Below are 57671 nucleotides of genomic sequence, written 5' to 3'. Positions count from 1 at the left end.
TTGTGTCAGGAGTTGTGTTCATGCCTACAGGCTGACAGGGCCCACTTAAGGCAGGCTTAATCCGATCGATTTTTAATGGGGCCAAGCTTCTTTTTAGACCGTTCAATCCGCCATGCATCTCCCCAGTCCATCGCCCCCCAAGGGCCTCGATAGCTTTCCATACCTTCGCAATGCGCAAAGGCATGAAACGCTGACTCCCCACCGCTCCAGGCCGTTTGGCTTGTGGATCTGGGTCGTCTGTTTGGGGCTGACATTGGGCTGGGATGCCTCTGGCGCAGACCTGCGCGTGATGGCTTGGCTGGGTGACGCACAAGGCTTTGCTTTGCGCGACCATTGGTGGCTGAGCAACGTCTTGCATGAAGGTGCCAAACGCTTGGCTGTGGTGCTGTATCTCGCCTTGCTCTGGACGGCGGTCTCACCTTGGGGCCCTTGGCGCCAGGCTCCTCGTCTGCAAAGGTTGGAGATCGTCATGGGCATCACCCTGAGTTTGATGCTGGTGTCGGCACTCAAACGCGTCAGCATGACCAGCTGCCCTTGGGAACTGCAAAGCTTTGGCGGTGCAGCCACCTATGTCTCACACTGGTCATGGGGTACCAGCGATGGAGGCGGTGGCCATTGCTTTCCAGGTGGGCACGCCTCCAGTGCCATGGCCTTTGTGGCCATGAGTTTGCCGTGGCTGGCTTCTCAGCAAGCCCAAGAACAGCGCAAAGGGTGGGTCTGGCTGGTGGCCATTGTGCTGACGGGGCTCTTGTTAGGGGCTGCACAAACCCTGCGGGGTGCCCATTACCCCAGCCACACCGCATGGACAGCCTTGATTTGCGCTGCAACGGCTTGGGCCAATCACCAAGTTTTCCGACGCCTCAAGCAGTCAACCCCGAGACTCCCTGCGTGAGTCTGAGTGGCTAAAGTCTTTGTACAGATTGAACTGGAGACAACATGACCACCATCGGCATGATCGGCATTGGCATGATGGGCCACGGCATTGCCAGCAACTTGCTCAAGCACGGGCAAAGCCTGACGGTGCTGGAGCACCCCGGCAACCAGCCGCTGGACGCCCTGCTGGCTGCAGGGGCGCGCACCTGCACCACCCCCCAGGCCTTGGCGGCGCAATCGGATGTGATCATCTTGTGCGTGACCGGCACGCCCCAGGTCGAGGCGGTGCTGCTGGGCGAAGACGGTGTCTTGAAGGGCATGCGGGCCGGCACCATCGTCATCGACTGCTCCACCGCCGTGCCCGCATCGACTGAAAAAGTCGCGGCCCTGGTGATCGCCCAAGGCGGTCAGTTTCTCGATTCGCCCATGACGCGTACCCCCAAAGAAGCCGCCGAAGGTCGTCTGAACCTGCTGGTGGGTGGCGACGCGGCTTTGTTTGAACGCTGTCGCCCCATCCTGGCCTGCTTCGCCGAAAACATTGTGCACACCGGCCCGATTGGCTCGGGCCACCGCATGAAGCTCTTGCACAACTATGTGTCGCTGGGCACCGTGACCCTGCTGGCAGAGGCCGCTGCATGCGCAGAGCGTGCGGGCGTGGACGCGCACACCTTTGTGGAAGTGCTGTCCAAAGGCGGCGGATGGGGCGCGGCGCTGGATCGCCTGAAACCCATGCTGACGGCGGGCGACACCTCGGGCCTTCGGTTCAGTCTGATCAATGCCCTCAAAGACCTGAGTTACTACCACCAGATGGCCAGCGACACGCAAGCCGAGCGCTCGGTGGCCGAAGCCATCAAAAACACGCTGCAAACGGCTTGCCATGAAGGCGATCCGCAAGCCCTTGTGCCGGAGTTGGTCACGCTGCTGGCCAAGCGGCAAAACCACTGAGGCACGGTCGGGTCAACCATCTCAGGCTGACCGACCACATGGACCGGCCTGTCTTTACGGCACCAACACCAAGTCCTTGACGGTGGTGCTGCCTGCCACCCCTAAGTCCAGCACAGGGTTGGTGCTTTGCGTGGTGTAGCCCGTGGCCGTTCCATTGATGTTGTAGCGTCCAGTCACCATGCTGTCGGTGGTGAACACCAAGGGCGATCCCGACACATAAGGCGCCTTGACGGCAGCAGCCAAGGGCAAGGCCAGCGTGTACTCGGCCGTGACAGAGTCCACGCCCGTGGATGCCACCTGCACAGACTGGCCCGTGCTGAGCGTCTGGCTGGCCGACACCCGCGCATCGGTGAGCAGCGCACTGCTGCCATTGCTGACCACACCCGCGACCGTGGCCATGACCGAGGCGCTGGGCACGATCGGGGTTTGAGCCGTGTTGAGCCTGGTCACGCCCATGGCCAAAGACACCGGCACGTTGGTGATGGCGGCCGTGGTCAGGTTTTGACCTGCCACCACCACGGTGTAGCTGGTGTTCTCGGGCAAATAAGCCAAGGTGAATTTGCCGGTGACGGGGTTGGGCACGGTGGCACGCACGTTGTTGTCCGGATCGCGTGTGGACACCACCACGCCGGACGCCACAGCAGGGTCCACAAAACCCTCGATGGCCGTGGTCAGCCGCGGGATGACCGCTACCACCGGTTTGAGGTTGTAGCGCCCGGAAGCCCCGGCCTTGACGATGGAGCGGCAGGCGTCAAAGTCCAACACCATGTCGGCCACCTGCCCGCTCTGCACATCAAAACGCGCTTGCAGCTTGAAGCCGCTTTGCTGTGCGCTGGGCGTGGTCAAGGGAATTTCGGTGTTGCTGCCCGAGAGCACCAGCGCGTTGGCCAAGGGGTTGGCCGTGGAGGGGTTGGCCGGGTTGTCGGCCAGCACCAGGCGCAGCTGCTGGTAATTGCCCGCAGGCAAGGGCATGCTGCCCAGCTCTTGCAACACGCCGTTGGTGAGCGACAGCAAATCGATGCGCTGGGTGGGGATGCTCAGCTCGCGCCAGCCCAGCAATTCGGTGCCATCGGCCGCCGCGCTTTGGTGCACCCGGATTGTGTTCACCGTGACGTACACATGGTCATAGCCGCAGGCCGGTGCATCGGTCATGGCCAGATTGAGTGTGCCGGTGGGCGTGCCGTCGCTGCTGCCCCCGCAGGCCACCAAACCAGCGATGGCCAGCGCCAGGCCTGACCATGCCCAGGGTTGGAGGGGTCGAAACTTGCGCCGTATGCCCATGGTGCGCTCCTGATTCAAAACAATGTCCTGCATCGTCTTGCGTTTCAGGCCCTTGGGCCATCCCACCAAAGATGTGTTTGGGGTCGATCAGAGGGTGTAGACCCATGGGTTTGGGCGGTGAACCAGTAGAACCCGCAATCAAGCCCTTGAGGAGCAAATGCCCTGGCGGCGCTTTACCCGCCTGCTTTGGAAGCTTGTGATTTTTGGCGCTTGGCGATCTCGGTCTGAATGGCTTGCAAGGTCTTGGCGTCCGGAGTTTTCCAGCTGCCGCCAGACTGGTTGACCATGTGGTTCAAAGCCTCGGCAAAGGCCTCCACCGACAAATCAGGCTTGCCGCCTTTGGCGGGCATGCCTCGGACGCCGACATAGCCATGTGCCGTGAGGGTGACTTGGCCTTCACGGATCAAGGGGGCCCATTGGGCTTTGTTGCCCAATTGCGGGGCCTTGGGGAAAGCCTGCCCGTGGCAACTGGCACAAACGGCTTTGTAAGTGCCCTCGCCCGAGGCCCAAGCGGGCATTGCGCCAGCAGCCGCAAAAACCATCAGCAAGTGGTAAAGCGTTTTCATGCGTTCTTTCATTGGATTCAAAACAAACACGATACCCCATTCAAGCCCAACCTCTGCTGGCTCAACTCACACCAAAGGCACCGTCAGCTTTTGGATGACTGCAGCCGTGTTGGGCCGGACACCGCGCCACCAAGCAAAAGCCTCGGCCGCTTGTTCGGCCAACATGCCTACGCCATCGGCCAGACGCGTCACACCCGCTTGCTGAGCCAACTTCAGGAAAGGCGTCAGACCTTTGCCATAGGTCAGGTCATAGGCCATGCAACCGGCGCCAAACACGCTCGCTGGCAAGGGTGGCAACTCGGCCGATAGACTGGAAGAGCTGGCGTTGAGCACCACGTCAAACACACCCTGCACCGCCTCATAGCCCATACCCTGGACTGGCACCTGGCCGCTTTGGTGCTGGTGTGCCAAGGTCGCCAATTCTTGCGCCTTGGCCACGGTGCGGTTGACGATCACCAACTCCGCAGGCTGCTCTGCCAACAGCGGCAACAAAGCCCCGCGCGTGGCACCACCTGCCCCCAAAATCAACACACGCCGCCCTTGCAGCGGGCACTGCAGGTTGTGCACCAAATCACGCACCAAACCCACGCCGTCAAAGTTTTCAGCAAAGACCTTGTTGCCCTCAAACTTCATCGCGTTCACAGCACCGGCCATCTGCGCGCTGGGTGCGAGATCCGTGGCGTAAGCGAAAGCATCGAGCTTGAAGGGTGCGGTCACGTTCATGCCGCGCCCGCCCGAGGCGCGAAACGCGTCCACCGTGGACGCAAATTCGCCGAGGGGGGCAAGCAACTTGCCGTAGTCAATGTCTTGCCCTGTGACCTGCGCAAAAGCGCTGTGAATCAAGGGCGATTTGCTTTGTGCAATGGGGTTGCCGATCACGGCATAACGGTCAGAGATTGGATGAGTCATAAGGTGTTCCAGCCAGCGGCTCCATGAGATTACCCAGATCTTAGCGGCCACGACAGCCCGCCTGATCAAGCTGAACCGCCTGACACCAATGCGTCAGAGCCTGTAGACAACATGACCTAGATTGATGGTGTATTCCCAGACAGGAGACCACCATGAACATGGCCCAAAAACTTTGGTGTTGCTTTTTCACTTTGCTTGTGGGTGTCGGCTTGAACGCGCATGCGCAAGAAACTCCCAAGAGCGGCAGCTGGATCGTCAAGGATTTCAAATTCCATACGGGTGAGGTGCTGCCTGAATTGCGCCTGAACTACACCACACTGGGTGACCCCAAAAACGAAGCGGTGCTGATCCTGCACGGCACCACAGGTTCTGGCGAAGGGATGCTGGGCGCCAACTTTGGTGGCGCGCTGTTTGGGCCGGGTCAGATCATGGATGCCAAGCGATATTTTGTCATCCTGCCCGATGCCATTGGCACGGGCAAATCCAGCAAACCATCGGACGGTTTGCGTGCGAAATTCCCCGCTTACAACTACGACGACATGGTCAATGCTCAGCACCGCTTGGTGACCGAGCATTTGGGCATTCGCCATTTGCGTTTGGTGCTGGGCAACTCCATGGGCGGCATGCAAACTTGGATGTGGGCCGTGAAATTCCCCGACATGATGGATATCGCTGTGCCCATGGCTTCTTTGCCCTCAGCCATGTCCGGGCGCAATTGGATGCTGCGCCGATTGATGACCGAGTCGATTCGCAAAGACCCGCTTTGGATGGGTGGCAATTACAAAGAGCCACCGCCGAGTTGGCAGTTGGCATCGGTATTTTTCGCCACGGCCACCAACGGCGGCAACCAAGGCCTGCAAAAAATAGCACCGTCCAGCGACAGAGGCGATGCTTTGCTCAAGCAACGCCTGACAGCCCGCATGCCAGGAGATGCAAACGACCACCTGTTTCAATGGGAATCGTCCAAAGACTACGACCCCTCTGCCAACTTGGAGCGCATCAAGGCCACGGTGTTGGTGATCAACTCCGCCGACGACGAGCGTAACCCGCCCGAGTTGGGTATTTTGGAAAAGGCCTTGCCACGGATCGCCAAAGCCAAAGCCCTGATCATCCCGGGCAGTCCGGACACCTTGGGCCACGGCACCACAGGCAACGCACGCTTTTGGCAAAAAGAGGTGGGCGAACTTTTGCAATCCACACCCCAACGTCCGCGCTGAACTTACAGCTTGAAGATGGGGGCTGAATTTTCAGGGCTCAGTGTCGCCCCACCAGGCGAAACACCACCACCCCCAAGACCACCACACCGGCAGCGGCGGCGCTGAAGGCATAGGCCAGCCAGCCCATGTCCACACTTTGCGCCATCAATAAGACGCCGGTGGACTGGCCAAAAAACAGCGAGCTGGCAAACAAAGTGACGGCAGTGCCCCGAGCGTCTGGCGCCATTTGGGTGGCTTGCACTTGCAAGGTGTTGTGCAGCATGTAAAAACCAAGCCCAGCCATGCCGCAGGCCAACATGCCCATCCAGGGCAAAGTACCCCACGCCAGTAAAAGCATGCCCGAGGCCACCAAACCAGCCCCTGTTTTGACCAAGCCGCGCTCACCCAACCAGGCGAGCCAACGACGCGCCATTTGGCTGTAAAGCAAGCCGCCCACCCCATACAGCATCATCACCGAACCTGCGGCCACCACACTCAAGCCATAGTGCTGGTGCAAGTGCGTGGGCATGAAAGCCATGGTGCCAAACACCAAAGCGCCCTCAGTCGCCGTGACACCCAGCACCCAACGCACACGCGGCGTGGCCAACAGCTGCCCGGTGTTGCGAAAAGAGGCCCACAAACCTGGCGCATCTGCTGACGCGGGCATGGCCTGACCCCGCAGCAGCTTGAGCAGCAGCCCAGCCGTCATGGCGAACAAGATCGCCAAGACCACAAATGCGCCACGCCAGCCCAAAGTGTCGGCAGTCAAGCCACCAAACCACAAGCCACTCATCATGCCAATCACCGTGGCGCTCATGAGTTTGGCCAAGGTTTCCTGACGCCGCTCATAAGGCACACGGTCACCGACCCATGCCATGGACAGAGGAATCACACCTGCCGCCGCCGCACCCATGAAGCCGCGCATGATGACCAGCATGGGCAGGCCGACAGACAGTGCGGTGATGGCGCTGAACACTGCACAAGCCAAGACCGCCAAAGACACAACCCGCAATTTGCCAAAGCGATCCCCTAAGGGCCCGAAAAACAGCTGCGAAAGTCCGTACACCACGGCATAAACCGAGACCACCGCCGATGCGTCGCCGGTGCTGACTTGGAACTCCTCGCTGAGCACCACGAGCATCGGGTCGCAAATGCGCATCGACGCCATGCTGGCAAAGCCCGCCAGACCCAACAACTGAAGGTGCTGGCGTTCTTGAGCAGGCGACAACGTGAGCATGCTCAAGCCAATTGCTGTTCGAGATCGTGCAAGACCTGGTAGCAAGGCAAGACCTGCGCGATGCTGGAATTGGGCTCACGGCCTTCCCGGATGGCTGCAAAAAATTCGCGGTCTTGCAGCTCAATACCGTTCATCGACACCGCCACTTTGGACACATCAATTTGCTCTTCCTTGCCGGTGAACAAATCGTCATAACGTGCCAGATAAGTACCGGTATCGCCGATGTAGCGGAAGTAGGTACCCAAGGGGCCATCGTTGTTGAAACTCAAGCTGAGTGTGCAAATCGCACCATTGGCCGCTTGCAGCTGGATGCTCATGTCCATGGCAATGCCTAAAGCAGGATGAATCGGGCCTTGCACCGCATTGGCTTTGACGATGGGGCTACCGCACTGATAGGCAAAAAGATCTACCGTGTGCGCAGCGTGGTGCCACAACAGGTGGTCGGTCCAGCTGCGGGCCTGACCCAAGGCGTTCATGTTGGTTCGGCGGAAAAAATAAGTCTGAACATCCATCTGCTGGATATTGAACTCGCCCGCCTTGATTTTGTGGTTGACCCACTGATGACTGGGGTTGAAACGGCGGGTGTGGCCCACCATGGCCACCAGCCCGGTTTGCTGTTGAACACGCAGAACCTCTTGGCCTTCTTGGTAGACATCGCACAGCGGGATCTCGACCTGCACATGTTTGCCCGCATTCAAGCAAGCCAGGCTCTGGCTGGCGTGCATTTGCGTGGGCGTGCACAAAATCACAGCGTCGACTTCTTTCAGCGCCAAGGACTCGTTCAGGTCGGTGGTGACGTGGGCAATGCCGTATTTGTCGGCCACTTCTTTGGTTTTGGCAAACTCGCGGCCAATCAGCGAGACCACTTCAACGCCGTCAATCTTTTTGATGCCGTCCAGGTGTTTGATGCCAAAGGCACCTGCGCCAGCGAGGGCGACTTTGATGGTTTGAGTCATGGGTGCAATCTCTCAGGTGTTTTCAAGGATGACGTGCCCGACCGCCGTGTTGCTGGCGGGCACATGGTAGAAACGGTGACGAAGTTGAGGCGCTGGGCCAGTGGCTTGGCCAGCTTCGATGTCGCTCATCGCCCCCCGAGCGATCAGCCACATGACCAGCTCAATGCCTTCACTGCCAGCTTCGCGCACGTAGTTGATGTGTGGCCTGGCCGCAGTCGCAGCAGGGTCGTGGATCAACTGGTCAAGCCAAGCGTTGTCCCATTCGCTGTTGATCAGGCCTGCACGCGCACCCTGCAACTGGTGGCTCATGCCGCCTGTCCCCCAAATTTGTACGTTCAGGTCTTCGTCAAAACTTTCTACCGCTTTGCGTATGGCCTGACCCAAATTGAAGCAGCGCTGGCCGCTGGGAACGGGGTACTGCACCACATTCACAGCAAATGGAATCACCGGGCAAGGCCAAGCGCCCAACTTGGGGTCTTGCTCACCGCACATGAGCGACAGTGGAACCGTCAGGCCATGGTCGACGTCCATTTTATTGACGATGGTCAGGTCAAAGTCTTGCTGAATGACCGACTGAGCGATGTGCGAAGCCAACTCGGGATGGCCCATCACCACCGGCACGGGTCGAGGCCCCCAACCTTCGTCGGCAGGCGAGTACTGGGCCGCGGTACCAATGGCAAACGTCGGGATCAAGTCAGAGCTGAAGGCCGTGGCGTGGTCGTTGAACACCAAGATGATCACATCGGGACGGTTGTCCTTCATCCATTGTTTGGAGAAGTCATAACCCGCAAAAACGGGCTTCCAGTAGTCTTCTTGCGTCTTACCCAAGTCCATGGCTGCGCCAATAGCAGGCACATGCGAGGTGTAGACGGATGCGGTGATTTTGGCCATTTTTATGCCTTTTTCCCTGCTGCGCCTTGCGGCTGGTTATGTGCCTGGGCGCTGCCGTTTTCGCCAATGTAGCGGTTGCCCTCTACGCTGCGCCCGCCTGCGATCATCATGTTGCGGTATTCCTCTTCGGTCATGCCGGTCATGGAGCCCGCCATCTGCTGAAAACTCTTGCCGTCGGTGGCACCGATCTTGGCCAAAAAATAAATATTGCCACCCGTGCGCATGCACCAATTCAAGTCTCGCGCCAGCACCGCTTGCTTTTGCTCTTCGCTCATGGGCCACTCGTCGAGATAGGTCCGTTCATCCGCCTTGAAGCGTTCTCGGTTTTCCGCCTTCATCAGTGACATGCAAAACTGGTTGAGCCAGTAGCCTTTGCGCGATTGTTCGGCATCAAAAATGATCGTGCCGGGCACGTCGGTATAGGGTTTGTCCAAAGCCATGCTTCAGCCTTTCGATTCTTCAGGCCAGTACAGCCGCATCGGGTTGTCCACCAACAGCTTTTTTTGAAGCGCTGCCGTGGGGGCAATGTGCGGGATGAAATCAACCAACAGGCCATCGTCGGGCATGTGGTCTTTCAGATTGGGGTGCGGCCAATCGGTGCCCCAAAGCACGCGGTCAGGGAACGCCTCGACGATCCGCTTGGCAAACGGGATCACGTCGGCGTAAGCGTTTTGCTCACCGTTCAAGGCTTTGGGGCCAGCAACCGACAAGCGCTCAGGACATGACACTTTGCTCCACACATTGCTGTGCTCGCGCATGAACTTCTGAAACAACGCAAACTGCGGGCCATCCACCGGCAGCGACACATCGGGCCGGCCCATGTGGTCCACCACCACCGTGGTGGGCAGTGCAGTGAAAAAGTCCCACAACTCAGGCAGGTCCACCGCTTCAAAGTAGATGACCACATGCCAGCCCCATTTCTGGATGCGGCCCGCGATCTCCATCAGCTCGTCCTTTGGCGTGAAGTCCACCAGACGCTTGACGAAGTTGAAGCGCACCCCGCGCACGCCCGCGTCGTGCATGGCCTGGAGTTCTTCGTCGGTCACGCTTCGCTTGACGGTCGCCACGCCGCGCGCCATGCCGCCTGAATGAACCAGTGCATCGACCATGGCCCGGTTGTCCGCACCATGGCAAGTGGCTTGTACCACCACATTGCGCGCAAAACCCAAATGGTCGCGCAGCGCATACAACTGATGCTTGGAGGCGTCGCAAGGCGTGTATTTGCGCTCGGGTGCATAAGGAAATTCAGCACCCGGACCAAACACATGACAGTGCGCATCGACTGCGCCTGCCGGCAGCTTGAATGTGGGCTTGGAAGGACCGGTGTACCAGTCCATCCAGCCTGCGGTTTTGGTGAAGTCACCAGATGTAGGTTTGCTCATGAAATTTCTCAATCAGAACGGATGATCCAGGGCTCAAGGGGCCGATGTGGTGCCACGCAAACCCGCCCGTTTCACAGATTTTTGCAATTGACCGTTTTCACGGACCTGTTCTGCAAAGGCATTGACATAGGCGCGTCCGGCATCTCGGCCTTTGGGTATGGCGATGGCCAGATTTTCCAGGCCCCAGCGTCCGTCAAGAACCCGTGAAGCGGCCAACTCATCGGACATTTCGAACAAAATGCCTTTGTTGGTGGCAAAGGCATCGATGCTCTTTTGCCTGAGCATGTCTTGTGCTTGTTTGAGGCTCGCAGCGGGGACCACCTTGGCGTTTTTGAACTCACGCGTCAACACCCCCTGCGAAGTGCTGCCCTGGCTGACGCCGACCCTGACACCAGCGCGGTCAATCTGCTCAATTTGTTTGACGGACGAGTCGTTCATCACCAAATACCCCAGCTCCAGCTGCACCAGCGGGCGGGTGAAGTCCATGTCGCGCGCACGCGCTTCGGTCGCATTGGTCACGGTGAAATCAACTTGACCTGTTTTGAGCGCATCCAGTACAAGCGCCAACCTGGGGAACTCCACCACCTGGACAGGCACACCGAGTTTTTGAGCCAGAAGAGGCCCCATGTCCAGTGCAACACCTGCGCGTTGGCCTGTTTTTGCGTCGACCACCAAGGAAGTGGGGCTGCCTTGGTAAACGCCTACACGCAGGGTGCCGGTAGGGGCCAGGGCTTCACGGACTTTGGGATCTGCGGGTGGCTGAAAGTGGGCGCAACCGCTGATCAGAACGGCACCAACGATCAGGATCGCGTTTAAAAATCTTCTTTGGATGTCCACAGCAGCTCCTGTTTTTGTAGAAGAAAGGTTGGTCGGTCGATGTGACCCGCCATGTCAGGTCAATCGATGTATTTCAGGCCCGCTGCCGCTAGCGGTTCGCGCATCTTGTACATGTCCAATCCCAGCACGCCCGAGGCGAGCTTGGCGCGTTTTTCGCCTTCATTGGCTTCACGCGCTTGCGCAGCAGCCAGCGTTTTGGCGGCCAGTGCCTGGGGCACACACACCACGCTGTCGTCGTCGGCCACGATCACGTCACCAGGGTGAACAATCATGCCGGCGCACACCACAGGGATGTTGACCGAACCAATGGTGGCCTTGATGCAACCCTTGCTGCTGATGGCTTTGCTCCACACCGGGAAGTTCATCTTTTGCAGCTCTTTCACATCGCGCACGCCAGCATCGATGATCAAAGCGCGTGCGCCTCTGGCCTGGAAAGAGGTTGCCAGAAGGTCGCCAAAGTAGCCGTCGGTGCAATCGGCCGTGATGGCCGCGACAACGATGTCGCCAGGCTGAATTTGCTCGGCCACCACATGCATCATCCAGTTGTCGCCTGGGTGCAGCAGCACCGTCACGGCCGTCCCCGACACCTGCGCACCGGGATAGATGGGACGCATATAAGGCTTCATGAGGCCCACGCGGCCCATGGCCTCGTGCACCGTGGCCGAGCCGAGTGCGCCCAGGCCGTCTGCAGCTGCGCGGTCTGCGCGGGTGATGTTGCGGTAAACAACGCCGAGTTCGTACATGGTTTTCTCCTGAGTTTCGAATCAATGGCTCACAGACCTTTGGCGGTCAACTGATCGTCCAGCCGCTTGAACACGCGCCGCGCATTGCCTTCAAAGACCATGTAACGGTCTTGGTCGTTCAGGTTCGCCGTGGCTTGCACATAGCGCTTGGTGTCATCAAAGTAGTGACCGGTTTCGGGGTCAATACCGCGCACCGCGCCGATCATCTCGGAGGCAAACAAAATGTTTTTGACCGGGATCACTTTGGTGAGCAGATCAATGCCCGGCTGGTGGTAAACGCAGGTATCAAAGAAGATGTTGTTCAGCAGGTGCTCAGACAGCAAAGGCTTTTTGAGTTCTTGAGCCAAGCCCCTGAAACGGCCCCAGTGGTAAGGCACGGCGCCGCCGCCGTGAGGGATCAAGAATTTGAGCGTCGGAAAATCCTTGAACAGGTCTGAGGTCAGGCACTGCATGAAGGCCGTGGTGTCGGCGTTCAGGTAATGCGCGCCCGTGGTGTGAAAGCAGCTGTTGCAGCTGGTGCTCACATGGATCATGGCGGGGATGTCGTACTCCACCATCTTTTCGTAAATCGGGTACCAGGCCTTGTCGGACAGCGGAGGCGACGTCCAGTGGCCGCCCGACGGATCAGGGTTGAGGTTGATGCCGACGTTGCCGTATTGCTCGACGCACTTGACCAGCTCGGGGATGCAGGTAGCGGGGTCCACGCCGGGCGACTGAGGCAGCATGGCCGCAGGCACGAAATGCTTGGGAAACAATTGGCCCACGCGGTAGCACAGCTCATTGCAAATCGTCGCCCATGTCGACGACACGTTGAAGTCACCGATGTGGTGCGCCATGAAGCTGGCGCGAGGACTGAAGATGGTGATGTCCGAGCCGCGCTCTTTCATCTTCGCCAGTTGGTTCAGCTCAATGCTCTCGCGCAATTCGTCGTCGCTGATCTTGAGCTCGGACACTTTGGGCATGGAGGCCGGGTCTTTGATGCCCGCAATTTGCTTGTTGCGCCAGTCTTCCAGCGCCTTGGGCGCGGTGGTGTAGTGACCGTGTACGTCAATGATCAAGGGCTTGGTTTGGCTCATGGGCAATCCTGATGATGGTGCAAAGGGTGTGCGCAGATTGTGCAGGCATCAGCCTGGCCATCAAAGTCCCCGGTGCATCTACCAGATAGATCAAATTGATATATCCAATTGGTAGATATGACAAAATATACGCAACTGAAGGCGACTCCGCCGCCTTCTTATCGCCTGCCTTATGGACCTCAAACAGCTCGAATATTTTGTACGCGTGGCCGAACTGGGCAGCTTCACCCGTGCCGCGCAGGCCTTGAATACAGCCCAACCCGCGCTCAGCCGCCAGGTGCGCTTGCTCGAAGTGGAGCTGCGGCAAAACTTGTTGGTTCGCAACGGGCGCGGCGCCACGCCCACCCAGTCCGGACTGCTGCTGCTGGAACACGGACGGGGCATCCTGCACCAAGTTGAGCGGGCGAGAGAAGAACTGGGCCGGGTTCGCACAGGGCTCTCGGGCCGAGTGGCTTTGGGCCTGCCGCCCAGCGTGGCGCGGGTGCTCACGGTGCCCTTGACCCGCGCCTTTCGCGACAAGATGCCTGAGGCCCAGCTGTCCATCAGCGAAGGCCTGTCAAGCGCCATGCAAGAAAACTTGCAAAACGGGCGCTTGGACATCGCTGTGCTTTACAACCCCAGCCCCATGCCAGGCATCGAACACACGCCTTTGGTCGAAGAAGAACTGCTGTTGGTGCAGCCCCGACCGCCGGGCTTGCAAGAAGACCCACCCCCACCCCCGATCAATCTGAAAGAAGTTGCCGCCCTGCCCCTGGTGATCCCCACCCGACCCAATGCGATCCGCATGCATGTGGAGTCTGAAATGGCGGCCATCGGTTGTCAGCCTTTGATTGCGCTGGAGATCGACGGCGTGAGCGCCATCCTCGACTTGGTGGCCGACGGCGCGGGTTACGCCATCTTGCCGCGCAACGCCGTCATGCGCTCGGTTCGGCCTTCGGCGTTTTCTGTTCGGCGCCTCAAGCAACCAGCCCTGAACATCCAGCTGACCACCGCCATCAGCGCACAACGCCCCAGCACCTTGACGCAGCAAGCCACATTGGCTTTATTGACCCAACTGGCTGTGCAGTGGCTAAACCCCAGCTGATGCCCCCGCCCAATGCAGATGGCCGGTAAATTCAAAGGTTCAAGACAGCTTGCTCGGCCGAGGTGCGATCACAAATCGAGTACCAAGCATGCCGTTTGGCTGCGAGAACAACACACCATGATGACATCGCCCTTGGCTTGCTCTTCGGGGGTCAGGTACATGTCCCAATGGTCGGGTTGACCGGCCAGTACCGGGGTCAGGCAGGTGCCGCACACCCCTTCGGAGCAAGAAAAAGGCACTTCATGTCCGGCGTCTTGCAGGACCTTGAGGATGGATTGGCCAGGCTGGACCTGCAAAGTTTTGGCACTTTTTTGCAAATGCAGCTCAAAGCAGCCATCGGATGGCAACGGCGTTTGGGTCAGATCGGTCAGGCTCATGCGGTTTCTCCTTGGGTCTGCTCGGCTGCCAACCATCGGTCAATGATGCGACGGGACTGCACTCCGCCCGAATCGATGTTGAGCATGAGCAGTTTGCGGTCGGGCCACTGGTTGATGTTGGCTTGTTGCAATTGCAGCATCTCCATGTCTTCGTTGAAGATACCGCCCTGCCCTGCGCGGATTTTGTCCGTCAGCTCAGCATCGTGCGGCTTGAACTGGCGTGCCATGCCCCAGTGGTACCAATGCGAAGTTTCGGTCTCGGGTGTGATGAAGTCCACCACCACGCTGTAGGCCTTGACTTCGGGCGGAGCATCAAAACCGCCATGACCCGCCAGCGCCACGCCCACGTCGATCATGATGTGGGTCGGTGGCGTGAAGCGGCAAATTTGCCAACGGTCCACCTTGGCCTGCGGGTCCAGCCCGTTGGCGCTCATGGCCATTTGCCAAAACGGCGGGGCTTGGATGCCTTGCATGTGCCGCTGCAGGATGACCTGGTCGCCCTCGACCTTGGTTTCGCAAGGCGTTTCGTCGATTTCGGGCTGGCCAATGCTGTTGGCGTGCACATAGGTCTCGTGTGTCAAGTCCATCAGGTTGTCGACCATCAGGCGGTAATCGGCCTTGACGTGGTACAGCCCGCCGCCATAAGCCCATGCCGGGTTGTCAAAAAACTCGAACACCGGCATGTGGGCCACATCGGCCTTGGACTGGTCACCCGGCCAGACCCAGACGAAGCCATAGCGCTGGGTCACGGCAAAAGCCTTGATGGCCGGAAAGCCGCGAACGCGCTGACCCGGCATGTGCACGGTTTTGCCTTCGCAGCCCATCTCCAGGCCGTGGTAGCCGCACACCAGCTTGCCATCGCACACTTTGCCCAGCGACAACGGTGCGCCGCGGTGAGGGCAAAAATCTTCGACCGCGGCAACTCGGCCGTCCGGGCCTTTGAAAAAAACCATCTTCTCGTTGCAGATGGTGCGCCCCAAAGGCCGGACGCCCATGCCCTCGAGTTCGGCCTCGGTGCAGGCCACATACCAAGTGTTTTTGATGAACATGCATTACCCCTTTTTTCGAATGAGTTGAACACCCGGCGTGGCCGCGTGCTGTGGATTTTGGAGGGCCAGACTCAGGTGCTGACGGGCGATGCGCGAATGTTCGCGCACCAAGGCTTCTGCGCGCCCGGCCTCGCGCTGCGCAATCGCTTGAAGCACTTGGCGATGCTGGTGCTGAGCCACCACCAAGGTGTCGCGTGCACTTGGCTTGTGAGCCTGAACACCCACAAAACCAGAAGGCGATGCGAACGGCCAGCTGCAGGCCCGATCAATCTCACGCGCTAACACGCTGCTGTCGGCCATGTCCGACAACAGCTTGTGAAATTGCGCATTCAAGCGCACATAGCCTGAAAAGGCCTCATCGTCCAAACCGCCTTGAAGCAAGAGGTGGTCGATTTGGTCCAAGCAGGCACCCGCTTCGCTGAGCAAGGCTGGGGCCACACCACGCTCTGCAGCCAAACGAGCCGCCAAGCCTTCCAGCGTGCCGCGCAGCTCGATGGCATCGGCCACTTCACGCTCTGAAAAAGTGCGCACAGCGTAGCCCCCGTGGGGCAAAGCCAACAGCAAACCCTCTTGGCCCAAACGCATCAAAGCCGCGCGAATCGGCGTGCGCGACATGCCCAAGCGTTCAACCATGGCCAACTCGGTGATGCGGGTGCCCGCCGACAAGTCCCCCGCCAAAATCAGTTCTCGCAAGCGCTGTTGGGCCTTGACGGCTTGAGAGCCGCCTTCCTCAGTCCAATGACCGGACGCGTCCTGAGTGGCGGTACTTGAGATGGCGTGCATACAGTGTTGAGAAACTACATCGAATCGGCCCGAGCCCTCAATGTATACATAAAAACTTTAATTATTCTTTTTTCAGCCCAAAAACCATAAAAAAACTGTCTCTTTGTATCCCAAAAATCCCAAGCACCGCATGACGCCGTTGATAAAAAAGCTGCATCAAACCCGTATCGATTTCCATAAATGGGGCGCAAGGCGGTGACAATCAGGCCCTCAAGGAGTGAGCCGACATGAATTTGCAATTGCTGGACTTTGACTGCAGTGACGACGCCGATGGCGTGGTCTGTTGGGATGCTTTGGCGCAACCGGACCCTGCTTTCAACCCCGCTTTGCTGCAAGAAGTCATTCAGGTCTTGGTCTGGGCGCACGCCTTTGACACCCAAGGCCCAGGCCCTCTGGAAAATGGCGCCAACTGGGACTTTGACCTTCAGGTCACCTTGCTGCCCTCAGGTCAGCCACCGCTTGTTGCCGCTCCCCGCTTTTTGCAAAGCACCGGGCAACTGATCCTCGTTCCCCCACCCCAAGCTGACCAACACATGGCACTCAGCCTGACCCTGAGCGGCACGCCCGCTTTTGTCCAAGCCTTTTGTGAACAGTTCGATTTGACATGAACACCGACGGGCCTCAACGCGCCCCGGCCGAAGCGCCGACCCCGGTCAGCTTTGGGCAGGCCTTGAAGTTTTGGTTCTGGTTGGGCTGCGTGAGTTTTGGCGGGCCCGCCGCACAAATCGCTCTGATGCACGAAGAATTGGTGGTGCGCCGCCGCTGGATTTCTGAAAAACGCTACCTACACGCTCTGCACTACTGCATGCTGCTGCCTGGCCCTGAAGCGCAACAACTGGCCACCTACACCGGCTGGTTGATGCACGGCACACGCGGCGGTATTGCCGCAGGCGCCTTGTTTGTGCTGCCTTCTTTGGTGCTGCTGATTGTGCTGAGCTGGGCCTATACCGCTTGGGGCAGTCACCCTTGGGGTCAAGCCTTGCTGTGGGGCCTCAAGCCTGCGGTGACTGCGCTGGTTATCCACGCGGCCTACCGCTTGGGGCTGCGCACCTTGAAAGAGCGCTGGTTGTGGGCGGTGGCGACCTTGTCTTTGCTGGGCATGCTGTGGGGCCTGCCCTTTCCCTGGATCATCTTGGGCGCAGCGGCGACTGGGTTTTACATGACCCGCATGGGTGCGCCACTTTCGCCAACGACTGCTCCTTTGAGCACGCAGGTCGCCCAAACCCCTCAAGCCGAGCCAACGCCAGACCCCGACAGCCGCCTGGCTTGGCTGAACGATGACACGCCGCAACCTGCCCACACCCGTTACCGCCACTCGCGTTTGCTGCGGGCCTTGGGCTTGGGCCTCGGTTTGTGGTCATTGAGCCTGGGCCTGCTTGTCCTGCTGCTGGGGCTGGGTCACACCTTGACGCAAATGGGCGGATTTTTCACACAAGCGGCTTTGCTGACCTTTGGCGGCGCTTACGCGGTTTTGCCTTATGTGACGCAAGCGGCTGTCGACCAGTACGGCTGGTTGACAGCGCCACAAATGATGGACGGCTTGGCCTTGGGCGAGAGCACACCCGGGCCTTTGATCATGGTGGTGGCGTTTGTGGGCTTTTTGGGCGGCCACAGCCAGGCCCTGTTGGGCCACCCGATTCTGGGGGGTGTGGTGGCGGCCTGTGTGGTGACCTGGTTCACTTTCTTACCCTCATTTGTCTTTATTTTGGCAGGCGGCCCACTGGTCGAATCGACCCGCCAAATGCCCTCGCTGGCAGGGCCGCTGCAAGGCATCATGGCCGCCGTGATCGGTGTGATCGTGCACTTGGCGGGCGTGTTTGCCCGACAAACCTGGCTGCCCGGGGGCTGGCACATGCTGCCCGATCTGGCGGCAGTGGCGCTCACATTGCTGGCCACCTGGCTATTGATCAAGCGCAAAATGGGCGTGGCCACTGTTTTGGGTGTTTGCACGGCTTTGGGCTTGATGCGCCCGTTTTTCTCTTAACGCACCCGCATGACCGACGAATTCCAGATCGACATCCCCCCCTCATTCATGGCTTTGTATGTGCCACCGGGCAAGATCAAACCCACCTTGGGGCAGCGCGAGCTGGCTGGACGCTACGAGTTGTGCGAAGACTTGGCCAACTTGCTGACTGAAAAAGCCGCCAACCTCCAGTTCACTTTGGGTATCACCGAAGATTTGGTGTTGCTGCAATGCGAAACCGGCTTGTTGACGTCGCCAGCCGTGGTCACCCCACTGGAGGCGCGGTGGGTGGTGTGCCGTTTGGCCGAACTGCTCCATTGGCCCATGGACTTGCTGTTGCTAACTACCCAAGCCTTAACAGCACCCTCACCGGGTCTACCTGAGTGAAACCATGAACGCCGCGCACACTGATTTACAGCGGCTGTTGACCGCACCGATCTTGCCCACTTTGCTGCGCATGGCCGCACCCAATGTGCTGGCCATGACCATGTCGGTGCTGGTGGGCGTGGCCGAGATTTACTACGTGGGCCAACTGGGCACGGCACCTTTGGCGGCCATGGCTTTGGTGTTTCCGTTCGCCATGCTCACGCAAATGATGTCGGCAGGCGCCATGGGTGGCGGCGTGTCGGCGGCCATCAGCAGAGCCTTGGGGGCAGGCAACGTGGTTCGCGCGCACACCCTGTTGCAGCATGCCTTGGTGATTGGTCTTGGTACGGGCGTGTTGTACAGCCTGATTTTTGTGTGGGGTGGCCCTCACTTTTATGCCCTGCTGGGCGGCCAGGAAGCGGTCCTTCAGGAGGCTGTTCAATATGGCCACGTCTTGTTCTCAGGTTCTGCGTTGGTGTGGTTGCTCAACACACTGGCCTCGGTTTTGCGGGGCACGGGCAACATGAAAACCCCCTCGGTGATTTTGGTGGCAACAGGCGGACTTCAAATCGTCTTGAGCGGCGTCTTGGCTTTGGGCGCGGGGCCCATCCCCTCCATGGGCATGGTGGGTTTGGCTTGGGGGCACCTGATGGCGACCGCGGTCGGGGTGGCCTACTTTGTGGTTTATCTGTTGCAAGGGCAGGGACGCTTGCGCTTGCAAATGCAACGGTTTTCGCTGCAAAAAAACATGTTTTCTGACATCCTCAAAGTCGGTGCCGTCGCCTGTCTGTCTCCGGTTCAATCGGTCTTGGCCATTTTGGTTTTCACGGGGCTGTTGGCACAACAAGGCACTGAAGCCTTGGCCGGTTACGGCATTGGACAGCGCTTGGAGTTTTTGTTGATCCCCATCGCATTTGGCATCGGCGTGGCAGCAGTTCCCATGGTGGGCATGGCCATGGGCGCTGGCCAAGTGGACCGCGCACGGCGGGTGGCCTGGACGGCAGGCGGTGTATCGGCCTTCAATTTGGGATTGATCGGCGCCGTGGTCACACTCGCACCCGATCTTTGGGCCCGCATGTTCACCCAAGACGAGGCGGTGCTGAGCTTTGCGCGGCAATACTTGGTGACCGCCGGTCCCGCTTTTGCTTTTTTTGGCTTGGGCTTGACCTTGTACTTTGCATCCCAAGGGGCAGGACAAGTCATTGGCCCCGTGCTGGCGGGCACGGCGCGGCTGGTGTTGGTGGCCGGCGTTGGCTATGTTTTGGCACAAAACCAAGGCACAGCCGCCCACTTTTACCTGCTGGTAGCGGTCACCATGGTGGCCTATGGCGCCCTCACCGCTGCAGCAATTTGGCTCACCCCTTGGGGCCCAAAACCAAGGGAAATCACCTAGATTCAACCGTCGCTCATGTGGGGACAATATGATTATCAAAAATAATCTTATTGGCCTCTACGCCAAGCCCTCCTTGGAGCCATGAATGACCCCTTCTCCCTCTCTCGCACCCAACCCCATCCTTGAACGCGCGGCGGCCAACGGCGTGGCCTTGGACATGCAAGGGGCTGTGGCCGTGGTGCGTTTGTGCCGCCAAGCCAAGCGCAACGCGCTGAACGATGGCCTCATCGAAGCGCTGCGCGACGTGTTTCAAAACTTGCCTGCCCAAGCCCGGGCTGCGGTCATCCACGGTGAAGGGGATCATTTTTGCGCCGGTCTCGACCTGTCGGAGCTCAAAGAGCGCGATGCAGGTGAAGGCATTCACCATTCGCGCGGTTGGCATGTGGCTTTGAATGCCGTCGAACAAGGCCGGGTGCCGGTGGTGGCCGCCCTGCATGGCGCTGTGGTGGGCGGGGGTCTGGAGCTGGCCAGCGCCAGCCACATCCGCGTTGCCGACGAAAGTACTTTCTACGCCTTGCCCGAAGGCACACGCGGCATTTTTGTGGGTGGCGGTGGCTCGGTGCGCGTGCCCAAACTGATTGGCACAGCACGCATGATCGACATGATGCTCACAGGTCGTGTCTACGACGCACACGAAGGCGAACGTGTGGGTTTTGCGCAATACCGGGTCCCTACGGGCACGGCTTTGAGCAAAGCCATTGAGCTGGCCACACGCATCGCCACCAATGCGCCTTTGACCAACTTTGCGCTCACGCATGCCATGCCTCGCATTGCCGAACAACCCGCTGACCACGGGCTGTTCACTGAAGCGCTGATAGCCTCGATCGCCCAAGCGGCACCCGAGGCCAAAGCCCGCGTGCGCGCCTTCCTCGAAGGCAAAGCGGCCAAGGTCCAAAAAAGCTGAACACCCAGCCCCAACCAAGGCACTGACTCTATGAGCGACATCCAATTCCGTCCCCTGAAATTCGGCGTCACGCGCGTGGCCCTCAAAGACGGCGCCCCAGGCACGCGATACGTCCAAGCCGACCAAGCGCTGCAAGATTACCCCGACCGGCTGACCGACCGACTTCAGCATTGGGCGCAAGTCAAACCACAACACACCTTCATGGCGCGGCGCGTCCCGCAAGCCGATGGCACTTGGGGCGACTGGAAACACCTGACCTACGGGCAGGCTTGGCACACCGCACGCAATATTGCGCAAAGTCTGATCAACCGTGGCTTGAACACCGAACGGCCTGTCGTCATCCTGAGCGAGAACAGTCTGGAACACGCTCTTTTGGCTTTGGGTTGCATGCTGGCCGGCGTGCCTTTTGTGCCGACCTCTCCGCCCTACTCCTTGGTCAGTGTTGACTACGACAAACTCAAACATGTGCTGCGCACCGTGACGCCAGGTTTGGTGTTTGCGTCGGATGAACGCTACGCCAAAGCGATTGCCACCACTGCCGGCCCCGACATGGAAGTGGTCATGGTGCAAGGCACTGTGCCTGGCCACCCCACCACCTCATTTGACAGCCTGTGCGACACCCCGGCCACCGCGCAAGTGGACGCCGCAATTGCGGCCACCGGCCCGGACACCATTGTCAAATTCTTGTTCACCAGCGGATCCACCAAACTGCCCAAGGCTGTGATCAACACGCAAAGGCTGTGGTGCTCCAACCAAAGACAAATGGCCCAATCCATGCCGGTTTTAGCCGATACGGATCTGGTGCTGGTGGACTGGCTGCCCTGGAACCACACCTTTGGCGGTAACCACAACTTTGGCATGACGGTGTTCCATGGCGGCACCCTGTACATCGACGATGGCAAGCCCACGCCGACCCTGATCCACGAAACCCTGCGCAACCTGCGCGAAATTGCCCCCACGGTGTATTTCAATGTGCCCACGGGTTTTGATGCCATTGCCAGTGCCATGAAAACCGACGATGCGCTGCGCAAAACCTTGCTCTCGCGGGTACAAATGTTTTTCTATGCGGGTGCTGCGTTGGCGCAACCGATTTGGGACAGTTTGTACGAATCTCAAGAGCGTGAAGTGGGCGAGCGGATTGTGATGACCACGGGTTTGGGCATGACCGAATCTGGGCCATTTGGAATTTTTGTCACCAACCCCAACGTCAAGGCGGGCGACTTGGGCGTACCCACGCCGGGCATGGAACTCAAACTGGTGGACATGCAAGGCAAGACCGAAGTGCGCTACCGCGGACCCAATGTCACACCCGGTTACTGGCGCGCACCGCAAGAGACCGCCGACGCTTTTGACGAAGAAGGGTTCTTCAAAACCGGCGATGCCGTCCAATGGATCGACGAGACCAACCCACACCTGGGTTTGAAGTTTGACGGTCGGATTGCCGAAGACTTCAAGCTGGCCACCGGCACATTTGTCAGCGTAGGCCCTTTGCGGGCCAAGATCATCTCTTTGGGCGCACCCTTCATCCAAGACGCAGTCCTGACTGGCATCAACCTGAAAGAAGTCGGCGCCATGATCTTCCCCACAGCCGCTGTGCGCAGTTTGTGCGACCTGCCCACCGGGGCCCCTTTGGCCGATGTACTGGCCTCACCCGCCGTGCTTGCTAAGTTTCAAGCCATCGTCAATGAACTGGCCCAAACCGCCACCGGCAGCGCCAACCGCATTGCCCGCCTGTGCCTGTTGAGTGAGCCACCCACCATCGACAAAGGCGAGATCACCGACAAAGGCTCGATCAACCAGCGCTCGGTACTCGCGCACCGGGCCGACATGGTGGCCGCTTTGCACGCAGATGGCTTGCCCAACATTCTCAAACCCCAATGAACCCATGTAGGCGTCCACCCCTGTGGGCGATTGGCCGACTTAGGCGCCAAAGGCCATCGCCCAAGTGCTAGACCCCTACAAAACACAGAAAGAAAACCATGAGCTCCAAAGGATTTTTCAACGCGTTTGCCGATGTGTGGATGCACGAGGGCGTGCGCACGCCGATGGTCGATTACTGCGGGGCGCTGGGCCACATTTCGCCCACTGACCTCGGCATCAAGGCCGCTCGCGAAGCTTTGAAGCGGGCAGGCATCGCCCCCACCGAGATCGGCTCGGTCATCACCGGCAACATGGCCCCCGGCGACTTCGACCAATTTGTGCTGCCGCGCCACATAGGTCTTTATGCCGGCGTGCCGCAAGAAGTGCCCGCCATCATGGTGCAACGCATTTGTGGCACCGGCTTTGAGCTGTTTCGCCAGGCGGGTGAGCAAATCCAAGCTGGCGTGTGCGATGCCGCGCTCGTGGTCGGCACCGAGAGCATGACGCGCAACCCGATCGCCGCCTTTGACCACCGCACCGGCTTCAAGCTGGGCGCACCCGTGGGGTTCAAAGACTTCATGTGGGAAGCCCTGAAAGACCCGGCCGCTGGCATCAACATGATCCAGACCGCCGAAAACCTCGCCAAAAAATACAAGATCACCCGCGAAGAGGTGGACCAGTTCGCCTCCGACTCGTTTGCCAAAGCCGTGGCTGCGCAGGCAGCCGGTTTCCACGCAGGTGAGATCGTGCCCGTGGTCACCGAAAAATTCGAGCTGGAAGGCTACATCTCTCGCGGCATCAAGCTGCAAGGCAAAGTGACCGAGGTGAGCGCGGACACACACCCGCGCATCTCGCCCGCCGAGGTACTGGGCAAGCTCCGTTCCGTTTATGAAGGCGGCGTGCAGACCGGTGGCAACAGCTCGGCCCTGGTCGATGCTGCTGCGGCTTGCGTGGTCACATCAGGCGCCTATGCCAAAGCCAATGGCAAAAAGCCTTTGGCCCGCGTGGTCGCCGCTGCGGCCGTGGGCGTACCACCCGAGATCATGGGCATCGGCCCCGCTCCTGCCATCCGTTTGCTGCTCGAGCGCACGGGACTCAAGCTGTCCGACATTGGCCGCTTTGAAATCAACGAAGCGCAAGGGGCGCAAACCCTGGCTGTGGGCCGCGAGCTGGGACTGGACATGGCCAAACTCAACGTCAACGGCGGCGCGATTGCACTGGGCCACCCCTTGGCCGCGACCGGCGTGCGACTGACCATCACACTGGCGCGTGAATTGCAACGCAGTGGCTTGCGCTACGGCATCTCCAGCGCCTGTGTGGGTGGCGGGCAAGGCATTGCGCTGCTGATCGAAAACCCCGAAGCGGCCTGAACATTTCCACCATCATCTGAAGGAACCACCATGAACATCCAAGGACAAGCTGCATTGGTCACCGGCGGTGGCTCCGGTTTAGGCGAAGCCACGGCGCGCGAACTCGCCCGCATGGGCGCCAAGGTCGCTGTACTCGACCTGAACCTGGCCAATGCCGAACGCGTGGCTGCCGACATCGGCGCAGAATTTGGAGACGGCTGTGCCGTGGCGGTGCAGTGCAACGTGTCCGACCCCGAAAGCATGGCCCAAGCCATCGCGACTGCAGCAGCAGCGCACGGCCCCGCCCGCATCCTGATGCAGATCGCAGGCATTGGCACCGCCAAACGCGTGGTGGGCAAGGACGGCAAGGCCGCACCTCTGGAAGAATTCGCCAAGGTGATCAACGTCAACCTGATTGGTACCTACAACGCAGCGCGCCTGTTTGCCGAAGCCTGCGCCAAACTGGACGCCCTGGAAGACGGCGCCAAAGGCGTGATGGTCTTCACCGCCTCGGTCGCAGCCTTTGACGGGCAAGTGGGCCAGCAGGCTTACAGCGCTTCCAAAGCTGGCGTGGCGGGCATGACGCTGCCCATGGCGCGCGACTTGGCACAACACGGTATTCGCGTGTGCACCATCGCGCCCGGCCTGTTCAAGACCCCTTTGCTGGCCAGTTTGCCCGAGCCTGTGCAGCAATCGCTGGCCGCCAGCATCCCCTTCCCCGCTCGCTTGGGCAAGCCCAGCGAGTTTGCCGAACTGGCCTGCCACATCGTCAGCAACAACCACCTGAATGGCGAAGTCATCCGACTCGATGGCGCATTGCGCATGGCCCCACGCTGAAAGCCCAACATGACCAAAACCGTTGTCTACGATGTGCAAGTGGTGTTCGGTGACTGCGACCCCGCAGGCATTGTTTTTTTTCCGAATTTCTCCAAATGGATGGACGCGTCTTCGCTCAACTTCTTCATGAAGTGCGGCATCCTGCCCTGGCGCGAGTTGGTCAAGACGCGGGGCATCATCGGCACGCCTCTCTTGGAGATCAATACCAAATTCATCCGACCTGCCACCTACGGCGAAACCATCCAGGTGCACACCAGTGTGCAAGAGTGGCGCGAGAAAGTTTTTGTGCACAAACACGTTGTGATGCGTGGCGACACCGTGCTTTGCGAAGGCACCGAGGTGCGCGCTTTTTGCATCAAACATCCCGAAGACCCCGATCGCATCAAAGCCATCCCTGTGCCTGAAGACATCCGCGCTTTGTGCAGCTGAAACGCGGACTTGCGCCATGTACTACGAACCCGGTGTCACTCCCCACGGCCTACCGCACGACCCGTTCAAGTCTTGCGTGATACCGCGTCCGATCGGTTGGATCTCTACAGTCGATGCACAAGGCCGCCACAACCTTGCGCCTTACAGCCAGTTCCAGAACGTGACCTTTGACCCACCCATCGTCATGTTCAGTGCCAACCAAACCACCCAAGGCGAACGCAAAGACTCGGTGCGCAACGCAGAACAAACAGGCGAATTCGTCTGGAACATGGCCACCTACGCTTTGCGCGATGCGGTCAACATTTCGGCCGAAGAAGTCCCACACGGCGTGGACGAATTTGACCGTGCGGGTCTCATCAAACTGCCCAGCCGCTTGGTCAAGCCCATGCGCGTGCAGGGCTCACCCATACAGTTTGAGTGCGTCTACTTGAACAGCCTGCGCTTTCCGGGCAAGCCGCCCATGGGGACAGCCGACGTGGTGTTTGGCCGCGTGGTGGCGATCCACATCGATGACGAGGTCATCAGCGACCAAGGCTTGATCGATGTGCTGAAGATCCAACCCTTGGCGCGCATGGGCTACTACGACTACACCTTTGTCGAGAACCAATTTCAGATGGTCATTCCTGGCAACAGCAAAGCCCTGTTGGCAGGTTTGGAAGGCTCGGCAGACAAAGCGGCCAACTCTTCATCTGGATCCCCCCGTTGATGGTTTGAACAGCCATTTTTTCTTTCAATTTTTTAACTAACTCCAATAGGAGACCAGCATGAGCAACCGCCGCGAATTCATCCAATCCACCATCGGCGCCGCCATTTTGGGCAGCACCGCATTCCAGCAAGCCTGGGCGCAAAGTGGGCTGCCGATCGAGCAAGTCAAAGTGCTCTACGGCTTCCCTCCCGGCAGCTCGGGCGACATTTGCGCCCGCCGCGTGGCCGAAAAATTTGGTGGCACGCCATACAGCAAGAACGCCGGCATCATTGACAGCAAACCAGGTGCGGGCGGCCAGATTGCCCTGAACCTGCTCAAGAGCGCTCCGGCCGACGGCTCTGTCTTGGCCATGACCCCGTTCTCTGCCATCTCGCTCTACCCCCACATCTTCAAAAACCTGCAGGACAAGCCTTTTGAGGACTTCATCCCGGTGGGCACCGCCTCCATGATCCACCACGGTTTTGCCGTCGGCCCCATGGTGCCGGCCAGCGTCAAAAATGTGAAAGACTTCATCGCCTGGGCCAAAGCCAATCCTGCGCAAGCGAGCTATGGCTCGCCCGCTGCAGGCTCCACACCGCACTTCATTGGCGCCTTGCTTGGTCTGAACCAGAGTTTTGAGTTCAAACATGTGCCCTACCGCGGCTCGGTGCCCGGCGTGACCGACGTGGTGGGCGGCCAAATCGCTTGCATGTTCACACCGCACGGCGACTTCATTGCCAACCACAAGGCGGGCAAGATGCGCATCTTGGCCACATCCGGCAAAACCCGTTCACCTTTTGTGCCCGATGTGGCCACCTTTGCCGAGCAAGGTTTCCCGGAGTTGACCGTGGAAGAATGGTTTGGTTTTTACGCCCCCGCCAAAACCCCAGCCAACGTGGTGCAAGCGGCCAACGCGGCAATCAACGCAGCCCTCAAAGACAAAGGCGTGCAAGACGCCTTGACCATCGTGGGCTTGATCCCGTTTGGCGGTAGCGCCGCAGACCAACTCAAGAGTTCGCAAGTGGAACTCGAGCGTTGGGGCCCCCTGATCAAGCGCATTGGCTTCAGCGTCGATTCCTGATCCCTTGCTGCCAAACGCATTCCGGCGCACCTTGACAGGTGTGCAGGATTTTTCCATTGAGCAAAGAACCCCATGAACGCCTACCAGCCCCGCACCGACGACATGCAATTTTTGCTGTCCCGCGTTTTGAATGCACCCACCCAGCTGCAAGCCCTGCCCGCCTTCGCCGAGGTGGACGCGGACCTCATGCAGCAGGTGCTGGGTGAAGCGGGCAAGTTTGTGGGAGAAGTGATCGCCCCCCTGAACCGCGACGGTGATGAAATTGGCGCGCAATGGAAAGATGGCGCAGTCACCATGCCACCAGGTTTCAAGGCCGCTTACCAGTCGTTTTGGCAAGCGGGCTGGCCTGCCTTGGCCTCTGGCACTGAAGACGGTGGCCAAGGCCTGCCCAGCGTGCTGGAAGCCATGCTCTATGAAATGCTGAGTGCGGCCAACATGGGCTGGACCATGGCCCCCGGCCTGCTGCACGGCGCTTACGAGTGCATCAAGCACCACGCCAGCGATGCGCTCAAAGCGCAGTATTTGGAAAAAGTGGCCACCGGGGAATGGCTGGCCACCATGTGCCTGACCGAGCCGCACGCGGGCTCTGACTTGGGGCTGGCCCGCACCAAAGCGGTTCCCCTGCCCGATGGTCAATATGCTGTCAGTGGCACCAAAATTTTCATCTCCGGAGGGGAGCACGACCTGACCGACAACATCGTGCACCTGGTGCTGGCCCGCCTGCCCGATGCGCCGCCCGGGCCCAAAGGCCTGTCTCTTTTTCTCGTGCCCAAGTTTTACCCCGACGGCTCACGCAGCCGGGTGCATTGCGACCGCATCGAAGAAAAAATGGGCTTGCACGGCAGTCCCACCTGTGTGATGCGCTTTGACGAAGCGGTGTGCGCCATCGTGGGCGAACCGGGCAAGGGCCTGAACGCGATGTTCGTGATGATGAACGCCGCCCGACTGCATGTGGCCTTGCAAGGCATTGGCCTGCTGGACGCCGCTTGGCAAAAAGCCGACGCGTATGCGCAAGAGCGCCGCCAGATGCGCGCACCCGGCAAAGGGAAGGGCGCTGGCGAGGCCGACTTCATCGGTGAACACCCCGCCATGCGACGCATTCTGGACACCCAACGCGCCTGGGTCGACGCCGGTCGCGTGTTGGCTTACCGCACCGCGCTCGAACTCGACCTGATCAAGCACAGCCCCGATGCGGCTACGCAAGCCGCCGCCCAGCGCTGGTGCGCTCTGGTCACGCCGGTCATGAAATCGGTCTTCACCCACCAAGCCTTCCATGGCGGCAGCGACTGCTTGCAGGTCTTTGGCGGCCACGGCTATGTGCGCGAATGGGGCATTGAGCAGATCGTGCGCGATGCCCGCGTGGCCATGATTTACGAAGGCACCAACGAAATCCAGGCGATTGACCTCTTGGTGCGCAAAGTGCTGGCCGATGGCGGCAGCGGCATCTATGCCCTGCTCGACAGCCTGCAAGCCGACTTGCCGCCTGGGGCCAAAGCCAGCACACAGGCTGGCGCACGCATTCAGACCCTGCGCGCCATCACCGCACAAATTGTCAAAACCGCTCCACAAGACGCAGCCCTGGCCTACAGAGTGGCCGACGACTACCTTCGCGCCGTGGCGCTGGTGCTGATGGACTGGGCTTGGTTGCGCATCGAAGCCGGTGTCGACAACAGCACGCCCAACGCCCCAACACGCTGGCAGGCTCCGGCCCAAGCCCTGCGCAGCTGGGTGCTGCCTGAATTCCAGATGCGCACATTCATCATCGTCCAGCAGTGCACAGCGGCGGCATAATTCGCCCACCATGCCCCGTACGTCCAAAACGACACCTCCATCTTCTGTGACCCACGCGAGTGGTCAATTGCCTCCCGCCCATTCGGAGCCTTGCGCCGTAGAGGTGGTGGACACCGGTTACCTCCAAACCCTGATGGGCTACAACGCCCGCAGAGCCGCTCTCAGCATCATTGAAATATTTTTAGAGCGACTGGCCCCCTACGGACTCAAACCGGTCGACTTTTCGGTCATGTCCACCATCTGCCACAACCCAGGCGTGACTTCACGTCAACTGTGCAGCGCCCTGAATTTGTTGCCTCCCAATTTGGTGGGGCTGATTCAATCTCTGGAAGCGCGGGACCTGATTGAGCGCAAACCGCATCCTTATGATGGCCGGGCTGTTGGCCTGCATGCCACCCCCAAGGGCCTCGATTTGATGGCGCAAGCTGAACAAACGGCGACCGAACTGGAAATCGAAAAAACTGCGAAATTGACACCTGCACAGCGCAAAACTTTGCTGAGCCTGCTGCAAAAAATTTACCTTTGATTTGTCGAAAGCGTGAACCATGTCACACACCAGCCTGCCTGTTGATGCGCACCAAGCCTTGCTGATTGGCCGTTTATGGGTACCTGGAAAAGGTGCCCATGTGGTGGCCGTCACGCCTCAAGATGTTTTTGACTTATCGGGCTTGGCAAACACCTGCAGTGGACTTTTGGAATTGCCCGATGTGGCCACCCGGGTCCGCGCCCATGTGGTTTCGGGTCAGGCCAAAACACTGGCCAGCACCGCCGAGACCCTCGCCCGCAGCGATGCGGCGCAGCGCGTTGGGGGTCAATCCTGGTTCATGGCCCCCTGCGATCTGCAAGCCGTCAAGGCTGCCGGTGTGACCTTTGTCGCCAGCATGCTCGAACGCGTGATCGAAGAGCAGGCCCGCGGCGATGCCAGCCGCGCCGAAGCTGTGCGCCAAGCTGTGGTGGCCGTGATCGGCGACAACTTGCGCCATGTGGTGCCTGGCTCACCTGAATCAGCCCAGCTCAAGGAAGTGCTGCTGGCCCAGGGCATGTGGTCGCAGTACCTGGAAGTGGGCATTGGGCCCGACGCTGAAATCTTCACCAAAGCCCAACCCATGAGTGCCGTGGGCAGCGGCGCCATGGTCGGGATCCACCCCGGCAGCCAATGGAACAACCCAGAACCCGAAATCGTGCTGGCGGCCAATTCACGTGGCGAAGTGGTCGGCGCCACCCTGGGCAACGACGTGAACCTGCGCGACTTTGAAGGCCGCAGCGCCTTGCTGCTGGGCAAAGCCAAAGACAACAACGCCAGCTGCGCCATCGGCCCCTTCATTCGCTTGTTTGACGAAAACTTCAGCATCGACGATGTGCGCCAGTGCGACCTGAGCCTCAAAGTGCAAGGCCCCGAAGGCTTTGTGATGCAAGGCAGCAGTGCCCTCGGTCAAATCAGCCGCGACCCGCTCGATTTGGTGTCCCAAGCCATGGGAGCCAACCACCAATACCCTGACGGCATGGTGCTGTTTTTGGGCACCATGTTCGCCCCCACACAAGACCGACATGGTCCCGGCCAAGGCTTCACCCATGTGGTGGGCGATGTGGTCAGCGTCTCCACCCCTTTGTTGGGCACCTTGGTCAATCCAGTGAGCACCACGGACCTGGCCCCCCCTTGGACCTACGGCATTGGCGCCTTGATGAACGATTTGGCCAAACGTCATCGCGCGGACTGATCGCCCCACCGAAGGGCTGGCATAATTTTGGGTTTTCCACACACCGGCGTCTTTGAGACTTCGGGCCTTTCTGACAGGAATCTCCCCATGAACACCACCCCCTCCGGCCTGCAATACGAAGACACTGTTGTCGGTGAAGGCGAAGTCGCGACGGCAGGCCAAGACGTCACCGTGCACTACACCGGCTGGCTCTACAAGGATGGCCAGCAAGGCGCCAAATTCGACTCCAGCCGTGACCGCCGCGACCCGTTTGTATTCGGCTTGGGCGCTGGCATGGTCATCAAGGGCTGGGACGAAGGCGTGGCGGGCATGAAGGTCGGCGGACAGCGCACCCTGATTATTCCGGCCGAATTGGGCTATGGCGCACGCGGCGCGGGTGGCGTGATCCCCCCTAATGCCACTTTGAAATTTGATGTCGAGCTGCTGGCACTGAACTGACACCAGCCTGCCAGGCGCCGGCACCACCCGCCGTATGGCGGGTTTTTTTTGGGGCAACACCCAACTTTTCCATCTCAAAGCCCCTCTTGAAGCCTGAGACAACGCCCCTATTTGTCAGGGGTCAACACTTTTTGCGGTCATTGTTCATGTCAGAACCCACTCACACCCCTGCCTCACCCGCCCCCAGCGAAGAAGAGCTCGTGGCCGCCCAAGCCGCCACCGACCCACTGGCCGACGCCCAAGCGGAATTGGCGAACCTCAAGGCCCAGAACGCCGATTTGGCCGACCAATACCTGCGTGCCCAAGCGGATGTGCAAAACGCCCGCCGCCGTGCGGACGATGAAATCGCCAAAGCCCGAAAATTCGCCGTAGAAGGGTTTGCCGACAGCCTTTTGCCGGTCTTGGACAGCTTAGAGGCTGGTTTGGCCATCCCCAACGTGACGACTGAGCAAATCCGCGAAGGCTCACAAGCCACTCTGCGCCAGCTCAAAAGCGCGCTGGAACGCAACAAAGTTGTGGCCATCGACCCGCACGCAGGCACCAGGTTCGATCCGCACCACCACCAAGCCATCAGCGTAGTGCCCGCCGAGCAAGAAGCCAACACCGTGGTCTCTGTGCTGCAAAAGGGCTATCAAATTGCCGACCGTGTGCTGCGCCCCGCCTTGGTCACCGTGACCGCGCCCAAATAAAGCACCTTGACTTGCGGGTTCAGGTCCGAAAAACCATTTTTAAGGTGTGGGGACTTGAAAAACTTTGCCCCCACCCCACCTGACATTCATCTGTAATTTTTAACATCTTCGGAGCATCCTCATGGGAAGAATCATCGGTATTGACTTGGGCACCACCAACTCATGCGTGGCCATCATGGAAGGCAACACGACCAAAGTGATCGAGAACGCCGAAGGCGCTCGCACCACCCCGTCGATCATTGCTTACCAAGAAGACGGCGAAATATTGGTCGGCGCCTCCGCCAAGCGCCAAGCGGTCACCAACCCACGCAACACCCTCTACGCGGTCAAGCGTCTGATCGGCCGCAAGTTCGCCGAGAAAGAAGTCCAAAAAGACATCGACCTGATGCCCTACACCATTGCCAAAGCCGACAACGGCGATGCCTGGGTCGAAGTGCGCGGCAACAAGCTGGCTCCACCTCAAATCAGCGCTGAAATTTTGCGCAAGATGAAGAAAACCGCCGAAGATTACCTTGGCGAAGAGGTGACCGAAGCCGTGATCACGGTGCCCGCTTATTTCAACGACGCGCAGCGCCAAGCCACCAAAGACGCTGGCCGCATTGCGGGTCTGGACGTCAAGCGCATCATCAACGAACCCACCGCTGCAGCCTTGGCTTTTGGCCTGGACAAGCAAGAAAAGGGCGACCGCAAAATCGCTGTGTATGACTTGGGTGGCGGCACGTTTGACGTGTCCATCATTGAGATCGCCGATGTCGACGGTGAGAAGCAGTTTGAAGTGCTCTCCACCAACGGTGACACCTTCTTGGGCGGCGAAGACTTTGACCAGCGCATCATCGATTTCATCATCGCCGAGTTCAAGAAAGAATCCGGCGTGGACTTGGCCAAAGACGTGTTGGCCTTGCAGCGCCTCAAAGAGTCCGCTGAAAAAGCCAAGATTGAGTTGTCCAGCTCGGCCTCAACCGACGTCAACCTGCCCTACATCACAGCCGATGCCACGGGCCCCAAGCACCTGAACATCAAGCTGACCCGTGCCAAGCTGGAGCAACTGGTGGAAGAGCTGATCGAGCGCACCATCGCCCCTTGCCGCATGGCCATCAAAGACGCGGGCGTGTCGGTCGGCGAGATCGATGACATCATCTTGGTGGGCGGTATGTCCCGCATGCCCAAGGTGCAAGAAAAGGTCAAAGAATTCTTCGGCAAAGAGCCACGCAAAGACGTCAACCCTGATGAAGCCGTGGCCGTGGGCGCTGCGATCCAAGGGCAAGTCTTGTCTGGCGACCGCACCGACGTGTTGTTGCTCGACGTGACACCTTTGTCGCTGGGCATCGAGACCATGGGCGGTGTGATGACCAAAATGATCACCAAGAACACGACCATCCCCACCAAGTTTGCACAGACCTTCTCGACCGCCGAAGACAACCAGCCAGCCGTGACGATCAAGGTGTTCCAGGGTGAACGTGAAATCGCCAGCGGCAACAAGGCTCTGGGCGAATTCAACCTCGAGGGTATTCCGCCAGCCGCGCGCGGCACACCGCAAATTGAAGTGTCTTTTGACATCGATGCCAACGGCATTTTGCACGTGGGTGCCAAAGACAAGGGCACGGGCAAAGAGAACAAGATCACCATCAAGGCCAACTCGGGTCTTTCCGAAGCCGAGATTCAGCAGATGGTGAAAGACGCCGAACTCAACGCCGTCGAGGACAAGAAGAAGCTGGAGTTGGTGCAGGCCAGAAACTCTGGCGAAGCCGCTGTGCACAGCGTCAAGAAAAGTTTGACCGAGCACGGAGACAAGATTGAAGCGGCCGAAAAAGATGCCATCGAAGCCGCCGTCAAGGGCCTCGAAGAAGTTTTGAAAGGCGAAGACAAAGACGCCATCGAAGCCAAAACCGAAGCCCTGATGACCGCCAGCCAAAAGCTGGGCGAAAAGGTCTATGCCGATATGCAATCCCAACAAGCTGCAGCCAGCGCCGGTGCTGCAGGCACAGATGCCAAGCCCCAAGACGACAATGTGGTGGACGCAGAAGTCAAGGAAGTCAAAAAGGGCTAACGCCCCACTCCCTGCGGCTTGGCCGCAGCCCCGCCGCGCAAGCTGATTCAGCCCCCTGAATCGCCTTCGCGGCGTTCTTGTTCTAACGGTTGGATTGCCTCATGGCCAAACGAGATTTTTACGAAGTGCTGGGCGTTGCGAAAAACGCCTCTGACGAAGACATCAAAAAGGCTTATCGCAAGTTGGCGATGAAGTACCACCCTGACCGCAACCAGGGCGAGGACGCCAAAGCCAAGGAGGCCGAGGCCAAGTTCAAAGAGGGCAAAGAAGCCTACGAGATGTTGTCTGACCCACAAAAGCGGGCAGCCTATGACCAGCATGGCCATGCAGGTGTTGACCCCAACATGCGCGGTGGCGCCGAAGGTTTTGGTGGTTTTGGTGACGCCTTTGGCGACATCTTCGGTGACATCTTTGGTGGCCAAGGCCGTGGCGGACGTGGTGGTGGCCGCCAGGTGTTTCGTGGCGCGGACCTCAGTTACGCCATGGAAATCACGTTGGAAGAAGCGGCCAACGGCAAAGACTCGCAACTGCGGATTCCGAGCTGGGAAGCTTGCGACACCTGCAGCGGCAGCGGCGCCAAACCTGGCACCAGCGTCAAAGCCTGCGGCACTTGTCACGGCCAAGGCCAAGTACAAATGCGCCAAGGCTTTTTCAGCGTCCAGCAAACCTGCCCCACATGCCGTGGCACGGGCAAGATCATCCCCGAGCCTTGCGGTACCTGCCATGGGCAAGGCAAACTCAAAAAACAAAAGACGCTGGAAGTCAAAATTCCTGCCGGCATCGATGACGGCATGCGCATCCGCAGCGCGGGCAACGGCGAGCCCGGCACCAATGGTGGGCCACCGGGCGATTTGTTCATCGAGATCCGCCTCAAAAAGCACGACATCTTCGAACGCGATGGCGATGACTTGCATTGCGCGGTGCCGATCAGCTTTTCCAAAGCGGCTTTGGGCGGCGAGATTGAAGTGCCCACGCTGGGCGGTAAAGCCGCCATCGATATCCCCGAAGGCACCCAAACGGGCAAGCAGTTCCGCTTGCGCGGCAAGGGCATCAAGGGCGTGCGCGGCAGCTACCCTGGCGACCTGTATTGCCACATCACCGTAGAGACCCCAGTCAAGCTGACCGAGCACCAAAAGAAATTGCTCAAGGAGTTTGAGGAGTCACTCTCAAAGGGTGGTGGGAAGCACCAGCCCAGCGGAGAAACCTGGACCGACAAGCTCAAGGGCTTTTTCGGGGCTTGAGTCTGCTTTAACCCGCTTGGCAGCGCGAGGGGGGCTGCAGCGGGTTCCTCATGGCGTGTCCGTAAAAATCGTCACCCGCCGCAGCCCCTCTCGCACTTCGGGATGAATTGGCAGGTCGGTTCATTCGTTGACCCAAGTCAAACCCTGTGCCAGCCAATGCCGTGAACATGGGCACATGAGCGCCACCATCACTTTTCTCGGCGGAGCGGACACCGTCACCGGTTCCAAGTACCTGATCGAGCACAACCAAAAACGGCTGCTCGTCGATTGCGGGCTGTTTCAGGGCTACAAACAGCTGCGCTTGCGCAACTGGAACCCTCTGCCCATCGATCCGGCACAGATCGATGCGGTGGTCCTCACCCATGCCCACCTGGACCACAGCGGGTACTTGCCGTTGCTGGTCAAAAATGGTTTTCGGGGGCATGTGCACGCCACTGCCGCCACATGCGACCTGGTCGGCATTTTGTTGCCCGACAGCGGTCACATTCAAGAGGAAGACGCGTTTTTTGCCAACCGACATGCTTTTTCCAAACACGCCCCTGCCTTGCCGCTCTACACCAAGCAAGAGGCCATACAAAGCCTCAAGCACATGCGCGCCGAACACATGGGGCCTTGGTTCGAGCCGATTCGCGGCTGGAAGACCCGTTTTCAGCCCGCCGGGCACATTTTGGGTGCCGCCAGTCTGCTGCTGGATGTGGGTGGCAGACGCATTTTGTTTTCGGGTGATTTGGGCCGCCCCGACGACCCGCTGATGAACCCGCCCGAGCCACCGCCTCAGGCCGACACAGTGCTGATCGAGTCGACCTATGGCGACCGCCAACACCCCCAAGAAAAGCTGTTTGAAGAACTCGGGCCGCTGCTCAAAAAATTGGCGGCACGCGGCGGTGTGGCCGTGGTACCGGTATTTGCGGTGGGACGGGCGCAGGCCGTGCTGCACACCATTGCGCAGCTCAAGGCCGCAGGGGAAATCCCCAAAAGTTTGCCGATTTTTCTGGACAGCCCCATGGCGATCCACACCACGGCTTTGTTTGAGCGGCACCCAGGCGAGCACCGCCTGAATGCGCAAGAGGTGCGCCACATGGACCATGTGGCCACCATGCTGGAGACGCCGGAGCAGTCCAAGTCTTTGGCGCATCGGCATGGGCCCATGGTGATCTTGGCGGCCAGTGGGATGGCCACCGGTGGGCGCGTTTGCACCACCTGGTTCGCTACGCAGGTGACCACCGCAACTTGATCGTCTTGACGGGCTACCAAGCACCGGGCACGCGCGGTGCCGCGCTGGCCAGTGGCCGCAGCACCATTCGCATCCACGCACAAGATGTGCCGGTCAGGGCCGAAGTGGCGCAAATCGAGTCGGCCTCGGCGCACGCCGATGCCAACCAACTGCTCAGTTGGCTGCACAAAATGCCCAACGCACCCGGGCAGGTGTATGTGGTGCACGGTGAGCGCGAAGCGTCCGACATGCTGCGCCAGCGCATCGAGCATGAAATCAAATGGCGCGCCCTGGTGCCCGAGCAGGGCTCGGTCTGGCCGCTGTGAGGTGACTCAGAGAAAACGGTCCAGCAGCTTGCGCGAGTGTTTGTCCATGGCCGCCAAGTCTCGAATCATGTACTGCACACCATCGGCGTCGTTGATGAGCAGAACCGTGCCTGTTAGGCGGCGGATATCCTCCTCGCCTTTGAGCAAAAAACGGGCCGTACCGCGATCGGTTTGGACCGTCCAGGTGCTGGGGGTGGCAAAACTGCTGACACTTTCCAGCCGGTGGATGACGGGCAAGAATTCCCGCTCGGACAAGGCTTGCAGCACACGCGATTGCAAGTCGGATGGCAAATCAGTCAGGGCATCCACCCAGATCAGTTCGTGCCCTTCGGCATCCATCAACGCCACGCCCCCGTGCGGCGAGGTGACGGGATAAGCCCGCAAGGCCGTGACGGGCGCGTGCTGGGCACCGCCGGGCATGTGCAACACCCATTGGCCAAAAGCGTCGCGCTGCAAATCAAATGTGTTCATGCCAGCACCTTCTGTTCGATGCCACCGCCCAAGACCGTCTCGGCCTCGGCTTGGCGCTGCTGCGCTTCGTACAAGCGCCAATAGGCACCCTCTGCAGCGATCAATTCATCGTGCGAGCCCTCTTCCACGACGACACCTTTGTCCATCACCACCAAACGGTCGGCCTTGCGCAGGGTAGACAACCTGTGTGCAATCGCGATCGTGGTGCGGCCCCTGACCAAATTGTCCAAGGCCCGTTGGATTTCTTTTTCTGTCTCGGTGTCGACCGCTGAAGTGGCCTCGTCCAAAATCAAAATCCGCGGGTTGATCAGCAAAGCCCGTGCAATCGAAATGCGCTGGCGTTCACCACCCGACAGACCTAGTCCCCGCTCGCCCAACAAGGAGTCATAGGCTTGCGGCATGCGCATGATGAATTCGTGGGCGTGTGCCGCCCGCGCAGCGGCCACGATGTCTTCTCGGGAGGCGCCTGGTTTGCCATAGGCGATGTTGTCCGCGATGGTGCCAAAAAAGAGAAACGGCTCTTGCAAAACCAAGCCAATTTGGCTGCGGTAATCAGCGGTTTTCAATTGCCGAATGTCAGTGCCATCCAATTCAATCGACCCATCGGTCACATCGTAAAAGCGACAAATCAGGTTCACCAGCGTACTTTTGCCAGAACCGCTGTGCCCCACCAAACCAATCATCTGGCCCGGCAAGATGTCCAAGTTCAATTGGCGGATCACAGCCCGGTTTCCGTAGCGAAAGCCCGCATCGTGCACCGTGATGCGACCCTGCACGCGCTCTGGCAAGGCGACTGGGCGAATGGGCTCAGGCACGCTGGAAACATGGTCCAGGATGTCAAAAATGCGCTTGGCCCCCGAAGCGGCTTGTTGCGTGTGCGAGACGATGCGGCTCATCGTGTCCAGGCGGCCATAAAAACGGCCAATGTAGGCCAAGAAAGCCGTTAACACCCCCACGGTGATTTGGTCTTTCGACACCAACCAAATGCCAAAGCCCCAGACCACCAACAAGCCCACCTCGGTCATGAGGGTGACGGTGGGTGAAAACAAAGCCCAAACACGGTTCAAGCGGTCATTCACCAAGAGGTTGTGCTGGTTTGAATCTCTGAACCGCTTGGACTCGCGGTCCTCTTGTGCAAAGGCCTTGACCACCCGGATGCCGGGGATGGTATCGGCCAACACATTCGTCACTTCGGCCCAGACGCGGTCAATTTTTTCAAAGCCCGTGCGCAAGCGTTCGCGCACCAGGTGAATCAGCCAACCGATGAACGGCAGGGGCAGCAAAGTCACCAAGGCCAGCGTCGGGTTGATGGTGAACAGGATGATCGCGGTCATCAAAATCATCAGCACATCGGTCGCAAAATCCAGCAGGTGCAGCGACAAAAACACATTGATGCGGTCTGTTTCATTGCCAATGCGGGCGATCAAGTCGCCGGTACGACGATCCCCAAAATACTCCAAGGACAAATTCAACAAATGGTCGTAGGTGGTCGTGCGCAGATCGGCCCCGATGCGCTCAGACACCAAAGCCAAAATATAAGTCTTGGCCCATCCCAAGCCCCAGGCCAATAAAGCCGCACCGAACAGACCCAGCAAGTAAAGTGACACGAGACCCGAGTCTATGGGCACGCCGTTTTGGTAAGGAATCAACACCTCGTCCATCAGGGGCATGGTCAGGTATGGCGGCACCAAAGTGGCTGCGGTGGAGGCCAAGGTGAGCACAAAGCCAGCGAGCAAAGACTTTTTGTAGGGCTTGGCAAAACGCCAGAGTTTCAGCAGCGTCCAGGTCGATGGGGGTGCAAGGTCTTCGCGCCCACAGCTTGGACAGTCGTCATCGTTCTCTCGCATGACGGCTTGGCACACAGGGCACACGGCAACCGACAAATTTTGCTGCAACGGTGTGCCGTTGCCCGAAAGCTGAGCTTGCTGTTTTTCAAACTGGGCAACCCAGCGGGCCGCAGCCGATTGCAAGCCCAAAGTGAACCGCCACACGGCCAGTTGTCCCGTTGGCGAGACCAATGCCAAAGTCCCTACGCCAGCGTGATCGCTCAGCTTGAGGCTCAAATCAGGCTGCACTGGCCAGCTTTGCCAAGTTTTTTGCACGCCCGAGCCAAACAAGACCCTTTGATCGGTCAAAATCACCAGGCTTTTGGCGAAAAACAATTTCTCATCCAAGTCAACCTCCAGCCCAGCTGAGACGTTTTCTTGGGGTTGAAGAAGGGTGTGAACTTCTGCTTGCCAAGCCTCCGGAATCCCTGGAAGCGCCAAAACTGAAGCAGGTGTTGAAATCATGACAAAGAACCACGGTGTGCTCGCCACGCATCTGCTGCGGGGCAAAAATGAAAACCCTTGATTTGGCCCACTGCTTCAACAAGACTGCCCATGTTTAATTTGAATCCTGTTTTTTCAGCGCAATTGAAGGCCAATGCCACAATTGGCGATTCATTGTATCGCCGCACCTTTTGCATATGAGTCCCAAAAATATCGAATTTCTGCGCTTGACGTATTTGCGCGGACCCAACATCTGGACCTACCGCTCGGTGATGGAAGCCCTGATCGACATCGGGGAGCTGGAAGACTTCCCCTCCAACCTGTTGCCTGGCTTCAATGAGCGACTCAAGGCTTGGTTACCTCTGATGATCGAGCACCACTGCACCCCAGGTGTTCGCGGTGGGTTTTTTCAACGCCTGGACACAGGTACCTGGGCTGGGCACATCCTGGAGCACGTCAGCCTCGAATTGCAAACCTTGGCAGGCATGCCCATGGCCTTTGGCAAAGCGCGCGAAGCCGGTCCGCGTGGCGTCTACAAAGTGGTGATCCGCACAGACAACGAAACCGTGGGCAGAAGGTCGCTAGAACTCTCGCGCGAGCTGATTTTGGCTGCCATCCACGACACCCCCTTTGATGTGCCTGCCGCAGTGTCTCAATTGGCGGCATCGGTCGATGCCTTGCATGTGGGGCCCAGCACTTACAGCATTGTTGAGGCGGCCTACGCCCGTCGCGTGCCTTTCATTCGGCTGAATGTGGGCAACTTGGTTCAGCTGGGCCATGGCGTCAAGCAGCGCCGCATCTGGACGGCCGAAACTGACCGGACCAGCGCCATTGCCGAGGGCATCTCCAGAGACAAAGACCTGACCAAAAAACTGTTGGCCATGTGCGGCGTGCCCATACCCGAAGGCCAAGTTGTGGACAGTCCGGCCGCCGCTTGGATCGCTGCACAAGAGATCGGTTTACCCGTTTGCGTCAAACCCAGCAATGGCAATCGCGCACGCGGGGTGTCACTGGACCTGAGCACCCAAAGCGAGATAGAGACCGCCTACGGCATCGCATTGGCCCAGGGCCGTGATGTCATCGTTGAGCGTTTTGTTCGCGGCTCTGAGCATCGATTGCTGGTGGTGGGCGACCGCATGATTGCCGCATGCCGCGGGGAAGGCGCCAGCGTCACCGGCGATGGGCAACACACTGTGCGCGAGCTGGTAGAGCTCCAAATCAATTCTGACCCCCGCCGCGGCAGCATAGGCAACTTGCCCCTCGAACTGGTGATACTGGCCGACAACAGCCCCGAAGTGCTGGAACTTGCACGCCAAGGCTTGACCATCGACAGCGTGCCCGCTCTGGGGCAGTCGGTGTTGGTCAAACGCACCGGCAACATGACCACCGACATCACCGATGTGGTTCATCCCGATGTGGCAGCCCAGGCGGTTCTGGCCGCGCGTGTGGTGGGCTTGGACATTGCAGGCGTGGATGTGGTGACCCCTGATATTTGCCAACCCTTGGGGACTCAAGGCGTGGTGGTTGAAGTCAATGCTGGCCCCAGCTTGTTGATGCACCTGAATCCAGCCGAAGGCCAACCCCGCTTGGTCGGCCAAGCGATTGCCGATCACCTCGTCCCAATCACTGAAACAGGCCGCATTCCAGTGGTCGGCTTGATGGGCGATGGCGACACCACCAAGAGCGCCAAATTGATCGCTTGGCTCTTGCATTTACAAGGTTTATTCACCGGTCTGGCTTGCGCTGATGGCCTTTATGCCAACCAACGTTGCCTCTTCAAAGGCAATGCCATGGACTTTGAGCAGGCCGAGCGTTTGCTCATCAACCGTTCGGTCGAAGCCGCCGTCTTTGAAAGCGATGCCCGCCATCTGCTCACCCAAGGTTTGGCCTATGACCGCTGCCAAGTTGGCATTGTCACCCACATGCCCAAAGCAGCACCCTTGGAAGATTTGTACCCAGGGCCTGACGAAAAAATGCCCAGCTATATCCGCACGCAAATCGACTTGGTGCTGCCCACTGGCTATGCCGTCTTGAATGCCGAGGACGAGGCGGTGGCCGAACTCGCCGAATTTTGCGACGGCGGCGTGATCCTTTTTGCATCTGATGAGCACCAAGAACGGCTGCAGGCCCATCAAAAAGAAGGCGAACGCGTGGGCTTTTGGCGCGATGGCCAGTTGATTTTGGCCGAGGGCGCCTCCGAGCAGTCGGTGTTGTCCGTGCAGCGTCCCGGGGTATCACGTTTGCTCAAAAACAATGTGCTCAGCACCCAAGACATGCTCGTGGCTGCTTGTGCGGCCTGGGCCATGGGCATGGATGCAGACCTGATTCGCGCCGGTGTCAAAAGTTACGGCCAAATCCCGGCAGCCTGAATCGGCTCGACAAAAAACAACAGGAACCGATCTTCATGGAAGTGTCACGAATTCGCGCTTTGCGCGGCCCCAACTTGTGGAGCCGCCACACGGCCATCGAAGCCATCGTCACCTGCACGGCCGAAGAACAAGGCCTCAGTCCGCAACACCCTACCGAGCAACACCTGCGCCGAATTTTTCCTGAAGTTGGCCCCTTTGATGCGGTGCGACCCGGGCTGGCTGTCAGCTTGGCCCATGCACTGGAAAAGGTCACTTTGGGCTTGCAGATCCAAGCCGGTTGCCCCGTCTCCTTCAGCCGAACCACCCCCACCGAAGAGCCTGGTGTCTACCAAGTCGTGGTGGAGTATTCCGAAGAAACAGTGGGCCGAAAGGCCCTTGAATTGGCCGAAAAACTTTGCAACGCCGCCATATCGGGCATGGGTTTTGACCTCGAAGCCTCGATTGCCCATTTGCATGAACTCGACGAAGACGTCCGCTTGGGGCCATCTACAGCGGCCATTGTGGACGCCGCCTTGGCACGGGGTATCCCCGTCAGACGCCTGACCGATGGGAGCATGGTGCAGTTTGGCTGGGGTGCCAAACAGCGCCGCATTCAAGCGGCCGAAGTCGACACCACCAGCGCCATCGCCGAATCCATCGCCCAGGACAAGGCCCTGACCAAGAGCTTGTTGCACGCTGCAGGTGTGCCTGTGCCTTTGGGCAAACCGGCCACCACCCTAGAGCAAGCGTGGCAGATCGCCCAAGAGGTGGGTTTGCCTGTGGTGGTGAAACCCCAAGACGGCAACCAAGGCAAAGGGGTGTCGGTCAATATTTCAGACCGATCCGTTTTTGATAAGGCCTATGCCACTGCCCTGCGCTACGGCGTGGTCATGGTCGAGAAATTTTTGCCGGGTCATGACTACCGCCTTTTGGTGGTGGGCAACAAATTGGTGGCAGCCTCGCGGCGGGAACCCCCATTGGTTGTGGGCGATGGCAAACACACCGTACGCCAACTGGTCGACCTGGTCAATGCCGATCCTAGGCGCGGCGATGGCCATGCCACCTCCTTGACGAAGATTCGCTTCGATGACATCGCCATCGGTCGCTTGCACGAACAAGACCTGCAACCCGAATCCATACCTGTCAAAGGTCGACGGGTTTTACTGCGCAACAACGCCAACCTCTCCACCGGTGGCACCGCCACCGATGTGACCGACGACGTACACCCCGAAGTGGCCAGCCGCGCCGTCGAGGCGGCGCAAATGGTGGGCCTCGATATTTGTGGCGTGGACGTCGTGTGCGAATCCATCCAACGCCCTCTTGAAGAGCAAAACGGCGGCATCGTCGAAGTGAACGCTGCGCCAGGCCTGCGCATGCACATCAGCCCGTCGTATGGCAAAGGACGGGACGTTGGAAAAGCGGTGATTGAACACATGTACGCCTCAGGTGACCACGGGCGTGTGCCAGTGATCGCCGTAACCGGCACCAATGGCAAGACCACGACCGTTCGCTTGATCGCTCACCTGATGCGCAGCCAAGGCCTGCGCGTGGGCATGACCAACACCGACGGCGTTTATGTCAACGGCCGACAAACCGACTCTGGTGACTGCAGTGGCCCCCGCAGCGCCCGCAACGTGCTCATGCACCCCGAAATGGACGCTGCGGTTTTTGAAACCGCACGCGGCGGCCTGCTGCGCGAAGGTCTGGCCTTTGACCGCTGCCAAGTGGCCGTGGTCACCAACCTGGGCACGGGCGACCACTTGGGTTTGAACTACATCACCACGCTGGAAGACCTGACCGTTGTCAAACGCGTGATCGTGCTCAACGTAGACCCTGAGGGCATGGCCGTGCTCAATGCCAACGACCCGGCCGTTGCCGCCATGGGTCGTCACTGTCCCGGAGAGGTGACTTATTTCGCGCTGGACCCCAACCAACCCGTGCTGGCCACCCACCGCGCCCAAGGCAAGCGTGTGGTGTATCTGGACAAAGGCGATATCGTGGCCCAAAAAGGGCAGCAAACCTTTCGCATCCCTTTGAGCCAAGTGCCTCTGACCCGTCAAGGTCAAATTGGTTTTCAAACCGAAAACGTGCTGGCGGCAGTGGGAGCGGCCTGGGCCGTGGACATGCCCTGGCCAATCATGACCGAAGGCTTGTCCAGCTTTGTCAGCGACATCCAGGGCGTGCCTGGGCGCTTCAATGTGTTTGATTACCGAGGCGCCACCCTGATCGCCGATTACGGCCACAACCCCGATGCCATCCAAGCCTTGGTGCAAGCGGTCGAGAACATGCCCGCTCAAAAACGCATGGTGGTCATCAGTGGCGCTGGCGACCGACGTGACCAAGACATCCGGGACCAAACCCAGATTTTGGGCAAAGCCTTTGATGAAGTGTTGCTCTACCAAGATGCCTGCCAGCGGGGCCGTGAAGACGGCGAAGTCCTAGGTCTTTTGCGCGAGGGTTTGCAAGGTGCTGTCCGAACCACCCATATTCAGGACATTCAAGGCGAGTTCAATGCGATTGATGTGGCTTTGTCCCGCTTGTCACCGGGTGACCTGTGCTTGATCTTGATCGACCAAGTCGAAGAAGCCCTGGCCTACATCTCGGCCAAAGTCAAAGCGTCCCATTGATCAGCATCGCCAGCAAGGTGCTGGCGATGTACACCTCAGCCCAAACCCACCAGCGGCGTCCAGTGGGCGGTGGCTTTTCGACCAACTCGTAAAGCCAGGCACCAGCCCCTAGGGAGAGCACAAGCGAAACCAGCATGCCTAAGGCGTTGAACCAGACACCCGTGGGCCACCAATAAGTGACCGCCGCATTGACCAGCAAGCTGACGGCGAAGTGCACCACAAAAACGCTGTAGGACACACGCGACAACCAGCCCATCGCTTGCCGCCCCATACCTCCAATCTGACCCGTGCCCATCATCCAGGCTTTTGGGGCGCCAGCCAAACCGATGGCCACACAAAAAGCTGTGGCCACGCGCCAGCGGGGCTCAAGCCACCAAGCCACTGCGCCCAGCAACACCATGGCTGTCACACCGATCGAATGGGATTTGGCATGGCGTACTGCATGCGCCAGCCAGCCAAGGCCATAGGCACCCAAAAAATAAAGGTTCAGATCTTCCAACTCGGAATGGCGGTTCCACCACCACAACGACGCTGCTGCAAGCACAAACCACAAACTGCCCAGCCATGCTTTGACAGACCATTGGGGGAATATGACCTGGGCGCGCTGCGCCACAAGCATCAGCAACAAGGCCGAAACATACAGCTGCAAATCAATCGCTATGTACCAAACCCCAGCAGACAAACCGTCCATGCCCCACAGGTGTTGTACGAAAAAAACGTGGGCCAAAGTCTGCCAAAACTCGGGCGGGGGAGACAAAGAATCATGGTCAAAGAATGGGCGCAGCAGCTCAGTCACCAACACCGTCAAGCTGAGCGCGGCGAGCAAGGGAATGGCCAGGCGAAGGTAACGCCTGCGCACCAAGCCCCAAATTGGGTCTCTCGCCAAAGGCCCCAACTTGGCCAAACTGTTGGCCGTGAGGTAACCGCCGCAAACCAAAAAGACTTGAACCGCCAAACGCCCATGCTCACTCAACCAAGCCACCCAAAGTGGCCAAGCCTGAGCCACCACATCGGCCATCGGCCCATAAAAGGCCAGATGGTGCAGAACGATGAACAGGCACCCTAGCCCTTTGAAGATCTCCAGCAAGCCCGCACGCTCTGTGTCAGGAGGGCTTGGGTGCTCCATCGCGGACCGCTGTGCTTTCACATTGCCAAACGCTGGCGTGCAGCTTGGTACTGGGACTTGAACTGGGCCACCAGATCAGCCGTGCTTTGCACCGACTGAATCGCACCAATGCCCTGGCCACAACCCCAGATGTCTTTCCAGGCTTTTTTGGCGTCACCCCCAAAGTTCATTTTGCTGGGGTCAGACTCGGGCAGGTTTTCAGGGTCCAGGCCTGCTGCACGGATGGACGGGGCCAGGTAGTTACCGTGGACACCGGTGAACAGGTTGCTGTAGACGATGTCGTCAGAATTGCTGTCCACAATGGCTTGTTTGTAGTCTTCGGCCGCACGCGCTTCGTGCGTGGCAATGAAAGCCGAGCCGATGTAGGCGAAATCCGCACCCATGGCTTGGGCAGCCAAAATCGCATCGCCCGTCGCGATTGAGCCCGACAAAGCCACTGGACCGTCGAACCACTGGCGAATTTCTTGGATCAAAGCAAACGGGCTCTTCACGCCTGCGTGGCCACCGGCCCCTGCCGCCACAGCGATCAGGCCGTCAGCACCCTTCTCGATCGCTTTGCGAGCATGCTTGTTGTTGATGATGTCATGCAAGACCACACCGCCATAGCTGTGGGCGGCCTCGTTGATTTCTTCACGCGCGCCCAAAGAGGTGATGATGATCGGCACCTTGTACTTGACGCACATGGCCATGTCGTGCTCCAAGCGGTCGTTGCTCTTGTGCACGATCTGGTTGATGGCAAAGGGCGCAGCAGGCTTGTCCGGGTTGGCGGCGTTGTACGCGGCCAGGGTCTCGGTGATCTCGATCAACCACTCCTCAAGTTGGGCTGCGGGGCGGGCATTCAAAGCGGGCATGGAGCCCACAATGCCGGCCTTGCACTGCTCAATCACCAACTTGGGGTTACTGATGATGAACAAGGGCGATGCGATGGCGGGAAATGGCAGGTTGGCCAAAACGGGGGGCAGTTTGGACATGTTGTCTCCTCAAAATTATTTTGAAAAATCGGTATCAGAAGGCTTCGAGTGCCATGGCAGTCACACTGCCCGCCCCTTCGACAATGCTGTCGCGCATACCGGGCGCTTTGCTCAACATGTGGTCAGCGTAAAAACGAGCCGTGGTGATCTTGGCTGTCATGAAAGCCGCGTCTTGCGCCTGTGCCTCAGGTGTCAGCGCCACCAGCAATGCGCGGCCCATTTGCCAGCCCGCCATCAGGTTGCCCGCCAGCATCAGGTAGGGCACGCTTCCTGCGAACACGTCATTCGGGTGGGCCTTGGTGTTGCCGGCTACAAAATCAACCACGTCCACAAAAGCTTCGCGGGCGGCTTTCAATCGCTTGGCCACGGCCAGTGCATCGGCATGACCGGAGGCTGAGAGTTCGCTTTCGGTCTGTGCCACTTGCGCGGCCAGCGCCTTGGCGGTTTGACCGCCATCACGCGCTGTTTTGCGGCCCACCAGGTCGTTCGCCTGGATGGCGGTGGTGCCTTCGTAGATGGTCAAAATTTTGGCATCACGGTAATACTGCGCTGCACCGGTTTCTTCGATGAAACCCATGCCGCCGTGTACTTGCACGCCCAAGCTGGTGACTTCCAGGCTCATCTCGGTGCTGTAGCCCTTGACCAGCGGCACCATGAATTCGTAGAACGCCAGGTTTTGTTTGCGCACTTCGGCATCAGGATGGTGGTGCGAGGCGTCATAAGCAGCAGCTGCGGTTGTGGCCATGGCGCGGCAACCTTCGGTGTAGGCACGCATGGTCATGAGCATGCGGCGCACGTCAGGGTGGTGAATGATGGGGCCAGCGGCGGGCAAGCTGCCGTCCACTGGGCGGCTTTGCACGCGATCACGGGCATATTGAACGGCACGCTGGTAAGAACGCTCGGCAATCGCGATGCCCTGCACACCCACCGCATAACGAGCAGCGTTCATCATGATGAACATGTATTCGAGGCCACGGTTTTCTTGGCCCACCAAATAACCCACGCCGCCGCCGTTGTCTCCGAACTGCAGCACGGCTGTAGGGCTGGCCTTGATGCCCATCTTGTGCTCGATGCTCACGCAGTGCACGTCATTGCGCTCACCCAATGAACCATCCGCTTTCACGAGAACTTTGGGCACCACAAACAAGCTGATGCCTTTGACGCCTTCGGGCGCGCCCACCACACGCGCCAGCACCAGGTGCACGATGTTCTCAGCCATGTCGTGCTCACCATAGGTGATGTAAATCTTGGTGCCGAAAATTTTATAAGTGCCATCGGGCTGAGGCTCGGCGCGGGTGCGCACAGCGGCCAAATCTGAGCCCGCTTGTGGCTCGGTCAGGTTCATGGTGCCGGTCCACTGGCCGGAGATCAACTTATCCAAGTAAGTGGCTTTGAGCTCGTCTGAACCTGCTGTCAGCAACGCTTCAATCGCACCATCGGTGAGCAAGGGGCACAGGGCAAAGGCCATGTTGGCCGAATTGAGCATTTCACCGCAGGCCGCACCAATGGTTTTGGGCAGGCCTTGGCCGCCAAAGTCAGCCGGGTGCTGCAGGCCTTGCCAGCCGCCTTCGGCGTACTGCTGATAAGCCTCTTTGAAGCCAGGCGTGGTGGTCACGCCGCTGCCATTGTGAAAGGACGGGTTTTTGTCGCCTTCCCAGTTCAGGGGCGAGATGACGTCTTGGTTGAGCTTGGCGCACTCTTCGAGCACGGCCTGAGCGGTTTCCAGGCCCGCGTCTTCAAAGCCAGGAATCTGCGCGATCTGGTCAATGCGGGCCAGATGCTCGATGTTGAACAGCATGTCTTTCAAGGGGGCGATGTAGCTCATGTCTTGTTTCCGTTAGGTTTCCGAGGAAAAAGGGGTCGGGTACAAAAAAGACCTCTCTTGGAGGCCTTTCTTGCTACCGTCAAATCATCACAGTGCGTTGGTCAATTCAGGCACAGCGGCGAACAAGTCGGCTTCGAGGCCAAAGTCGGCCACGCTGAAGATCGGGGCCTCGGGGTCCTTGTTGATCGCCACGATCACCTTGGAATCCTTCATGCCCGCCAAGTGTTGGATCGCACCCGAGATGCCGCAAGCCACATACAACTGAGGCGCGACAATCTTGCCGGTCTGACCCACTTGCAAGTCGTTGGCCGCGTAACCGGCATCGACCGCAGCGCGGCTGGCACCAATCGCTGCGCCCAATTTGTCGGCCAGTGGGGTCATCACTTCATTGAACTTTTCTGAGCTGCCCAGTGCGCGGCCACCGGAGACGATGATCTTGGCAGCCGTCAACTCAGGGCGGTCGTTCTTGGCAATTTCACTGCGTGTGAAGCTGCTCTTGCCGCTGTCGGCTTGTGCGGCTGCGCTTTCTATCGATGCGCTGCCACCTGTGCTGGCTGCCGGATCGAAGCCGGTTGTGCGCACGGTGATGACTTTGGTGGCATCCAGGCTTTGCACCGTGGCCATGGCGTTACCAGCGTAGATCGGCCGCTCGAAGGTGTCGGCCGAAAACACTTGGGTGACGTCACTGATTTGGCCCACGTCCAGCTTGGCAGCCACACGGGGAGCCACGTTTTTGCCTGCGGCAGTGGCAGGGAACAGGATGTGGCTGTAGTTGGCCGCAACAGCGAGCACTTGTGCTGCGACGTTTTCTGCCAAGCCATGGGCCAGCGCGTCGCTGTCGGCATGGATCACTTTGGACACACCGGCGATTTGTGCTGCAGCGGCGGCTGCAGCGGCGGCATTGTGGCCAGCCACCAGCACGTGTACATCACCACCGCAAGCGGCAGCGGCGGTGACGGTGTTCAAGGTAGCGCCCTTGATCGAGGCGTTGTCGTGTTCGGCAATAACGAGAGAAGTCATGAGATTTCCTTAGACGGTCAAATGACCTTTGCAACGTTTTTCAATTTATCCACCAAGGTGGCCACATCGGGCACCTTGATACCGGCGCTGCGCTTGGCAGGTTCGGCCACTTTCAAGGTCTTGATGCGGGGGGTGATATCGACGCCCAAATCCTCGGGTTTGAAGGTGTCGAGCTGCTTTTTCTTGGCCTTCATGATGTTGGGCAAGGTCACATACCGCGGCTCATTCAGGCGCAAGTCGGTGGTGACCACCGCAGGCATGCTGACCGACAGGACTTCCAGTCCGCCGTCGATCTCGCGGGTGACTTGGGCTTTACCGTCCACGATCTCCACCTTGGATGCGAATGTGGCTTGTGGCAAATCGGCCAACGCTGCCAACATCTGGCCAGTTTGATTGCAGTCATCGTCGATGGCTTGCTTGCCCAAAATGATCAAGCCGGGTTGCTCTTTGTCCACCAAGGCCTTGAGCAGCTTGGCTACAGCCAAGGGTTGCAAGTCCAAGTCAGCGGGGGTCTCGACCAAAATGCCGCGATCTGCGCCAATCGCCATCGCAGTGCGCAGGGTTTCTTGGCACTGGGCCACGCCGCAAGATACGGCAATCACCTCGGTTGCAAAGCCTTTTTCTTTCAGACGAACGGCTTCTTCAACGGCGATCTCGTCAAAGGGGTTCATGCTCATTTTGACGTTGGCGATGTCCACGCCCGAACCATCGGACTTGACACGCACCTTGACGTTGTAGTCCACCACCCGCTTGACTGGAACCAGAATTTTCATGAAATCAACTCCATTGAAAGATCAAAACCTGCGGCGCCAGAGCTGACACCTTGAAAGAAACGATTAACGTTGACGTAAACGTCAATTGTGCATCAAAACTCATTTTTAAGCTGCTCATTATCAACAAAAAAGCACGGTCGTGCGAATTTTAAACCACGCAATAAAGGAGATTTTTCACCGCACCCCCGGGAATTCACCGACCAATCGGTCGGTTACTCAGGGTTAACATGGGTTTTATTCTGATCTTTTCAGGATTAGATTATGTTTTGTAACCAATTCAATGGAGCACTCTGATGAAAAAAACCCTCATTTCCTTGGCGGCAGTTGCCTTGGCCAGTTTGACCGGCATGGCTCAAGCGCAAACCGTTTTGACCGTTTCCAGCTGGGTGCCTCCCACTCATGGCCTGTCTGTCGCCCAAAAAGAGTGGTGTGACGCCCTGACGGCCAGAACATCCAACCGTGTGCGCTGCAACATCCTGCCCCGCGCAGTCACGCCACCGGTGGGCACCTACGACGCCATTCGCAACGGCTTGGCTGACGTGTCCTTTACCGTGCACGGCTATACCCCTGGCCGCTTTGTCCTGACCCAGATGGTTGAATTCCCATTCATGGGCGATCGCGCAGAACCTCTGTCTGTGGCTTTCAACCGCGTGGCCAGCAAGTACCCCGAATTTGCGGCTGAACACCAAGGCGTCAAGGTCTTGGGTTATTTCACACACGGCCCAGGCATCGTGTTCAACACCAAGCGACCCATCACCAAAGTTGAAGACTTGGTGGGCATGAAATTTCGCGTGGGCGGCGGCATGGTCAACGAAATCGCCAAAAACCTCGACATGAACGTGACCCTCAAGCCTGCGCCTGAGTCTTATGAACTTTTATCAACTGGCGTGATGGATGGCACACTCTTCCCTGCTGAATCGACCGACTCTTTCAAAATTGACAAAGTCATCAAGCACGCCACCACTTTCCCTGGCGGCCTGTACAACACCAGCTTCGTGTTCATGATGAACCCGGCCAAGTACAACAGCCTGTCGGCTGAGGACAAAAAAGCCGTTGACGAATTGTCGGGCGACGCAGTGGCTAGCCGGTTTGGCAAATCATGGGACCGGGTGGACGACATCGCTTTGGGCAACATGCAGAAAAACGGCGTCAAGCTGATCAAAGCCGACGGCGCTTTCATCAGCGGTGTGACCATTCGTGTCAGCAAACTCGAGCGTGATTGGGCCCAAGCCGCCAAAGCCAAAGGCGTGAAAGACCCTGCCCGCATGTTGGCGGAATTCCGCGCCGAAGTCGCTAAACTACAACAGCAAAAGTAAACCTCTCTGCTGAAGCTTAGGCTTCTGAGAAGTTAGCACCACAACGGTACCTGCCGCTGCTGCAGGTACCGTTTTTTCTATGGGTATGACGTTGAAAAGAATCTTTGAAACCGTCTGCGGCACGCTTGCAGGCCTCGCCTTGCTGGGCATCATGGTGCTCACTTTTTTTGACGTCAGCGGTCGTAAGATCTGGTCACACTCCATTCCCGGTTCTTTGGAACTGACCGAACTGCTGATGGTGGTGGTGATCTTTGGTGCTTTGCCCTTGGTCTCTCTCAAAGGCGAACATGTGGTGTTCGATTCCTTGGACGTCTTGTTCCCGCATTGGCTACAAAAAATCCAACAAGGCCTGATCCACCTGGCTTGCGCCGCGTTGTTGTTCGGATTGGCTTACCTGATGTGGAAAACAGGCGCCGACATCGCCGCAACGGGTGAGACCACAGCCCAACTCAAAATTGCCAAAGCCCCTTTCATTCAAGGCATGGGGGTGCTGTGCGGCCTGACCGGTCTGGTGCACATGGCCAAAGCCTTTTGGCCCTCCCTTTCCGCTGAAGAATCATCCGAAGGGGGCACACTGTGACCGAAGCCTTGCTTGGATTTTTGGCCATCTTTGTGCTGGCCCTGCTGCGCATGCCCTTGGCTTTTTCCATGGGCTTGGTGGGCATTGTGGGCATTGGCCTGACCCGAGGCTGGATGCCCGCCATGGCCAGTGCTGCGCAAGTGGTGCACGAAACCGGTTTTGCCTACACCTTGTCGGTCATTCCCCTGTTCATTTTGATGGGTAATTTTGTCGCCCGCGCTGGTCTGGCGCATGAACTCTTTCACGCGGCCTACACCTTCATCGGCCACCGCAAAGGGGGCTTGGCGCATGCCACCATTGCAGCTTGCGCAGGTTTTGGTGCCATTTGCGGCTCATCCATTGCCACCGCCGCCACCATGAGCAAGGTGGCATACCCCTCGATGAAAAAAATGGGCTACAGCGATGCCATGTCCACCGGCGTGATCGCGGCTGGGGGCACGCTGGGCATCATGATTCCGCCCTCCACCATCCTGGTCATCTACGGCATCATCACCGAAACCCACATTGGCAAGCTCTTTGCTGCAGGTGTTTTACCCGGCATTTTGACGGCACTTTTGTTGATGTTGGCCGTGGTGCTCATGACTTGGCACGACCCAGAACATGCACCTGCCGGTGAAAAATTCAGCTGGACTGAACGGTTTAAGGCCGTGCGGGGCATCTGGGGCGTTTTACTTTTGGTGGTCTTGGTGTTGGGCGGTATTTATGGTGGCTTCTTCACCGCCACCGAAGGCGCGGGCATGGGGGCCATGGGCGCATTTTTGTTCGCCTTGGCGCGCAAAGCCCTGAGTTGGAAAGTCCTCTTGCAAGTGCTGATCGAATCGGCCCGCACCACGGCCATGCTGTTCACCTTGCTGATCGCAGCCACGATTTTTGCCAATTTCGTCAACTACACCAGCTTGCCGTTTGAGCTCAAAGACTGGATCACCGGCTTGGGCTTGTCGCCGATCATGATCGTGGCCGCCATGATGCTGATCTATGTGCTGCTGGGCACCGTGATGGAAGAACTCACCATGGTCTTGCTGACCATCCCCTTGTTCTTCCCGATCGTGGTGCAACTGGGCTTTGACCCGGTCTGGTTTGGTGTGCTGATTGTGATGGTGATTCAAATCGGGTTGATCTCGCCCCCGGTGGGCATGAATCTTTTTGTTCTCAACACCTTGCTGCCGCATGTGGGTTTGTCCAATATTTTCAAAGGCGTCTGGCCCATGGTGCTGGTGTTGATCATTACCCTGGGCATCTTGCTGGCTTTTCCGGCCATCAGTCTGTGGCTGCCTTCGATGATGGACTGACCATGTGCATCACCCGCTGCGGATATGGGATCAGGATCTTGTGCTCTCGCAGCGCCGCCAAAATCAACATGTTGATGGTGGAACGCAGGGCCAGTTGACCGTTTTCAGGGTCCGCGATCCAGTAGCTCACGGTGAATTCCAGGCCATCCGCACCAAATTGGCTCAAAAAAGCATTGGGGGCGGGGTCTTTCAAGACCCTCTCTTGGCTCTCGCAAGCTTCAATCAAGAGCCGCCTCACCAATTCCACATCGCTGTCATAAGCCACCGAAACGAGGGTGGTTTGTGACAGCTTGGGGTCCATCAAGGTGAAGTTTTCCACCCGATTGATGATCAAAAACTCATTGGGCACGATGGATTCGCGGCCATTCAAAGCCCGGATCACGGTGTACCGCGCCTTGATGTCGACGATCCGGCCTTCAAAACCGTCCACCAACACCATGTCACCGATGCGCATGCTGCGCTCGGCCAAGATCACGAAACCGCTGACGTAATTGGAGGCCAACTTTTGCAAGCCAAAACCAATGCCCACGCCCACTGCACCGCCCAAAACCGACAAGGCTGTCAAGTCAATGCCCACCGACGACAGCGCCAGCAGCAAACCCACAAACAGCAGCAAAGCACGCACCGTGTTGCTGATGACCTTGCGCAATGACAAGTCGCTGCCCGTGGCCGATTTGAGCAAGCGCGCCTCAATGGCTGCCGACACCCACAGGGCCACGATCAACACCGCGCCAGCTGTGAGTGCGCCTTCCATGAGTGTGCGAACCGACAAGACGCTGCCGCCGATCTTCCAGCTGATCTGGTCCAACTCGTGAAGCACCAAGGGCAGCACCCCGGTCACCCACAACACCACCGTGCCCCAAGCCAGCCACGAAATCGTGCGTTCCAACACCCGCACAAAAGGCGCCTGAGCAAAAGCCACTTGCAAAACTTTCACGCCCAATCGAATCACCGCAAGAGAAATACACACCGGCAACAAGATGGCGAACAAGGGGGCTGGTTGTTGCTGTGTCAGCACGGTGCGCGCCACAAAGGTCAAGCCCAAAAGCAACACGGGAAACAGCACCCCGTCGACCAATTTTCGGCCCAACAAAATGGCCAACTCCTGCCCACTGAAGACCCGGCGCACACCCCAGGTCATGAGCCAAGCCAAGACCAAACACCCGGTAAAAGCACCCAGCGCCCACAAAGACTCTGGGCGGTAAATGGCCTCTGCCCAAGCCATGGGATGAACCACTGCCATGTTACTCATGCCCGCCATGTGGGTGTCCTTTTGTCAATGAAAGCCTGAACACCCTCTTGCGCCACGTCGTGCACCATGTTGCAGGCCATGGTCTGGCCAGCCAATTGGTAAGCCGCTTCAATCCCCATTTCGCGTTGCTGGTAAAACAAAGCCTTGCCCACCCTGACCGCCTCGCGCGGTTTGGACAAAATGGCATTGACCAGTTCGTCCACCTGTGCATCCAACTGATCGGCAGAACACACTCGGTTGACCAAGCCACGGGCTTGGGCCTCAGGAGCGCTGATGAAGCCACCGGTCAGCAGCATCTCCATGGCCTGCTTGGCGTGCATGTTGCGCACCAGCGGCACGCTGGGCGTGGCGCAAAACAAGCCCACATCGATGCCGTTGACCCCAAACGTAGCACTGTCTACCGACACCGCCAAATCACACTGCGCCACCAACTGGCAACCGGCAGCGGTAGCCAAGCCTTGCACACGGGCAATCACAGGCACAGGCAGCTTTTGAATGGCCATCATCATGCGGCTGCACTGGGCAAACAGCTTTTGGTAGTAAGCCAGCTCAGGCTGTGCGCGCATTTCTTTCAGGTTGTGCCCAGCGCAAAAAGCCTTGCCCACAGCGCCCAGCACCACCACCCGCGCCTGCTCGTCTTGCGCGATGGCCTCCAGCGCTTGCTGCAAAGCGGCCAGCATGGCTTCACTCAAGGTGTTGAAGCTGGCGGGGCTGTTCAAGGTCAGCCGGTGCACACCAAGGGCATCGCGTTCATGGAGCAGCACATTCGGGGTTTGGAGTGAGGTCGGTTCGGTCATGCCCCGATTGTGCCGAAACTCTGTGGCGGGACGTCGAATGCACGCTCGCCGTTCTGGTCAAACGTCGGCCAAAACCCTTAGATGCGCCTCGACGCTGCGCCCCAGCGCGCTCAGGTTGTAGCCGCCTTCCAAGCAACTGACGATGCGGCCTTGGGCATGACGCAGCGCCACATCTTTGATGCGCTGGGTGATCCAGGCGTAATCTTGCTCGACCAAGCCCATCTGGCCCAGATCGTCTTCGCGGTGGGCGTCAAAACCAGCGCTGATAAAAATCAACTCTGGCTTGTGAGCCTCTAGGCGCGGCAGCCACATCATGTCCACCAACTCGCGGATGTCCATGCCTTTGGTGTAAGCGGGCACGGGCAAATTGACCAAATTGGCCGCACTCGATGTAGAACCGCCCTCTGGGTAAAAAGGGTGCTGAAAAAAGCTCACCATCAAGATGCGCTCGTCACCCGCCACGATGTCTTCGGTGCCGTTGCCGTGGTGCACGTCAAAGTCCACAATCGCCACGCGCTTGAGGCCATGCCGCTCCAGCGCGTACTTGGCAGCAATCGCCACATTGTTGAAAAAGCAAAAGCCCATGGCTTTGTCGCGGCAAGCGTGGTGGCCCGGTGGACGCACTGCGCAAAAAGCATTTTCAAGTTCCCCGGCCATCACAGCATCGGTGGCATCGATGGCAGCACCCGCAGACACCAGCGCCGCATCCCAGGTGTGGGCATTGATCATGGTGTCCGGGTCCAAACTGGTGTGGCTGGGTCCGCCAGCGGCCATGTCCTCGCGCAACATGTCGCCCAAACCGCGCAAAGCCGCCACATGCATGCGCCCATGGGCCAACTCAATGTCGGCCAAGGCGGCAGGGCTGGCCTCGCGCCGCTGCAAGGCCATGTCCACACCGCTGATCAACAGCCTGTCCTCGATCGCCCCCAATCGTTCCGGGCACTCGGGGTGGCCTGGCCCCATCTCGTGCTTCCAGCACGCTGGGTGGGTGAAATAACCTGTCGCGCCCATGGTCTTGTCTTCCCGAATGGCCACAGCTTGAAGCCGATGGTTTTGTTGGATGGCTTTGGTTTTGTGGTTTCCAGCTTATCACGCGGCCCATGCGCCGCTATGGCCTCAAGCTGAGGCGACCCGGCGTTTAAACTGGACACCCCATGCACCCAGCTCTCTTTCACTTTCCGCCAAGATACAAGCTAAAAAGCTGGACCTCTCTGGCCCTGTCACTGCTTTTGTCAGCTTTTTTTCCGTACACCACTTGGGCACAAGCTGAAAAGCCAGCAACGCCCCAAACCAAGGCCAACACAGCCCCTTCGCAAGGCGTTAAGGCTGCAACCCAAGGCACCCCATCGGCCAAAACCAAATCTAAAAAAACGCCCACCAAATCTGCCAAACCAAAAACCAAGGCAACCAAGGCCGCGTTGCCTGCCGCCGCAGGCCTGCTTTTCAGCGAATCGAGCGCGGCCATGGAGTGGTCAAGCCAAGCAGCTGAACGCTTGCAACTGGACCCGCAATGGGTACAAAAGCACTTGGGTCAAGCCCGCAGACTGCCTTCGGTAGAACGCTTGGTTTTACCTCCCAGCAGTCCTGCTGCTAAAAACTGGGCGGCTTACCGCGCCCGTTTCATCGAACCCCAACGCATCCAAGCGGGGCTGCGTTTTTGGCAAACCCACCGCAGCGCCCTGGAACGCGCAGAGCGTGAATTCGGCGTACCCGCATCGGTTGTGGTGGCCATCATTGGCGTAGAAACTTTTTACGGGCAATACACGGGCAACTTTCGCGTCATCGACGCCCTCGCCACTTTGGCCTTTCACTTCCCGGCAACTCACCCGCGTGCAGCTGCCCGAGAAAGCTTTTTCAAGGGCGAATTGGAACAGTTTTTGGTGCTCACCTCGCGAAGCGGGGCCGACCCCATGAGCATTCGGGGCAGCTATGCCGGCGCCATGGGCTTGCCGCAATTCATGCCCTCCAGCTGGGCGCGCCACGCGGTGGACTTTGATGGCAATGGGCGCATCGACCTGTTTGGCAGCCCGACCGACGCCATTGGCTCGGTGGCCAACTATTTCAAAGCCTTTGACTGGCGACCCGGCATGCCCACGCACTACCCCGTCACCCTCACCCCGGGCCAAACCGACATGGACAGCCTGATGGCCCCAGACATCTTGCCCACCTTCAGCGTAGCCAACTTTATCAGCAAAGGCGCCAGCTTATCGGGCGCCGCACTGCATCACCCAGGGCCCTTGGCACTGATTGAACTTCGCAACGGCACTGAAGCGCCCAGCTATGTGGCGGGCACAGAAAACTTTTACGCCATCACCCGCTACAACTGGTCCAGCTACTACGCCATGGCGGTGATCGATCTGGCCGAGGCGGTAGCGCGTGAAATGCAAAACAGCCGCTGAAGGCGTGCACCCATGAACCCCCTCAACCCCAAAAAACTGTTGCTAACGAAATGGACCGCCGTCAAACCCGTGGCCAAACAAAAGCACTTTTT

At 58.9% G+C, this 57671-nt stretch carries 52 protein-coding genes and 1 pseudogene; 29 read left to right on the top strand and 24 right to left on the bottom strand.

Features of this window, described 5'->3' with window-relative positions:
- The first annotated feature begins 112 nt into the window (after positions 1–112).
- The gene (locus tag Q1M54_RS10780) at positions 113–892 is read left to right on the top strand and encodes a phosphatase PAP2 family protein (RefSeq protein WP_300557120.1); all 780 of its coding nucleotides are present in this window, start codon (positions 113–115) and stop codon (positions 890–892) included.
- Positions 893–936: 44 nt separating this feature from the next.
- Entirely contained in the window at positions 937–1818 is an 882-nt protein-coding gene (locus Q1M54_RS10775) for an NAD(P)-dependent oxidoreductase (protein ID WP_300557118.1), read from the top strand.
- 54 nt (positions 1819–1872) lie between these two features.
- Here Q1M54_RS10775 and Q1M54_RS10770 read toward each other — a convergent pair whose 3' ends face one another.
- The 3 genes from Q1M54_RS10770 to aroE all read right to left on the bottom strand — a co-directional run bounded on the left by Q1M54_RS10770 (position 1873) and on the right by aroE (position 4562).
- Entirely contained in the window at positions 1873–3099 is a 1227-nt protein-coding gene (locus Q1M54_RS10770; protein ID WP_300557116.1) for a DUF4382 domain-containing protein, read from the bottom strand.
- A 173-nt stretch (positions 3100–3272) separates the two neighbouring features.
- A complete protein-coding gene (locus Q1M54_RS10765) occupies positions 3273–3665 on the bottom strand; it encodes a c-type cytochrome (protein ID WP_300557114.1) in 393 nt (130 codons plus the stop codon).
- 66 nt (positions 3666–3731) lie between these two features.
- Positions 3732–4562: a shikimate dehydrogenase gene (aroE, locus tag Q1M54_RS10760; protein WP_300557164.1), complete on the bottom strand. Its 831-nt coding sequence runs from the start codon at positions 4560–4562 to the stop codon at positions 3732–3734.
- Between the two features lie 164 nt (positions 4563–4726).
- Between aroE and Q1M54_RS10755 the strand changes: the two genes are divergently transcribed.
- Positions 4727–5791 (top strand): alpha/beta fold hydrolase, encoded by a 1065-nt coding sequence (locus Q1M54_RS10755; protein ID WP_300557112.1) that lies wholly within the window; start codon positions 4727–4729, stop codon positions 5789–5791.
- 37 nt (positions 5792–5828) lie between these two features.
- On the opposite strand, the gene Q1M54_RS10750 is transcribed toward Q1M54_RS10755, so the two are convergent.
- Genes Q1M54_RS10750 through Q1M54_RS10715 form a run of 8 tightly spaced genes read right to left on the bottom strand, consistent with a single transcriptional unit; the run spans position 5829 to position 12874 of the window.
- The gene (locus Q1M54_RS10750) at positions 5829–7007 is read right to left on the bottom strand and encodes an MFS transporter (RefSeq protein WP_300557162.1); all 1179 of its coding nucleotides are present in this window, start codon (positions 7005–7007) and stop codon (positions 5829–5831) included.
- A gap of 2 nt (positions 7008–7009) precedes the next feature.
- Positions 7010–7963: a Gfo/Idh/MocA family oxidoreductase gene (locus tag Q1M54_RS10745; protein ID WP_300557110.1), complete on the bottom strand. Its 954-nt coding sequence runs from the start codon at positions 7961–7963 to the stop codon at positions 7010–7012.
- A 12-nt stretch (positions 7964–7975) separates the two neighbouring features.
- Positions 7976–8854 (bottom strand): class III extradiol dioxygenase subunit beta, encoded by an 879-nt coding sequence (locus Q1M54_RS10740; RefSeq protein ID WP_300557108.1) that lies wholly within the window; start codon positions 8852–8854, stop codon positions 7976–7978.
- Between the two features lie 2 nt (positions 8855–8856).
- Positions 8857–9294 (bottom strand): protocatechuate 4,5-dioxygenase subunit alpha, encoded by a 438-nt coding sequence (gene ligA / locus Q1M54_RS10735; protein ID WP_300557106.1) that lies wholly within the window; start codon positions 9292–9294, stop codon positions 8857–8859.
- A gap of 3 nt (positions 9295–9297) precedes the next feature.
- Positions 9298–10236: an amidohydrolase family protein gene (locus Q1M54_RS10730; RefSeq protein ID WP_300557104.1), complete on the bottom strand. Its 939-nt coding sequence runs from the start codon at positions 10234–10236 to the stop codon at positions 9298–9300.
- 33 nt (positions 10237–10269) lie between these two features.
- Positions 10270–11073, bottom strand: coding sequence for a transporter substrate-binding domain-containing protein (locus Q1M54_RS10725; protein ID WP_300557102.1), 804 nt, complete (start codon positions 11071–11073; stop codon positions 10270–10272).
- Positions 11074–11132: 59 nt separating this feature from the next.
- On the bottom strand, positions 11133–11816 hold the full coding sequence (gene ligK / locus Q1M54_RS10720) for a 4-carboxy-4-hydroxy-2-oxoadipate aldolase/oxaloacetate decarboxylase (RefSeq protein WP_300557100.1): 684 nt from the start codon (positions 11814–11816) through the stop codon (positions 11133–11135).
- 29 nt (positions 11817–11845) lie between these two features.
- On the bottom strand, positions 11846–12874 hold the full coding sequence (locus Q1M54_RS10715; protein WP_300557160.1) for an amidohydrolase family protein: 1029 nt from the start codon (positions 12872–12874) through the stop codon (positions 11846–11848).
- 190 nt (positions 12875–13064) lie between these two features.
- Here Q1M54_RS10715 and Q1M54_RS10710 point away from each other — a divergent pair, with 190 nt between their 5' ends.
- Entirely contained in the window at positions 13065–13976 is a 912-nt protein-coding gene (locus Q1M54_RS10710) for a LysR substrate-binding domain-containing protein (RefSeq protein ID WP_300557098.1), read from the top strand.
- Positions 13977–14044: 68 nt separating this feature from the next.
- On the opposite strand, the gene Q1M54_RS10705 is transcribed toward Q1M54_RS10710, so the two are convergent.
- The 3 genes from Q1M54_RS10705 to Q1M54_RS10695 are packed head-to-tail and all read right to left on the bottom strand — an operon-like array spanning position 14045 to position 16185.
- Complete coding sequence (locus tag Q1M54_RS10705) at positions 14045–14353, bottom strand: 2Fe-2S iron-sulfur cluster binding domain-containing protein (RefSeq protein ID WP_300557096.1); 309 nt, start codon at positions 14351–14353, stop codon at positions 14045–14047.
- Positions 14350–15402: an aromatic ring-hydroxylating dioxygenase subunit alpha gene (locus Q1M54_RS10700; RefSeq protein WP_300557094.1), complete on the bottom strand. Its 1053-nt coding sequence runs from the start codon at positions 15400–15402 to the stop codon at positions 14350–14352. Before Q1M54_RS10700 ends, Q1M54_RS10705 begins: the two co-directional genes overlap by 4 nt.
- A gap of 3 nt (positions 15403–15405) precedes the next feature.
- Positions 15406–16185 (bottom strand): GntR family transcriptional regulator, encoded by a 780-nt coding sequence (locus tag Q1M54_RS10695; protein WP_300557092.1) that lies wholly within the window; start codon positions 16183–16185, stop codon positions 15406–15408.
- A gap of 227 nt (positions 16186–16412) precedes the next feature.
- Here Q1M54_RS10695 and Q1M54_RS10690 point away from each other — a divergent pair, with 227 nt between their 5' ends.
- From Q1M54_RS10690 to Q1M54_RS10600, 19 genes and pseudogenes are all read left to right on the top strand, one after another.
- Positions 16413–16793, top strand: a complete 381-nt coding sequence (locus Q1M54_RS10690) for a hypothetical protein (RefSeq protein WP_300557090.1) — start codon at positions 16413–16415, stop codon at positions 16791–16793.
- The gene (gene chrA / locus Q1M54_RS10685) at positions 16790–18169 is read left to right on the top strand and encodes a chromate efflux transporter (RefSeq protein ID WP_300557088.1); all 1380 of its coding nucleotides are present in this window, start codon (positions 16790–16792) and stop codon (positions 18167–18169) included. Before Q1M54_RS10690 ends, chrA begins: the two co-directional genes overlap by 4 nt.
- Positions 18170–18178: 9 nt before the next feature.
- Positions 18179–18535 carry an ATPase with chaperone activity gene (locus Q1M54_RS10680; protein WP_300557086.1) on the top strand — a complete coding sequence of 119 codons (357 nt, stop codon included), beginning with the start codon at positions 18179–18181 and terminating at the stop codon, positions 18533–18535.
- 4 nt (positions 18536–18539) lie between these two features.
- Positions 18540–19907, top strand: coding sequence for an MATE family efflux transporter (locus Q1M54_RS10675; protein ID WP_300557084.1), 1368 nt, complete (start codon positions 18540–18542; stop codon positions 19905–19907).
- Between the two features lie 85 nt (positions 19908–19992).
- The gene (locus tag Q1M54_RS10670) at positions 19993–20811 is read left to right on the top strand and encodes a crotonase/enoyl-CoA hydratase family protein (RefSeq protein WP_300557082.1); all 819 of its coding nucleotides are present in this window, start codon (positions 19993–19995) and stop codon (positions 20809–20811) included.
- Positions 20812–20841: 30 nt separating this feature from the next.
- Positions 20842–22692: a feruloyl-CoA synthase gene (locus Q1M54_RS10665; RefSeq protein ID WP_300557080.1), complete on the top strand. Its 1851-nt coding sequence runs from the start codon at positions 20842–20844 to the stop codon at positions 22690–22692.
- Positions 22693–22790: 98 nt separating this feature from the next.
- A complete protein-coding gene (locus Q1M54_RS10660; protein ID WP_300557078.1) occupies positions 22791–24041 on the top strand; it encodes a thiolase family protein in 1251 nt (416 codons plus the stop codon).
- Positions 24042–24071: 30 nt separating this feature from the next.
- The gene (locus tag Q1M54_RS10655; RefSeq protein ID WP_300557076.1) at positions 24072–24857 is read left to right on the top strand and encodes an SDR family NAD(P)-dependent oxidoreductase; all 786 of its coding nucleotides are present in this window, start codon (positions 24072–24074) and stop codon (positions 24855–24857) included.
- A 9-nt stretch (positions 24858–24866) separates the two neighbouring features.
- Entirely contained in the window at positions 24867–25286 is a 420-nt protein-coding gene (locus Q1M54_RS10650) for an acyl-CoA thioesterase (protein WP_300557074.1), read from the top strand.
- Positions 25287–25302: 16 nt separating this feature from the next.
- Complete coding sequence (locus tag Q1M54_RS10645; protein WP_300557072.1) at positions 25303–25992, top strand: flavin reductase family protein; 690 nt, start codon at positions 25303–25305, stop codon at positions 25990–25992.
- A 58-nt stretch (positions 25993–26050) separates the two neighbouring features.
- Positions 26051–27052 carry a tripartite tricarboxylate transporter substrate-binding protein gene (locus tag Q1M54_RS10640; protein WP_300557070.1) on the top strand — a complete coding sequence of 334 codons (1002 nt, stop codon included), beginning with the start codon at positions 26051–26053 and terminating at the stop codon, positions 27050–27052.
- 72 nt (positions 27053–27124) lie between these two features.
- On the top strand, positions 27125–28843 hold the full coding sequence (locus Q1M54_RS10635) for an acyl-CoA dehydrogenase family protein (protein WP_300557068.1): 1719 nt from the start codon (positions 27125–27127) through the stop codon (positions 28841–28843).
- Between the two features lie 133 nt (positions 28844–28976).
- Positions 28977–29369, top strand: coding sequence for a MarR family winged helix-turn-helix transcriptional regulator (locus Q1M54_RS10630; RefSeq protein WP_366146255.1), 393 nt, complete (start codon positions 28977–28979; stop codon positions 29367–29369).
- Between the two features lie 19 nt (positions 29370–29388).
- A complete protein-coding gene (locus Q1M54_RS10625; RefSeq protein WP_300557064.1) occupies positions 29389–30561 on the top strand; it encodes a fumarylacetoacetate hydrolase family protein in 1173 nt (390 codons plus the stop codon).
- An 87-nt stretch (positions 30562–30648) separates the two neighbouring features.
- A complete protein-coding gene (locus Q1M54_RS10620) occupies positions 30649–30999 on the top strand; it encodes an FKBP-type peptidyl-prolyl cis-trans isomerase (RefSeq protein ID WP_108362626.1) in 351 nt (116 codons plus the stop codon).
- Positions 31000–31145: 146 nt separating this feature from the next.
- Positions 31146–31688: a nucleotide exchange factor GrpE gene (gene grpE / locus Q1M54_RS10615; protein ID WP_300557061.1), complete on the top strand. Its 543-nt coding sequence runs from the start codon at positions 31146–31148 to the stop codon at positions 31686–31688.
- A 121-nt stretch (positions 31689–31809) separates the two neighbouring features.
- Complete coding sequence (gene dnaK / locus Q1M54_RS10610) at positions 31810–33735, top strand: molecular chaperone DnaK (RefSeq protein ID WP_300557059.1); 1926 nt, start codon at positions 31810–31812, stop codon at positions 33733–33735.
- Between the two features lie 101 nt (positions 33736–33836).
- Complete coding sequence (gene dnaJ / locus Q1M54_RS10605; RefSeq protein WP_300557057.1) at positions 33837–34976, top strand: molecular chaperone DnaJ; 1140 nt, start codon at positions 33837–33839, stop codon at positions 34974–34976.
- A 175-nt stretch (positions 34977–35151) separates the two neighbouring features.
- Positions 35152–36515, top strand: a pseudogene (locus Q1M54_RS10600) (MBL fold metallo-hydrolase).
- 6 nt (positions 36516–36521) lie between these two features.
- Here the strand turns inward: Q1M54_RS10600 and Q1M54_RS10595 are convergent.
- Positions 36522–36986 (bottom strand): DUF1854 domain-containing protein, encoded by a 465-nt coding sequence (locus tag Q1M54_RS10595; protein WP_300557055.1) that lies wholly within the window; start codon positions 36984–36986, stop codon positions 36522–36524.
- On the bottom strand, positions 36983–39277 hold the full coding sequence (locus Q1M54_RS10590) for an ABC transporter transmembrane domain-containing protein (protein ID WP_300557053.1): 2295 nt from the start codon (positions 39275–39277) through the stop codon (positions 36983–36985). Before Q1M54_RS10590 ends, Q1M54_RS10595 begins: the two co-directional genes overlap by 4 nt.
- A gap of 176 nt (positions 39278–39453) precedes the next feature.
- Between Q1M54_RS10590 and cphA (Q1M54_RS10585) the strand changes: the two genes are divergently transcribed.
- Together cphA (Q1M54_RS10585) and cphA (Q1M54_RS10580) are read left to right on the top strand one after the other, a co-directional pair.
- Positions 39454–41625 carry a cyanophycin synthetase gene (cphA, locus tag Q1M54_RS10585; protein WP_300557051.1) on the top strand — a complete coding sequence of 724 codons (2172 nt, stop codon included), beginning with the start codon at positions 39454–39456 and terminating at the stop codon, positions 41623–41625.
- Between the two features lie 35 nt (positions 41626–41660).
- Positions 41661–44231 (top strand): cyanophycin synthetase, encoded by a 2571-nt coding sequence (gene cphA, locus Q1M54_RS10580; RefSeq protein ID WP_300557049.1) that lies wholly within the window; start codon positions 41661–41663, stop codon positions 44229–44231.
- Here cphA (Q1M54_RS10580) and Q1M54_RS10575 read toward each other — a convergent pair.
- The 5 genes from Q1M54_RS10575 to Q1M54_RS10555 form a co-directional block, all read right to left on the bottom strand.
- Positions 44215–45357, bottom strand: coding sequence for an acyltransferase (locus tag Q1M54_RS10575; protein ID WP_300557047.1), 1143 nt, complete (start codon positions 45355–45357; stop codon positions 44215–44217). The genes cphA (Q1M54_RS10580) and Q1M54_RS10575 overlap by 17 nt on opposite strands.
- A gap of 17 nt (positions 45358–45374) precedes the next feature.
- A complete protein-coding gene (locus Q1M54_RS10570) occupies positions 45375–46328 on the bottom strand; it encodes a nitronate monooxygenase family protein (protein ID WP_300557045.1) in 954 nt (317 codons plus the stop codon).
- A 34-nt stretch (positions 46329–46362) separates the two neighbouring features.
- Positions 46363–48153 (bottom strand): acyl-CoA dehydrogenase, encoded by a 1791-nt coding sequence (locus Q1M54_RS10565; protein ID WP_300557043.1) that lies wholly within the window; start codon positions 48151–48153, stop codon positions 46363–46365.
- Between the two features lie 87 nt (positions 48154–48240).
- Positions 48241–49173: an electron transfer flavoprotein subunit alpha/FixB family protein gene (locus tag Q1M54_RS10560; RefSeq protein ID WP_300557041.1), complete on the bottom strand. Its 933-nt coding sequence runs from the start codon at positions 49171–49173 to the stop codon at positions 48241–48243.
- Between the two features lie 17 nt (positions 49174–49190).
- Entirely contained in the window at positions 49191–49946 is a 756-nt protein-coding gene (locus tag Q1M54_RS10555) for an electron transfer flavoprotein subunit beta/FixA family protein (RefSeq protein ID WP_300557039.1), read from the bottom strand.
- A gap of 293 nt (positions 49947–50239) precedes the next feature.
- Here Q1M54_RS10555 and Q1M54_RS10550 point away from each other — a divergent pair, with 293 nt between their 5' ends.
- The 3 genes from Q1M54_RS10550 (at position 50240) to Q1M54_RS10540 (ending at position 53131) form a co-directional block, all read left to right on the top strand.
- Positions 50240–51262 carry a TRAP transporter substrate-binding protein gene (locus Q1M54_RS10550; protein WP_300557037.1) on the top strand — a complete coding sequence of 341 codons (1023 nt, stop codon included), beginning with the start codon at positions 50240–50242 and terminating at the stop codon, positions 51260–51262.
- A gap of 85 nt (positions 51263–51347) precedes the next feature.
- Positions 51348–51842 carry a TRAP transporter small permease gene (locus Q1M54_RS10545; protein ID WP_300557035.1) on the top strand — a complete coding sequence of 165 codons (495 nt, stop codon included), beginning with the start codon at positions 51348–51350 and terminating at the stop codon, positions 51840–51842.
- The gene (locus tag Q1M54_RS10540) at positions 51839–53131 is read left to right on the top strand and encodes a TRAP transporter large permease (protein WP_300557033.1); all 1293 of its coding nucleotides are present in this window, start codon (positions 51839–51841) and stop codon (positions 53129–53131) included. Before Q1M54_RS10545 ends, Q1M54_RS10540 begins: the two co-directional genes overlap by 4 nt.
- Here Q1M54_RS10540 and Q1M54_RS10535 read toward each other — a convergent pair.
- Genes Q1M54_RS10535 through Q1M54_RS10525 form a run of 3 tightly spaced genes read right to left on the bottom strand, consistent with a single transcriptional unit; the run spans position 53100 to position 56191 of the window.
- Positions 53100–54392 carry a mechanosensitive ion channel domain-containing protein gene (locus Q1M54_RS10535; protein WP_300557031.1) on the bottom strand — a complete coding sequence of 431 codons (1293 nt, stop codon included), beginning with the start codon at positions 54390–54392 and terminating at the stop codon, positions 53100–53102. The two genes, Q1M54_RS10540 and Q1M54_RS10535, sit on opposite strands and share 32 nt — an antisense overlap.
- A complete protein-coding gene (locus Q1M54_RS10530) occupies positions 54380–55180 on the bottom strand; it encodes an enoyl-CoA hydratase (protein WP_300557029.1) in 801 nt (266 codons plus the stop codon). Before Q1M54_RS10530 ends, Q1M54_RS10535 begins: the two co-directional genes overlap by 13 nt.
- Before the next feature lie 57 nt (positions 55181–55237).
- Complete coding sequence (locus tag Q1M54_RS10525) at positions 55238–56191, bottom strand: histone deacetylase family protein (RefSeq protein WP_300557159.1); 954 nt, start codon at positions 56189–56191, stop codon at positions 55238–55240.
- A 143-nt stretch (positions 56192–56334) separates the two neighbouring features.
- On the opposite strand from Q1M54_RS10525, the gene mltB reads away from it, so the two are divergent.
- Positions 56335–57579, top strand: coding sequence for a lytic murein transglycosylase B (gene mltB / locus Q1M54_RS10520; protein ID WP_300557027.1), 1245 nt, complete (start codon positions 56335–56337; stop codon positions 57577–57579).
- Positions 57580–57671: the final 92 nt, after the last annotated feature.

The organism is Limnohabitans sp. Rim8, assembly GCF_943326455.1.
Lineage (GTDB): Bacteria > Pseudomonadota > Gammaproteobacteria > Burkholderiales > Burkholderiaceae_C > Limnohabitans_A.
The sequence above is the reverse complement of the archived record's forward strand: the minus strand, read 5'-3'. Positions and strand labels throughout refer to the sequence as shown.

Bases quoted from the DNA above. Each gene is read 5' to 3' on its own strand.
- Q1M54_RS10780 (WP_300557120.1), top strand. From the start codon at position 113: ATGCATCTCCCCAGTCCATCGCCCCCCAAGGGCCTCGATAGCTTTCCA.
- Q1M54_RS10775 (WP_300557118.1), top strand. From the start codon at position 937: ATGACCACCATCGGCATGATCGGCATTGGCATGATGGGCCACGGCATT.
- Q1M54_RS10770 (WP_300557116.1), bottom strand. From the start codon at position 3,099: ATGGGCATACGGCGCAAGTTTCGACCCCTCCAACCCTGGGCATGGTCA.
- Q1M54_RS10765 (WP_300557114.1), bottom strand. From the start codon at position 3,665: ATGAAAACGCTTTACCACTTGCTGATGGTTTTTGCGGCTGCTGGCGCA.
- Q1M54_RS10755 (WP_300557112.1), top strand. From the start codon at position 4,727: ATGAACATGGCCCAAAAACTTTGGTGTTGCTTTTTCACTTTGCTTGTG.
- Q1M54_RS10750 (WP_300557162.1), bottom strand. From the start codon at position 7,007: ATGCTCACGTTGTCGCCTGCTCAAGAACGCCAGCACCTTCAGTTGTTG.
- Q1M54_RS10745 (WP_300557110.1), bottom strand. From the start codon at position 7,963: ATGACTCAAACCATCAAAGTCGCCCTCGCTGGCGCAGGTGCCTTTGGC.
- Q1M54_RS10740 (WP_300557108.1), bottom strand. From the start codon at position 8,854: ATGGCCAAAATCACCGCATCCGTCTACACCTCGCATGTGCCTGCTATT.
- ligA (WP_300557106.1), bottom strand. From the start codon at position 9,294: ATGGCTTTGGACAAACCCTATACCGACGTGCCCGGCACGATCATTTTT.
- Q1M54_RS10730 (WP_300557104.1), bottom strand. From the start codon at position 10,236: ATGAGCAAACCTACATCTGGTGACTTCACCAAAACCGCAGGCTGGATG.
- ligK (WP_300557100.1), bottom strand. From the start codon at position 11,816: ATGTACGAACTCGGCGTTGTTTACCGCAACATCACCCGCGCAGACCGC.
- Q1M54_RS10710 (WP_300557098.1), top strand. From the start codon at position 13,065: ATGGACCTCAAACAGCTCGAATATTTTGTACGCGTGGCCGAACTGGGC.
- Q1M54_RS10705 (WP_300557096.1), bottom strand. From the start codon at position 14,353: ATGAGCCTGACCGATCTGACCCAAACGCCGTTGCCATCCGATGGCTGC.
- Q1M54_RS10700 (WP_300557094.1), bottom strand. From the start codon at position 15,402: ATGTTCATCAAAAACACTTGGTATGTGGCCTGCACCGAGGCCGAACTC.
- Q1M54_RS10695 (WP_300557092.1), bottom strand. From the start codon at position 16,185: ATGCACGCCATCTCAAGTACCGCCACTCAGGACGCGTCCGGTCATTGG.
- Q1M54_RS10690 (WP_300557090.1), top strand. From the start codon at position 16,413: ATGAATTTGCAATTGCTGGACTTTGACTGCAGTGACGACGCCGATGGC.
- chrA (WP_300557088.1), top strand. From the start codon at position 16,790: ATGAACACCGACGGGCCTCAACGCGCCCCGGCCGAAGCGCCGACCCCG.
- Q1M54_RS10680 (WP_300557086.1), top strand. From the start codon at position 18,179: ATGACCGACGAATTCCAGATCGACATCCCCCCCTCATTCATGGCTTTG.
- Q1M54_RS10675 (WP_300557084.1), top strand. From the start codon at position 18,540: ATGAACGCCGCGCACACTGATTTACAGCGGCTGTTGACCGCACCGATC.
- Q1M54_RS10670 (WP_300557082.1), top strand. From the start codon at position 19,993: ATGACCCCTTCTCCCTCTCTCGCACCCAACCCCATCCTTGAACGCGCG.
- Q1M54_RS10665 (WP_300557080.1), top strand. From the start codon at position 20,842: ATGAGCGACATCCAATTCCGTCCCCTGAAATTCGGCGTCACGCGCGTG.
- Q1M54_RS10660 (WP_300557078.1), top strand. From the start codon at position 22,791: ATGAGCTCCAAAGGATTTTTCAACGCGTTTGCCGATGTGTGGATGCAC.
- Q1M54_RS10655 (WP_300557076.1), top strand. From the start codon at position 24,072: ATGAACATCCAAGGACAAGCTGCATTGGTCACCGGCGGTGGCTCCGGT.
- Q1M54_RS10650 (WP_300557074.1), top strand. From the start codon at position 24,867: ATGACCAAAACCGTTGTCTACGATGTGCAAGTGGTGTTCGGTGACTGC.
- Q1M54_RS10645 (WP_300557072.1), top strand. From the start codon at position 25,303: ATGTACTACGAACCCGGTGTCACTCCCCACGGCCTACCGCACGACCCG.
- Q1M54_RS10640 (WP_300557070.1), top strand. From the start codon at position 26,051: ATGAGCAACCGCCGCGAATTCATCCAATCCACCATCGGCGCCGCCATT.
- Q1M54_RS10635 (WP_300557068.1), top strand. From the start codon at position 27,125: ATGAACGCCTACCAGCCCCGCACCGACGACATGCAATTTTTGCTGTCC.
- Q1M54_RS10630 (WP_366146255.1), top strand. From the start codon at position 28,977: ATGGGCTACAACGCCCGCAGAGCCGCTCTCAGCATCATTGAAATATTT.
- Q1M54_RS10625 (WP_300557064.1), top strand. From the start codon at position 29,389: ATGTCACACACCAGCCTGCCTGTTGATGCGCACCAAGCCTTGCTGATT.
- Q1M54_RS10620 (WP_108362626.1), top strand. From the start codon at position 30,649: ATGAACACCACCCCCTCCGGCCTGCAATACGAAGACACTGTTGTCGGT.
- grpE (WP_300557061.1), top strand. From the start codon at position 31,146: ATGTCAGAACCCACTCACACCCCTGCCTCACCCGCCCCCAGCGAAGAA.
- dnaK (WP_300557059.1), top strand. From the start codon at position 31,810: ATGGGAAGAATCATCGGTATTGACTTGGGCACCACCAACTCATGCGTG.
- dnaJ (WP_300557057.1), top strand. From the start codon at position 33,837: ATGGCCAAACGAGATTTTTACGAAGTGCTGGGCGTTGCGAAAAACGCC.
- Q1M54_RS10595 (WP_300557055.1), bottom strand. From the start codon at position 36,986: ATGAACACATTTGATTTGCAGCGCGACGCTTTTGGCCAATGGGTGTTG.
- Q1M54_RS10590 (WP_300557053.1), bottom strand. From the start codon at position 39,277: ATGATTTCAACACCTGCTTCAGTTTTGGCGCTTCCAGGGATTCCGGAG.
- cphA (WP_300557051.1), top strand. From the start codon at position 39,454: ATGAGTCCCAAAAATATCGAATTTCTGCGCTTGACGTATTTGCGCGGA.
- cphA (WP_300557049.1), top strand. From the start codon at position 41,661: ATGGAAGTGTCACGAATTCGCGCTTTGCGCGGCCCCAACTTGTGGAGC.
- Q1M54_RS10575 (WP_300557047.1), bottom strand. From the start codon at position 45,357: ATGGAGCACCCAAGCCCTCCTGACACAGAGCGTGCGGGCTTGCTGGAG.
- Q1M54_RS10570 (WP_300557045.1), bottom strand. From the start codon at position 46,328: ATGTCCAAACTGCCCCCCGTTTTGGCCAACCTGCCATTTCCCGCCATC.
- Q1M54_RS10565 (WP_300557043.1), bottom strand. From the start codon at position 48,153: ATGAGCTACATCGCCCCCTTGAAAGACATGCTGTTCAACATCGAGCAT.
- Q1M54_RS10560 (WP_300557041.1), bottom strand. From the start codon at position 49,173: ATGACTTCTCTCGTTATTGCCGAACACGACAACGCCTCGATCAAGGGC.
- Q1M54_RS10555 (WP_300557039.1), bottom strand. From the start codon at position 49,946: ATGAAAATTCTGGTTCCAGTCAAGCGGGTGGTGGACTACAACGTCAAG.
- Q1M54_RS10550 (WP_300557037.1), top strand. From the start codon at position 50,240: ATGAAAAAAACCCTCATTTCCTTGGCGGCAGTTGCCTTGGCCAGTTTG.
- Q1M54_RS10545 (WP_300557035.1), top strand. From the start codon at position 51,348: ATGACGTTGAAAAGAATCTTTGAAACCGTCTGCGGCACGCTTGCAGGC.
- Q1M54_RS10535 (WP_300557031.1), bottom strand. From the start codon at position 54,392: ATGGCGGGCATGAGTAACATGGCAGTGGTTCATCCCATGGCTTGGGCA.
- Q1M54_RS10530 (WP_300557029.1), bottom strand. From the start codon at position 55,180: ATGACCGAACCGACCTCACTCCAAACCCCGAATGTGCTGCTCCATGAA.
- Q1M54_RS10525 (WP_300557159.1), bottom strand. From the start codon at position 56,191: ATGGGCGCGACAGGTTATTTCACCCACCCAGCGTGCTGGAAGCACGAG.
- mltB (WP_300557027.1), top strand. From the start codon at position 56,335: ATGCACCCAGCTCTCTTTCACTTTCCGCCAAGATACAAGCTAAAAAGC.